Source organism: Prosthecobacter sp., from assembly GCF_046154365.1.
GTDB lineage: Bacteria > Verrucomicrobiota > Verrucomicrobiia > Verrucomicrobiales > Verrucomicrobiaceae > Prosthecobacter.
Map to the genome: position 1 here is coordinate 1 of NZ_JBJXFV010000187.1, position 57,345 is coordinate 57,345.

The 57,345-nt window shown below is 60.2% G+C and carries 51 protein-coding genes, 1 tRNA gene and 1 pseudogene; 37 read left to right on the top strand and 16 right to left on the bottom strand.

What is annotated here, in order from left to right:
- From ACKVY0_RS24080 to ACKVY0_RS24150, 15 genes and pseudogenes are all read left to right on the top strand, one after another.
- On the top strand, positions 1-1,575 hold a 1,575-nt coding region (locus ACKVY0_RS24080), incomplete at its 5' end, for a sulfatase (RefSeq protein ID WP_409217409.1).
- 1 nt (position 1,576) lies between these two features.
- Positions 1,577-1,942 (top strand): 6-carboxytetrahydropterin synthase QueD, encoded by a 366-nt coding sequence (gene queD, locus ACKVY0_RS24085; protein ID WP_409217410.1) that lies wholly within the window; start codon positions 1,577-1,579, stop codon positions 1,940-1,942.
- 12 nt (positions 1,943-1,954) lie between these two features.
- On the top strand, positions 1,955-3,733 hold the full coding sequence (locus ACKVY0_RS24090) for a GMC family oxidoreductase (protein ID WP_409217411.1): 1,779 nt from the start codon (positions 1,955-1,957) through the stop codon (positions 3,731-3,733).
- 46 nt (positions 3,734-3,779) lie between these two features.
- Positions 3,780-4,355: a Uma2 family endonuclease gene (locus tag ACKVY0_RS24095; RefSeq protein WP_409217412.1), complete on the top strand. Its 576-nt coding sequence runs from the start codon at positions 3,780-3,782 to the stop codon at positions 4,353-4,355.
- Positions 4,356-4,361: 6 nt separating this feature from the next.
- Positions 4,362-5,009, top strand: coding sequence for a gluconate 2-dehydrogenase subunit 3 family protein (locus tag ACKVY0_RS24100; protein ID WP_409217413.1), 648 nt, complete (start codon positions 4,362-4,364; stop codon positions 5,007-5,009).
- A 151-nt stretch (positions 5,010-5,160) separates the two neighbouring features.
- On the top strand, positions 5,161-7,710 hold the full coding sequence (locus ACKVY0_RS24105; protein WP_409217414.1) for a DNA gyrase subunit B: 2,550 nt from the start codon (positions 5,161-5,163) through the stop codon (positions 7,708-7,710).
- Positions 7,711-7,739: 29 nt separating this feature from the next.
- The gene (locus tag ACKVY0_RS24110; RefSeq protein ID WP_409217415.1) at positions 7,740-8,099 is read left to right on the top strand and encodes a hypothetical protein; all 360 of its coding nucleotides are present in this window, start codon (positions 7,740-7,742) and stop codon (positions 8,097-8,099) included.
- Positions 8,100-8,101: 2 nt separating this feature from the next.
- Positions 8,102-8,680 carry a DUF6036 family nucleotidyltransferase gene (locus tag ACKVY0_RS24115; protein ID WP_409217416.1) on the top strand — a complete coding sequence of 193 codons (579 nt, stop codon included), beginning with the start codon at positions 8,102-8,104 and terminating at the stop codon, positions 8,678-8,680.
- 14 nt (positions 8,681-8,694) lie between these two features.
- Entirely contained in the window at positions 8,695-9,204 is a 510-nt protein-coding gene (locus tag ACKVY0_RS24120; RefSeq protein WP_409217417.1) for a cytochrome P460 family protein, read from the top strand.
- A 5-nt stretch (positions 9,205-9,209) separates the two neighbouring features.
- The gene (locus ACKVY0_RS24125; RefSeq protein ID WP_409217418.1) at positions 9,210-10,289 is read left to right on the top strand and encodes a YhcG family protein; all 1,080 of its coding nucleotides are present in this window, start codon (positions 9,210-9,212) and stop codon (positions 10,287-10,289) included.
- A gap of 29 nt (positions 10,290-10,318) precedes the next feature.
- Entirely contained in the window at positions 10,319-12,964 is a 2,646-nt protein-coding gene (gyrA, locus tag ACKVY0_RS24130) for a DNA gyrase subunit A (protein ID WP_409217419.1), read from the top strand.
- Positions 12,965-13,033: 69 nt separating this feature from the next.
- Entirely contained in the window at positions 13,034-13,177 is a 144-nt protein-coding gene (locus ACKVY0_RS24135; RefSeq protein WP_409217420.1) for a hypothetical protein, read from the top strand.
- Between the two features lie 44 nt (positions 13,178-13,221).
- Entirely contained in the window at positions 13,222-13,422 is a 201-nt protein-coding gene (locus ACKVY0_RS24140) for a hypothetical protein (protein WP_409217421.1), read from the top strand.
- A 112-nt stretch (positions 13,423-13,534) separates the two neighbouring features.
- Positions 13,535-13,826 (top strand): annotated as a pseudogene (locus tag ACKVY0_RS24145) (hypothetical protein); the annotation flags it as partial.
- Positions 13,827-13,917: 91 nt separating this feature from the next.
- The gene (locus ACKVY0_RS24150) at positions 13,918-14,523 is read left to right on the top strand and encodes a DUF4256 domain-containing protein (protein ID WP_409217422.1); all 606 of its coding nucleotides are present in this window, start codon (positions 13,918-13,920) and stop codon (positions 14,521-14,523) included.
- Between the two features lie 233 nt (positions 14,524-14,756).
- Here ACKVY0_RS24150 and ACKVY0_RS24155 read toward each other — a convergent pair whose 3' ends face one another.
- Positions 14,757-15,629 (bottom strand): hypothetical protein, encoded by an 873-nt coding sequence (locus tag ACKVY0_RS24155; RefSeq protein WP_409217423.1) that lies wholly within the window; start codon positions 15,627-15,629, stop codon positions 14,757-14,759.
- 453 nt (positions 15,630-16,082) lie between these two features.
- Here ACKVY0_RS24155 and ACKVY0_RS24160 point away from each other — a divergent pair, with 453 nt between their 5' ends.
- On the top strand, positions 16,083-17,210 hold the full coding sequence (locus tag ACKVY0_RS24160) for an efflux RND transporter periplasmic adaptor subunit (protein ID WP_409217424.1): 1,128 nt from the start codon (positions 16,083-16,085) through the stop codon (positions 17,208-17,210).
- A 1-nt stretch (position 17,211) separates the two neighbouring features.
- Positions 17,212-21,726: an efflux RND transporter permease subunit gene (locus ACKVY0_RS24165; RefSeq protein ID WP_409217425.1), complete on the top strand. Its 4,515-nt coding sequence runs from the start codon at positions 17,212-17,214 to the stop codon at positions 21,724-21,726.
- 4 nt (positions 21,727-21,730) lie between these two features.
- Here ACKVY0_RS24165 and ACKVY0_RS24170 read toward each other — a convergent pair whose 3' ends face one another.
- The gene (locus ACKVY0_RS24170; protein ID WP_409217426.1) at positions 21,731-22,009 is read right to left on the bottom strand and encodes a hypothetical protein; all 279 of its coding nucleotides are present in this window, start codon (positions 22,007-22,009) and stop codon (positions 21,731-21,733) included.
- A 121-nt stretch (positions 22,010-22,130) separates the two neighbouring features.
- Here ACKVY0_RS24170 and ACKVY0_RS24175 point away from each other — a divergent pair, with 121 nt between their 5' ends.
- Both ACKVY0_RS24175 and ACKVY0_RS24180 read left to right on the top strand, forming a co-directional pair.
- Complete coding sequence (locus ACKVY0_RS24175; protein WP_409217427.1) at positions 22,131-22,682, top strand: RNA polymerase sigma factor; 552 nt, start codon at positions 22,131-22,133, stop codon at positions 22,680-22,682.
- Positions 22,679-24,079, top strand: coding sequence for a YfbK domain-containing protein (locus ACKVY0_RS24180; protein ID WP_409217428.1), 1,401 nt, complete (start codon positions 22,679-22,681; stop codon positions 24,077-24,079). The genes ACKVY0_RS24175 and ACKVY0_RS24180 overlap by 4 nt, the downstream gene beginning before the upstream one ends.
- An 18-nt stretch (positions 24,080-24,097) precedes the next feature.
- Here ACKVY0_RS24180 and ACKVY0_RS24185 read toward each other — a convergent pair whose 3' ends face one another.
- Complete coding sequence (locus ACKVY0_RS24185) at positions 24,098-24,892, bottom strand: CHAD domain-containing protein (RefSeq protein ID WP_409217429.1); 795 nt, start codon at positions 24,890-24,892, stop codon at positions 24,098-24,100.
- A gap of 264 nt (positions 24,893-25,156) precedes the next feature.
- Between ACKVY0_RS24185 and trxA the strand changes: the two genes are divergently transcribed.
- The gene (trxA, locus tag ACKVY0_RS24190) at positions 25,157-25,486 is read left to right on the top strand and encodes a thioredoxin (protein WP_409217430.1); all 330 of its coding nucleotides are present in this window, start codon (positions 25,157-25,159) and stop codon (positions 25,484-25,486) included.
- Between the two features lie 40 nt (positions 25,487-25,526).
- On the opposite strand, the gene ACKVY0_RS24195 is transcribed toward trxA, so the two are convergent.
- Both ACKVY0_RS24195 and ACKVY0_RS24200 read right to left on the bottom strand, forming a co-directional pair.
- Positions 25,527-26,606, bottom strand: a complete 1,080-nt coding sequence (locus ACKVY0_RS24195) for a 6-phosphofructokinase (protein ID WP_409217431.1) — start codon at positions 26,604-26,606, stop codon at positions 25,527-25,529.
- A gap of 63 nt (positions 26,607-26,669) precedes the next feature.
- Positions 26,670-27,623: a D-alanyl-D-alanine carboxypeptidase family protein gene (locus ACKVY0_RS24200; protein ID WP_409217432.1), complete on the bottom strand. Its 954-nt coding sequence runs from the start codon at positions 27,621-27,623 to the stop codon at positions 26,670-26,672.
- A 119-nt stretch (positions 27,624-27,742) separates the two neighbouring features.
- On the opposite strand from ACKVY0_RS24200, the gene ACKVY0_RS24205 reads away from it, so the two are divergent.
- Complete coding sequence (locus ACKVY0_RS24205) at positions 27,743-28,159, top strand: ketosteroid isomerase-related protein (RefSeq protein ID WP_409217433.1); 417 nt, start codon at positions 27,743-27,745, stop codon at positions 28,157-28,159.
- An 82-nt stretch (positions 28,160-28,241) separates the two neighbouring features.
- The gene (locus ACKVY0_RS24210; RefSeq protein WP_409217434.1) at positions 28,242-28,946 is read left to right on the top strand and encodes a L,D-transpeptidase; all 705 of its coding nucleotides are present in this window, start codon (positions 28,242-28,244) and stop codon (positions 28,944-28,946) included.
- A gap of 39 nt (positions 28,947-28,985) precedes the next feature.
- Here the strand turns inward: ACKVY0_RS24210 and ACKVY0_RS24215 are convergent, their stop codons facing one another.
- From ACKVY0_RS24215 to ACKVY0_RS24225, 3 genes are read right to left on the bottom strand one after another with little or no spacing between them, the layout of a single operon-like run.
- The gene (locus tag ACKVY0_RS24215; RefSeq protein WP_409217435.1) at positions 28,986-29,816 is read right to left on the bottom strand and encodes a hypothetical protein; all 831 of its coding nucleotides are present in this window, start codon (positions 29,814-29,816) and stop codon (positions 28,986-28,988) included.
- Positions 29,817-29,840: 24 nt separating this feature from the next.
- The gene (locus ACKVY0_RS24220) at positions 29,841-31,142 is read right to left on the bottom strand and encodes a M20 family metallopeptidase (RefSeq protein WP_409217436.1); all 1,302 of its coding nucleotides are present in this window, start codon (positions 31,140-31,142) and stop codon (positions 29,841-29,843) included.
- Positions 31,143-31,167: 25 nt separating this feature from the next.
- Complete coding sequence (locus tag ACKVY0_RS24225; RefSeq protein ID WP_409217437.1) at positions 31,168-32,076, bottom strand: N-acetylglucosamine-6-phosphate deacetylase; 909 nt, start codon at positions 32,074-32,076, stop codon at positions 31,168-31,170.
- A 336-nt stretch (positions 32,077-32,412) separates the two neighbouring features.
- On the opposite strand from ACKVY0_RS24225, the gene ACKVY0_RS24230 reads away from it, so the two are divergent.
- From ACKVY0_RS24230 to ACKVY0_RS24255, 6 genes are all read left to right on the top strand, one after another.
- On the top strand, positions 32,413-33,102 hold the full coding sequence (locus ACKVY0_RS24230) for a MotA/TolQ/ExbB proton channel family protein (RefSeq protein ID WP_409217438.1): 690 nt from the start codon (positions 32,413-32,415) through the stop codon (positions 33,100-33,102).
- A 71-nt stretch (positions 33,103-33,173) separates the two neighbouring features.
- Positions 33,174-33,578 carry an ExbD/TolR family protein gene (locus tag ACKVY0_RS24235; protein ID WP_409217439.1) on the top strand — a complete coding sequence of 135 codons (405 nt, stop codon included), beginning with the start codon at positions 33,174-33,176 and terminating at the stop codon, positions 33,576-33,578.
- A 7-nt stretch (positions 33,579-33,585) separates the two neighbouring features.
- Complete coding sequence (locus tag ACKVY0_RS24240) at positions 33,586-34,320, top strand: hypothetical protein (protein ID WP_409217440.1); 735 nt, start codon at positions 33,586-33,588, stop codon at positions 34,318-34,320.
- On the top strand, positions 34,317-34,562 hold the full coding sequence (locus ACKVY0_RS24245; RefSeq protein ID WP_409217441.1) for a hypothetical protein: 246 nt from the start codon (positions 34,317-34,319) through the stop codon (positions 34,560-34,562). Before ACKVY0_RS24240 ends, ACKVY0_RS24245 begins: the two co-directional genes overlap by 4 nt.
- 208 nt (positions 34,563-34,770) lie before the next feature.
- On the top strand, positions 34,771-35,700 hold the full coding sequence (locus tag ACKVY0_RS24250; RefSeq protein WP_409217460.1) for an AAA family ATPase: 930 nt from the start codon (positions 34,771-34,773) through the stop codon (positions 35,698-35,700).
- Between the two features lie 16 nt (positions 35,701-35,716).
- Positions 35,717-38,623, top strand: a complete 2,907-nt coding sequence (locus ACKVY0_RS24255) for a transglutaminaseTgpA domain-containing protein (protein ID WP_409217442.1) — start codon at positions 35,717-35,719, stop codon at positions 38,621-38,623.
- A gap of 40 nt (positions 38,624-38,663) precedes the next feature.
- On the opposite strand, the gene ACKVY0_RS24260 is transcribed toward ACKVY0_RS24255, so the two are convergent.
- From ACKVY0_RS24260 to ACKVY0_RS24275, 4 genes are all read right to left on the bottom strand, one after another.
- Positions 38,664-38,906 carry a GIY-YIG nuclease family protein gene (locus tag ACKVY0_RS24260; RefSeq protein WP_409217443.1) on the bottom strand — a complete coding sequence of 81 codons (243 nt, stop codon included), beginning with the start codon at positions 38,904-38,906 and terminating at the stop codon, positions 38,664-38,666.
- A gap of 53 nt (positions 38,907-38,959) precedes the next feature.
- Positions 38,960-39,034, bottom strand: a tRNA-Val gene (locus ACKVY0_RS24265).
- Positions 39,035-39,091: 57 nt separating this feature from the next.
- Positions 39,092-39,868: a helix-turn-helix domain-containing protein gene (locus ACKVY0_RS24270; RefSeq protein ID WP_409217444.1), complete on the bottom strand. Its 777-nt coding sequence runs from the start codon at positions 39,866-39,868 to the stop codon at positions 39,092-39,094.
- 22 nt (positions 39,869-39,890) lie between these two features.
- Positions 39,891-41,756, bottom strand: a complete 1,866-nt coding sequence (locus ACKVY0_RS24275) for a TonB-dependent receptor plug domain-containing protein (protein ID WP_409217445.1) — start codon at positions 41,754-41,756, stop codon at positions 39,891-39,893.
- A 455-nt stretch (positions 41,757-42,211) separates the two neighbouring features.
- Between ACKVY0_RS24275 and thiE the strand changes: the two genes are divergently transcribed.
- The gene (gene thiE, locus ACKVY0_RS24280) at positions 42,212-42,880 is read left to right on the top strand and encodes a thiamine phosphate synthase (RefSeq protein ID WP_409217446.1); all 669 of its coding nucleotides are present in this window, start codon (positions 42,212-42,214) and stop codon (positions 42,878-42,880) included.
- Between the two features lie 109 nt (positions 42,881-42,989).
- On the opposite strand, the gene ACKVY0_RS24285 is transcribed toward thiE, so the two are convergent.
- Positions 42,990-45,797, bottom strand: coding sequence for a M16 family metallopeptidase (locus ACKVY0_RS24285; RefSeq protein ID WP_409217447.1), 2,808 nt, complete (start codon positions 45,795-45,797; stop codon positions 42,990-42,992).
- 145 nt (positions 45,798-45,942) lie between these two features.
- On the bottom strand, positions 45,943-46,815 hold the full coding sequence (locus ACKVY0_RS24290; protein WP_409217448.1) for an alpha/beta hydrolase: 873 nt from the start codon (positions 46,813-46,815) through the stop codon (positions 45,943-45,945).
- A 174-nt stretch (positions 46,816-46,989) separates the two neighbouring features.
- Here ACKVY0_RS24290 and ACKVY0_RS24295 point away from each other — a divergent pair, with 174 nt between their 5' ends.
- The 6 genes from ACKVY0_RS24295 to ACKVY0_RS24320 all read left to right on the top strand — a co-directional run bounded on the left by ACKVY0_RS24295 (position 46,990) and on the right by ACKVY0_RS24320 (position 51,195).
- Positions 46,990-47,865: a hypothetical protein gene (locus ACKVY0_RS24295; RefSeq protein ID WP_409217449.1), complete on the top strand. Its 876-nt coding sequence runs from the start codon at positions 46,990-46,992 to the stop codon at positions 47,863-47,865.
- 29 nt (positions 47,866-47,894) lie between these two features.
- The gene (locus ACKVY0_RS24300) at positions 47,895-48,512 is read left to right on the top strand and encodes a ribonuclease HII (protein ID WP_409217450.1); all 618 of its coding nucleotides are present in this window, start codon (positions 47,895-47,897) and stop codon (positions 48,510-48,512) included.
- Positions 48,509-49,039, top strand: a complete 531-nt coding sequence (locus ACKVY0_RS24305) for a YraN family protein (protein WP_409217451.1) — start codon at positions 48,509-48,511, stop codon at positions 49,037-49,039. Before ACKVY0_RS24300 ends, ACKVY0_RS24305 begins: the two co-directional genes overlap by 4 nt.
- A 74-nt stretch (positions 49,040-49,113) precedes the next feature.
- Positions 49,114-49,719 carry a hypothetical protein gene (locus tag ACKVY0_RS24310; protein WP_409217452.1) on the top strand — a complete coding sequence of 202 codons (606 nt, stop codon included), beginning with the start codon at positions 49,114-49,116 and terminating at the stop codon, positions 49,717-49,719.
- Positions 49,720-49,807: 88 nt separating this feature from the next.
- Positions 49,808-50,821, top strand: coding sequence for a dihydroxyacetone kinase subunit DhaK (locus ACKVY0_RS24315; protein WP_409217453.1), 1,014 nt, complete (start codon positions 49,808-49,810; stop codon positions 50,819-50,821).
- 11 nt (positions 50,822-50,832) lie between these two features.
- Positions 50,833-51,195, top strand: coding sequence for a Crp/Fnr family transcriptional regulator (locus ACKVY0_RS24320; protein ID WP_409217454.1), 363 nt, complete (start codon positions 50,833-50,835; stop codon positions 51,193-51,195).
- A gap of 12 nt (positions 51,196-51,207) precedes the next feature.
- Here ACKVY0_RS24320 and ACKVY0_RS24325 read toward each other — a convergent pair whose 3' ends face one another.
- Both ACKVY0_RS24325 and ACKVY0_RS24330 read right to left on the bottom strand, forming a co-directional pair.
- On the bottom strand, positions 51,208-52,791 hold the full coding sequence (locus tag ACKVY0_RS24325) for a bifunctional serine/threonine-protein kinase/formylglycine-generating enzyme family protein (RefSeq protein ID WP_409217455.1): 1,584 nt from the start codon (positions 52,789-52,791) through the stop codon (positions 51,208-51,210).
- Positions 52,788-53,489: an RNA polymerase sigma factor gene (locus tag ACKVY0_RS24330; RefSeq protein ID WP_409217456.1), complete on the bottom strand. Its 702-nt coding sequence runs from the start codon at positions 53,487-53,489 to the stop codon at positions 52,788-52,790. The genes ACKVY0_RS24325 and ACKVY0_RS24330 overlap by 4 nt, the downstream gene beginning before the upstream one ends.
- Positions 53,490-53,753: 264 nt before the next feature.
- Here ACKVY0_RS24330 and ACKVY0_RS24335 point away from each other — a divergent pair, with 264 nt between their 5' ends.
- Positions 53,754-56,231, top strand: a complete 2,478-nt coding sequence (locus ACKVY0_RS24335; RefSeq protein ID WP_409217457.1) for a cadherin repeat domain-containing protein — start codon at positions 53,754-53,756, stop codon at positions 56,229-56,231.
- A gap of 56 nt (positions 56,232-56,287) precedes the next feature.
- Positions 56,288-56,923: a dihydroxyacetone kinase subunit DhaL gene (gene dhaL / locus ACKVY0_RS24340; protein ID WP_409217458.1), complete on the top strand. Its 636-nt coding sequence runs from the start codon at positions 56,288-56,290 to the stop codon at positions 56,921-56,923.
- The last annotated feature ends 422 nt before the right edge of the window (positions 56,924-57,345 follow it).

Sequence of the window (57,345 nt, forward strand, 5' to 3'; positions counted from 1 at the left end):
GGCGGGCCGGAAGGCCGTCTCTCCGGCTGGCATGGTGGGCGGCGTGGCTTTGAACAGGATGCGGCCTGGGATCTGCGCTTTCCTAGTGAGGGCGCTCAGATTCCCGATCTTCCTGTTCACACCGGCCAGAACTTCAATGGTCTCAACATCTGGCACTGGGACTGGGGTGGCATTCAAGTTGAGGATGACAAGACTGACGACGGGCAGATCGCCTCCTTTGCCGCCGACTTCCTCGCGCAGAAGCAGAAGCGGCCGTTCTTCCTCGCCCTCGGTTTGTATCGCCCGCATTCGCCTTGGTACGTGCCGCAAAAGTACTTCGATGCGCTGCCGCTCGACTCGATCAAATTGCCGGAAGTGAAGGCGGACGATCTCGATGACGTGCCTGCCATCGCCAAGACACATCTCAAAGAGGGCTATCATCAGAAGATCGTCGAAAAGAACCTCTGGAAGGACGCCGTGCGTGCCTATCTCGCCAATGTGGCGTTTTGCGATGCGATGCTTGGCCGCATCCTCGAAGCGGTCGAAAAAGGTCCGAATGCGAAGAACACGATCATCGTCTTCACCTCCGATCACGGCTGGCATTTCGGCGAAAAACAGATGTGGCACAAAGGCAAGCTGTGGGAGGCCACCACACGCGTGCCGCTCACGATTTACGCCCCTGAATTGACCAAGCCGGACACGGCATCGTCACAGCCCGTGTCGCTTGTCGATTTGTATCCCACGCTCTGCGATCTCGTGAAGCTGTCAAAGCCCGAACACCTTGATGGCAGCAGTTTGAGGCCGCTGCTGCTCGATCCGACGGCGAAACGCGACAAACCCGCCGTCACCTGCATGGGCGGCGGTAAAAACGCCGGATACGCGGCCCGTGACGAGCGCTGGCGCTACATCCGTTACTCGGATGGCAGCGAGGAACTCTACGATCATCAAAGCGATCCCAACGAATGGACGAATCTCGCCACGAAGGCTGAACACGCGGCGGAAAAGTCCCGCTTGGCCGCCTTTTTTCCGCAGGAGTTCAAGAGTGCCGTGCGTTCGGCCTCAGAGGTCGTTGTCGCTGCCAGTCCCGCAGGTTCCGCCGACCTAGTGCTGAAGATCGGCGATGAGATCAGCGCATCTGAAGCGCCGAAACTGCAGGGCAGGGGAATCTTCATCAACGCCGCCTTTGAGTTCGATCCCACCATCGATCAGGACAGCACCTTGCTGACGCATGGCGATGCACAATCTGGCTATGCGCTGCACCTGGTCGCTACCAAGCCGACGCTCACGGTGTTTGCGAATGGCAAGGAGGTGACAATTGCCGGTGCGCCACTGGAGAAAAGCCGCGTCAACATTCGTGCGATGATTGATCTCGGCGGTGTCATCTCGATTGCCGTACCGGGGCACAGCGAGGTGCTCGGCGTGGCTCCGTTTGACCAAGGATTCCCTCAAGAACCCAAATCAGGCATCGCCGCCGGGCAAAGTTTCGGCATTCTAAAGACCGCCAAGTATCCCAACAGCACTCCGTTTGATGGCATCGTTCATCGTTTGAATCTCACCATCCTTCCGCCGCAAAATTTCATCGCCAAACCCAACTGACATGCGCGCACGCATCATCAAAGACTTTCGCTTCGAGGCCGCCCAGACGCTGCCGAATCTTCCCTCCGACCACAAATGCACGAAGATGCATGGTCACTCCTTCAAACTGGAGATCGCCATCGAGGGCGAGGTCGATCCGCACATCGGCTGGGTCTATGATCACGCGGAAATCTCCAAGGCGATGAAGCCGATCATGGATCGCTTCGATCATTCCTATCTCAACGAGATCGAAGGCCTTGAAAATCCCACCATTGAAAACATGGCCGCCTGGCTGTGGAAAAAACTCGCCTCGCAGCTTCCCGGTCTTTGTGAAATCATCATTCACGAGACTCCCAACGCTCGCTGCGTGTTTCGCGGCGAGTTTTGATCTTCAACGGCCATGCCAGTCCTTACCGAACGCAAAACGCAGCCGCAGTATGATGTGATCGTCGTTGGTTCCGGTGCTGGTGGTGGCATGGCGGCGATGATTCTCGCTTTAAACGGGGTGAAGGTGCTTATGATCGAGGCCGGTCGTAATTATGAGCCGGTGAAGGAGACGCCGATGTTCAACACGCCGGAGATGGCGCCGCTGCGTGGTGCTGCCACGCCGGATCGCCCTTTTGGCTTCTACGATTCGAACATCGGTGGCTGGCAGGTGCCTGGAGAGCCTTACACCAACAAGCAAGGCACGGAGGGCGACTTCTGGTGGTGGCGTGCGCGCATGCTCGGCGGACGCACGAATCATTGGGGCCGCATCTCGCTGCGCTTTGGCGAGTTCGACTTCAAACCGAAGTCGCGCGACGGTCTCGGCGTCGATTGGCCGATGAATTACGCCGACATCGCGCCGTGGTATGACCGCGTGGAGCAGTTGATCGGCGTCTATGGCGAGAACGATGGCATCGCCAACGCGCCCAATTCATCGCCAGGCGTGCTGTTACCGCCGCCGAAACCGCGTGTGGGCGAGTTGCTCGCGAAGAAGGCGGGCGGGAAGCTCGGCGTGCCGGTGGTTGCAGCACATCGCGCCGTGCTGAGCCAGCCGCTCGACTGGAAAAACCTGCCGAAGGTGCTGTTTCCGAACAATCCGAAGGCGCAGGAGATCTTGGGCAAGGACATGATGTCCCGCATGGCGTGTTTCTGGGCCACGCATTGTGTGCGCGGCTGTAGCATCCGTGCAAACTTTCAAAGCACGACGGTCCTGCTGCCGCCTGCGCTCGCCACGGGCAATCTCGACATCATCACGGATGCGATGGTGCGCGAAGTCATCGTCGATGACAGCGGCAAGGCCACGGGCGTGCATTACATCGACAAAATCACGCGGCGCGATGCCATTGCGAAAGCCCGCGTGGTCATTCTTGCCGCCAGCACCTGCGAAACCTCACGCATCCTGCTGAACTCGAAGGCACGCGACAAGGCCGGCCTTGCGAATTCCTCCGGGCAAGTTGGCCGGAACCTCATGGACAGCGTCGGCACGCGTCTCGGCGCGCACATTCCTGCCATGGAAGACCTGCCGCCGATGAATGAAGACGGTGCGGGCGGTCTGCACACCTACGTGCCGTGGTGGCTGGTGAATGATCACGCGAAGCTCGGCTTTGCCCGTGGCTATCACATCGAGATGGGTGGTGGCCGCCAGATGCCGGAGACGAAAAGCTTCGGCTATCTCGATGCCACTTCGCCCGGCGTGTATGGCCGCAAACTCAAGGAAGACGCCCGGCGTTACTATGGCGCGCAGTTCAGCTTTGCCGGACGTGGTGAGATGATTCCGAACAAAGACTGCTACAGCGAACTCGACCCTAATGTCGTCGATCAATGGGGCATTCCCGTGCTGCGTTTTCATTGGAAATGGAGCGATCACGAGATCAAGCAGGCCGAACACATGCAGCAGACCTTTGCCGCGATGCTCGAAGGCATGGGTGGCAAAGCCAAGCCACTCAGCGGCGCAGATGCGATCCAGAGACCCGGCGAGATCATCCACGAAGTGGGCACCGCTCGCATGGGCGACAGGGCCGCGGAAAGCGTCACGAATCAATACTGCCAGACTTGGGACGTGAAAAACCTCTTCCTCATGGATGGAGCCGTCATGCCCAGCAATCCCGACAAAAACCCGACTCTGACCATTCTCGCTCTCGCCTGGCGCTCCAGTGAATGGCTGATGGAGGAGATGAAGCGGGGGAACCTGTGAGTTTTGGCCGGTTGCATCCGCTACACCTGAAAACTATCATCCCAGTATGTCCGCAGCCCTCCAACTCGAGTCCCGGCCACCGAAGTGGACGGTGCAAGACTATCTCGCCGCCGAGCAGACCAGTGAGGTGCGCCACGAATTCGTCAGTGGCGATCTCTACGCCATGGCCGGAGCCAGCGAGGAGCACAACTTCATCAGTTTGAATATCGCCGCCGCTTTGCGCAATCATCTGCGCGGCAAGCCCTGCAAGGTTTTCATTCACGACATGAAGGTGCATGTCTTCGCGAACCTGACCTTGTTCTACTACCCCGACGTGATGGTCGTGTGCGATCCCGAAGACAAGGAGCGCCTCTACAAGACGCGGCCGCGCATTATCGTCGAAGTCGTCTCCAGCAGCACCGTCAATACTGACACCCGCGAAAAGTTCATCACCTTCATCCAACTGCCATCGTTGGAAGAATACGTCCTCGTCGAGCAGGACAGCATGACCGTCACAGTCCATCGTCGCAGCAAGGAATGGCTGCCCGATGTGCTCACCGGTGCTGACGCCGTGCTCGAACTCGCGTCCATCGGCTTCAGCCTGCCGCTGCGTGAGGTGTATGAAGGCGTTTTTCCCAAGTAACATTGCATGTCAGCCATCTCTCGTCGTCACGCCTTGAAAGGCATCTTGAGCGGTGCTGCGAGTGCGGCGGCCGTGCCAGCCATTGCCGCGCCGAATCACACCGAGCCTGCGCCGCCGGTGCATGCCTCGCGACTTGTCTTCCACGATCCCGATTTCACCCAGCCGGTGAGGTTTCCGTGGGAAAAGCTGCTCTCGGCCGAAGAACTCGCCACCACCACGGCTTTGGCCGATTTGATCCTGCCCAAGGACGAAACTTCGCCCGCTGCCTCTGAGGTCGGTGTTCCTGATTTCATCAACGAATGGATCAGTGCGGACTACCCGGAGCATCAGGAAGACCGCGAAATCATTCGTGGCGGCCTCGGCTGGCTGAGCACCGAGAGCTTCAAGCGTTTCGCCAAACGCTTCGAGGAGCTGGATAACACGCAGCAGTCCCAGATCGCCGATGACATCTGTGATTCGACCAAAGCCAAGCCCGAGCACCATGTTGGAGCCGTCTTTTTCAAGCGCTTCCGCCAGCTCTGCGTCGGTGGTTACTACAGCCACAGCCAGACCTGGAAAAGCCTCGGCTACATCGGCAATATCAGCGTCGGCGGCCCCTTTCCGGGCGTTCCGGCGGAGGTCATCGAGAAGCTCGGTTTGCAGGACGTGGTTTGAAAGGTTTTGGGGCTGAAAAAAGACTGCGTTTCGAGGTAAAATTTCCTTTGCCCGCCTGCCCATCTCGCTAGTCTGAACGGGTCATCATCGAGCACGTTTCCGGTAGCGGTTTCATGGACGGATTCAGTCGATGGTCAGCCCTTCAAATCCTATGTCCGAACAGTCTCCTGAGCAGAACGCTGCTTTCAATACCGGTGTGGCCGAAAACCAGGCTTACGGTGCCGATCAAATTCAAAAACTCGAAGGTCTCGAAGCCGTCCGTCTTCGGCCCGGCATGTACATCGGCGATCCCGATGAACGCGGCCTGCATCACTGTGTGTTTGAAGTCGTGGACAACTCCATCGACGAACATCTCGCCGGTAACTGCAAAAACGTCTGGATCACGATCCACCCCGACGGCTCCATCACCATTCAGGACGATGGCCGCGGCATTCCCGTGGAGATGCATCCGAAGGCGGGCATTCCCACGGTTGAGCTCGTGCTCACCAGCCTGCATGCAGGCGGCAAGTTCGGCGACGGCGCGTATGAATTCTCCGGCGGCCTCCACGGCGTCGGCGCCAAGTGTACCAATGCGCTGTCCGACTGGTTCAAGTGCGAGGTCTTCCGCAATGGTAAAATCTACGCCATCGGCTTCGAGCGCGGCAAAACGACGGAGCCGCTCACTGTCCTCGGTGATCTCGATGACCCCAAGGCCACCGGCACGAAAATTTCCTTCTTCCCCGATGCCACGATCTTCACGATCACGACGGCGTATGTGTTTGATCGACTGCTGGTCCGTCTGCGTGAACTCGCTTTCCTGAATCCCGGCATCCGCATCACGCTCACCGACGAACGTTGTGAGCCACAGCGCCAGGAAGTGCTCCTCTATGCGGAAGGCGTGAAGCAGTTCGTGCGCGAGATGGGCGCGGACAAGGACAAGATCCATCCTGAGCCGGTGGCGCTTGCTGGTCGTCGTGAAGTGCCCATCGACGACAAGAAGAAGTTCATCCTCGTCGATTGCGTGCTGCAATGGAACAAGGGCCTCAACGAGCAGACGCTCTGCTTTGCCAATGCCATCCCGAATCCCGACGGCGGCACACACTACAGCGGTCTCAAGACCGCGCTCACCAAGTCGGTGAAGCAGTACATCAACGCCAACCCCAAGGCCTTCAAAGACAAGCTGCCCGACATCGAAGGCGATGACTGCCGTGAAGGCATGATCTGCGTTTTGAGCGTCAAACTCACCAATCCGCGCTTCAACTCGCAGACGAAGGTCAAACTCGTGAACGGCGAAGTCGAAGGCGTCGTGAACTCTATCGTCTATGAAGGCCTGTTGCGCTTCTTTGACGAAAATCCCGATACAGCGATCGAGATCATCAAGAACATCATCATCGCTGCGAAATCACGCGAAGCTGCTCGCAAGGCGCGCGAAGCCATCCGCAAAGACGCGATGAGTAGCGGTGGCCTGCCCGGCAAACTGGCCGATTGCTCTGAGCGTGATCCGGCGAAGACCGAGCTGTTCATTGTCGAGGGTGACTCCGCCGGTGGCTCCGCCAAGATGGGCCGCAACCGCCACAACCAGGCGATTCTCCCGCTCCGAGGCAAACTCATCAACACCGAGAAGGCACGTCTTGAGAAGGTGCTTCAGAATAAGGAAGTGCAGACCATGATCACCGCCATCGGCACCGGCATCGGTGGCGACAGCGAGGTGGAAGGCTCCTTCAACATCGAGAAGCTTCGCTACCACAAGATCGTCATCATGACCGATGCCGACGTCGATGGCAGCCACATCCGCACCCTGCTGCTGACCTTCTTCTTCCGCCAGATGCCGGAACTCATGAAGGGCGGCCACATTTATGTCGCCCAGCCGCCGCTCTACCAAGTCACTCGCAAAAAACGCGAGGAATACGTGCAGAGTGATGCCGAAATGGACGCCATCCTGCTCGAACTCGGATCCGGCGAGATCAGCCTGCGCAACATCGCTGATGGCAGCAAGCTCGCCGCAGATCGGCTCAAGGCCATTCTCGATCTCCTCGTGCCTGTGGCCAAATTTGCCGACATCATCCGCCGCCACGGCGCCGACTTTGAGCATTACCTCCAGGCCCGCGATGAAGCCACCGGCAACCTCCCTCACCACCTCGTCGTCATCCGCGAAGGTAACGAAGTGAGCATTCAATACTTCGTCACCAACGAGCAGCTTGCGGCCTTTGCCCGCGACAACCACGATCTGCATCTCTTTGGCAGTCCCACCGCCGAAACCAGCGGCGTCGCCGCCCCCAAAGCCCACCGCCGCGCCCGCCTCATCGAAATCCATGAGGCGCATGGCATGAAGAAGCGCTTCCAGCAGCTCGACGAGCTGGGTTTGCACGTGGATCACTTCAGTAGCCAGGACAAGCCGCTCTTCGAAGTCATCGAAGGCGATGGCGAAAATGCCAAAGTCCATCCCGTCTTCAGCATTCCCGGCATCCTCGACAAAGTCATGGAAATCGGCAAACGCGGCATGGAGATCAAGCGCTTCAAAGGTCTGGGTGAAATGAACGCCAAGCAGCTTTTCGAGACCACTATGGACCCGAACAAGCGCACCCTGCTCCAGGTCAAGCTCGACGAAACCAACGCCCACGAAGCCGAACGCATGTTCACCATCCTCATGGGTGACGTGGTCGAGCCACGAAAGCACTTCATCGAAGAGAATGCCCTCAACGTCCGCAACCTCGACGTGTAAGCAGCGTCATGCCGTTTCCCGCATCCATCATGAATCTCGGAGCGCCGCGCAATGCGACGCCGGAAGTCATGGCGGCTTTGCGTGCCGAGAAGATGCGCTATGTCGAGGCTTTGAACCAAAAGAATCGCACTCGCTTCCTTCGCCTTGCGGACTACATCGAGCAACATCCCGAGTGTCTGGATCAAGCTCGCAGCCATGTGGAACGCTTTCTTGCCAGTCCCGGTCACATCCGTCTCCATTGGGCCTTGAACGAATGGCGTGAGGTGCTCGCTGAGTCATCGGCTGCCCAAATCGCTGCTTTGTTTCGCGAAGACACCGAGGCGCATCGCCATCTGCGTGAAACGTCGCCCTTTGCTGGCCCAGAGATCGCCAAACTTTCCATTGCCTGACTGTGGGAGACTCCATCGACAATCCTTTGGCACTAGACCGCCAACACTTCGCCACCGCCATCAAAAAGGCTGCGGAGGTCTATCAGTGTGATCATTTCATCGTCGTTGGTCGCGGCTCTCTTTCCGTTTCCATGCCAGATGCTCCCGACGTCATGCGCACCACGGGTGACATTGTTCTTTTTTCGACATTTGACCAAACGCGAGTCGATGCATGGGCTGCCGCTGATCCCAGTGTAGGCGCTGGTTCCGAGTTCTTCGATCAGCACGGCTTCTACATCCAACGAGTCGGCGAATGGACCTTGATGGATCAGCCTGAAGGCTGGCAAGACCGCGCCATCAAACTGAACCTCGAAGGGATCGACGTTCTCGTGCTTCACTCACTCGACCTCGCCTACAACAAGCTGGAGGCTGGACGTGATAAGGACATCGAGTTCATCGCCGAAGGTTTGCGCTGCGAGGTCTATCAACTCGACATCATCGAAGACTATATTCGCAAGGGCGCGAAGGAGGATTGTCGGCTCGACATGATGCTGACCAACCTGCAACGAGCCAGGAAACTGGCAGGAGGTGAACCGGCATGAGATCAAAAATATTCATGGCCATATTCATCCTTGTCGGGCTTGCGCTCGTGCATGCCGGTGAGAGCAAACGCATCGACGACGAAGAGATTGCGCTCCTTCTGAAATTCAAAACCGGCCTGACCAACACCACACCACAGCCTGTAAAATTGGCAGATCCCCAGGCCATATTATGCGGTTTGCCGCTCAATCGAGACATTCACGCCAATGCCTGGGCCAGATTCTTGGTGAGCACGAAAGCGCTCAAAGAGTGGCAGGCGCAAGCCAGGGACTATTCTCAAGGCGTCGTTCTCGCGAAGACCAAATACGCGGATGCTAAGGGTGAAACGACTTTGCTTCATACCGTGATGGTCAAGCGAGAGCCTGGCTACAATCCAGAAGGCGGAGACTGGGAATATGTCCTCACGGATACCAACGGGGGTGTTCAAGTCCGAGGCAAACTCACCTCCTGCATGGAGTGCCACAGCCGCTACAAGGACACGAACTGCGTCGCTCCTATAACGGCGCTCACTGAAACAACGAAGTAACACCCATGCCAAAGAGAACCCAACTCACTCAAGCCATCGAGCCTGCTGCGCAGAGCTTCGAGGGTTTGGTGCGTGAGCTGCGTTCATTCATCACCGAGAGCCGCAGGCAGATTGTGCGTGCGGTGGATGTGGCGCAGGTGCGGACTTGTTGGGGCGTGGGGCGATACATCGTGGAGTTTGAGCAGGGTGGAGCTGCGCGGGCCGAGTTTGGCACGAAGTTACTAGCGAAACTGTCAGAAGTGCTGACTCAGGACTTCGGGAAGGGGTTCGATGCTTCCAATTTGCGTTACATGCGACTGTTCTACCAGGCATTCCCAATTTGTGACGCACTGCGTCACGAATTGAGCTGGACCCATTACCGCACCCTGCTCCGGGTCGAAAATGCGGATGCTCGCGAATGGTACGTTAACGAAGCTATCACGCAAAACTGGAGTTCGCGTGCGCTGGATCGTCAGATCTGCCGTCTCTACTACGAGCGGCTACTTTCCAGCAAAGACAAGGCCGCAGTGAAGGCAGAGGCGGATGAGAAGATCGCGGAGTTGCCGCCATCACCGCGTGATTTTGTGCGTGATCCGGTGCTGTTGGAGTTTCTTGGACTACCGGAGACCGGACGCTTGTTGGAGACAAATTTGGAGCAGGGCCTCATTGACCACTTGCAAGCTTTCCTCTTGGAGTTGGGCAAGGGTTTTGCCTTCATCGGCCGTCAGGTGCGCATCAGCACTGAAACGAAGGACTTCTACATTGACCTCGTTTTCTACAACTACCTGCTGAAGTGCTTCGTCATCTTCGATCTGAAACCGCGTGAGCTTACACATGAGGACATTGGCCAGATGGACATGTATGTGCGCATGTATGATGAACTCCAGCGCGGTCCAGGTGACAATCCCACCGTCGGCATCATCCTCTGCGCGGCCAGGGATGCCTCCATCGCACGTTACTCCGTGCTGAATGGCAGTGAGCAAATGTTTGCCTCGCGCTACAGGCTGGTGCTGCCGACCGAAGACGAACTGCGCATCGAACTCATTCGCGAGCAGCGCTTGCTCGAAGAACGGATGCCCGCATCCGCATCGAAGCTGCCCGGCTGATTTTACGCTGAAAATTTTATCCATTCCCCATGCAAGACCCCAACATCCGCCCCATCTCTGTCGCTGAAGAAGTGAAGAACTCCTTCCTCGACTACTCGATGTCCGTCATCATCGCCCGTGCGCTGCCGGATGTTCGCGATGGTTTGAAGCCCTCCCAGCGCCGCATCCTTTACGCGATGCATGAGCTGTCGCTCTATCCGCCGAAGAAGCACATGAAGTGCGCGAAGATCTGCGGTGACACCTCCGGTAACTACCATCCGCATGGTGAAGCGGTCATTTACCCGACGCTGGTTCACATGGGCCAGCCCTGGGCCATTCGTGAGCCGTTGATCGACCCGCAGGGGAACTTCGGTTCCGTCGAAGGCGATCCTCCGGCAGCCATGCGTTACACGGAAGCCCGCATGACGCATCTCGGCGGCACTTTGATGTCGGACATGGAGAAGGAGACGGTCGATTTCGTTCCCAACTACGATGAGCGTCTCACCGAGCCGACCGTGTTTCCGGCGGCGTTTCCGAATCTCATCGTCAATGGCGGCACCGGCATCGCCGTCGGCATGGCGACGAATATGCCACCGCACAACCTCGGCGAAGTCGTCGATGCGGTGTGTGCGCAGATCGACAATCCGCAGATCACTTGCGGCGAGCTGCAAGCCTTCATCAAAGGCCCCGATTTCCCGACGGGCTGCGTCATCCTCGGCACTAACGGCATCCGTGAATACATGGAAACCGGTCACGGCAGCGTGCGCATCCGTGGACAGGCTGAGATTGCCGAGAACGGCAACCGCGAGCAGATCATCATCACCGAGATTCCGTTCAATGTGAACCGCGCCGAGCTGGTGAAGCGCATCGCCGAACTCGCGAACGAGAAGATCATCACGGAAATCAGCGGCGTGCGCGATGAGTCCGACGAAAACACCCGCGTCGTCATCGATCTCAAGCGCGATGCACGCGGTCAGGTGGTGCTGAACAATCTTTACAAGCACACTGCGTTGGAATCGAGCTTCTCGATCCACATGCTCGCCATCGACGGCGGCAAGCCGCGTGTGTTGAGCATGAAGGACGCCATCGCGTGCTACATCGAGCATCGCCGTGAGGTCATCATCCGCCGCACACGTTTCTTGCTCAAGCAGGCCGAGATCAAAGCCGAAAAACTCGAAGCCCAGCTCCTCGCACTCGGTCATCTCGATGATTTCATCAAGATCATCCGCGACAGCAAAAACCGCGACGAAGCGCGCGAGCGCCTCAAGGCCTACAACTTCGCCGTCAGCACCGCCGAGCAGCTCGGCATCATGATCCGCGCTCAGGCCAGCATTGTTGGTGACAAGTACATCTTCACGGACAAGCAGGTCGAAGACATCCTTGAACTCCGCCTCTACCAGCTCGTCGGACTCGAACGCGACAAGATCAAAGCCGATTACGATGATGTGCTCGTCAGCATTCGCGACTTCATGGACATCCTCGCTCGTGAATCCCGCGTGCTACAGATCATCAAGGATGAATTGATGGCCATCCGCCTCAAGCATGCCGGCCCGCGTCTCACGCGCATCGAGGCCGCCGAAGGCGAGATCGAGAATGTTGACCTCATACCGAACGACCCGACCGTGGTGACCATGACGCACATGGGCAGCATCAAGCGCACCTCCACCGCCGAATACCGGGTGCAAAATCGCGGCGGCAAAGGTCTCAAAGGCATGGAGGCCCGCGAAGCGCAGGGCGAGGAGGAGGCCACCGACTTCGTCGAGCATCTGTTCAGCGCGCATCTGCACGACTTCCTGCTCTTCTTCACCAACACGGGCCGCATGTATGTGGAGCGGGTGTATCAGATCCCCGAAGCCGCACGCACCGGCAAAGGCCGCAGCATCAAAAATATGCTCAATCTACGTGCTGAAGAGAAAATCGCGGCAGTGTTGATTCTAGTGGCCCAAGGCCCCGAAGACGAGGCCATGTGGGCGGCGGACAAGTATGTGCTCTTTGCCACCAAGGATGGCACCGTGAAGAAAACCGCCCTCGAAGAGTTCAAGAACTACCGCAAGGACGGCATCATCGCCATCAAGCTCGATGAAGGCAACGACCTCGTCGATTGCGTGCTCACCGACGGCAACAAAGAGATCTGCCTCATCACCCATGAAGGCATGTGCGCCCGCTTCCATGAAACCGGCAGCGATCCCGAATCCCCGAATCTGCGTCCGATTGGCCGTGCCACCGCCGGTGTGCGTGGCATCACGCTCGATGACGGCGACTTCCTCGTCGCCTGCCTCACCAATGAGCTGGGCGCGAAGCTGCTGGTTGTTTCCGAACGCGGTCAGGGCAAGCGCACCGAGTTCGACGAATACCGTCTGCTCACCAATCGTGGCGGGAAGGGGGTCATCACGATGAAAGTGACCGACAAAACTGGCAAAGTTGTCGCCGCCAAGGCCGTCCACGACAAGGATGAGCTCATGCTGATGACCACCAAGGGCCAGAGTGTGCGCATTCGCATCGACTCCATCAGCGAACAAGGCCGAAACGCTCAAGGGGTGCGCCTCATGAACCTCAGCGAAGGTGAAAGTATCCAGGACGTCGCCACCGTGGTCGCCGATGATGTTGTGCCGGTCGTTGAAGCTGGCGAAGTGGCCGCGTCTGTGGTGGAACCTACCTTGGAGACCGAATCGGAAGGCATGCCTGCGACGGAGTAAGCCATTCAGGCAGGGAAAACATGCCGCCGCCAGCACCCGCCGGCAGGACTGGCTGCAACGACACCCCGCATGAAACGCAAGACCAACTTCGACGACTACCTGGAGCAGCAACTCCAAGACCCGGACTTCGCCGAGCGCTTCAAGGCCGCTGGTGAAGCCTGGGATGTATCCCTGCAAATCACGCGCCTGCGCGGGGAAGCCGGCCTCTCATAGAACTGGCCGAGCGACTGGACACCACGCAGCAGCAGATCAGCCGCATGGAATCCCCCGCCGACGAAGGCCATTCTCGCCGCGTCGCCGCTGCACTGCATGCACGCGTGCTCGTTGTGTTGGAACCCACCGTGGCGAGCGGTGGTTCCAGCGTGCTGCGAGAAGAATCTGCCGCTTACAAAGTCACCAAACGAAGCCAGTGCGCCGATGATGCCGAGCGGGTCGTTTCAGCCAAAGATCTGCACTGATGGACACTGATCAAGCTGCCAAAATTTAGGAGCGAGACTCCAGCTCCCGCTTCGCTCAAACGCTTGCCTTCGGATTCATCCCCGCCCTTGATGCCTTTTCAGTCGAACTTTCATGCGTCTTGAAGACCTAAAACCCAACACAACCGTGCGCGGCATTCTGGCTGACTGTCTCGTGACGGTCGTGCAGGTCACTTGGTTCCGAGGCGTTGGAACTCACCTACAAAGACCCGGTGGGCAAGGTGGCGAATGAGCTGCTCTACCGTCACGATGAGCCACGCCTTGAAGTGGTGCAGGCTGGGTGGCCTTGGAGTTTCGATGGTGATGCAGGTATGTTCCGGCTGGTGTCTGAGGCGCATCGAATTCGGCTGGCCCATCTGTTTGATCCGGTGTTAGCGGTTCATTCTGTCGCGCAGAGATCGTTGTTGCCTGAATGCATCAGGTTCGTGTAAAACCACCGCATGAGCGACGCCGCACGCGCCGCGACTCTGCGACACCATGAAACCACCCAAGATGTCCAAGGAAACCTCGATGAAAGGCGCTGAAACCCAAAAGAAGCTGGCACCAGACCAACGTGAAGAACTGCTCAGAGTATTGAGCGCCCGTTTTCATAAACACATGAACCGCCACAAGGGGCTTGAATGGGCCGAGGTGAAACCCAAGCTGGAAGCCAATGCCTCAAAACTGTGGTCACTCCATGAAATGGAACGAACCGGTGGTGAACCGGATGTGGTGGGTCATGACAACAAGACGGGCGAATACCTGTTTGTTGATTGTTCACCGGAAACTCCCCAAGGCCGCACCAGTGTTTGCTACGACCGTGAAGGACTGGAATCAAGGAAGGAACATAAACCGAAAAACACCGCCATGGACATGGCCGCGGCCATGGGCATCGAGCTGTTGACGGAAGAACAATATCAAGAGCTGCAGCAACTGGGAGATTTCGACACGAAGACGTCGAGCTGGATCAAAGCACCTGCTGAGATGAGAAAACTCGGCGGCGCGCTCTATGGTGACCGCCGCTACGGCCGCGTCTTCGTGGGGCACAACGGCGCGCAGTCTTACTATGGCGCAAGGGCGTTCCGTGGCTCGCTCAGGGTCTGAATACGGGGTGGGCAAAGGCCGCGAGAGGAGTGGCGGCACCGAGGCGAGCCGCTGCCTTGCTGGCGAGCGATGACTCTTCCTCCATGACCGGTCAGGTCTTGCATCCCAATGGTGGTGAGATCGTCAATGGCTGACGTTCCTGTTTCGCTTCTTCCACAGCCTGGGGACAGCAACTTGACCGACGCTGCGGATCCCAGGGCGAAATTACCCGCGACTTGGGACTTCCGCGTGGCTCAGGGAACGACGAAGACAATGTTCGTGACGGGGTCACGCGCTTTGGAGCCGGGGTGCATGTCGGTGACGTCCACGATGTTGGCGGGAATTTGTTTCAACCCGGGCGGATAGACGCAACCGGGCTTGCCGGGCACGGGCCGTGCAAACATGGGGGCCGCCGCTTGAGTGTTCGCGGTCGAGGATTCCTGCCGACCACCAGGCAAGCTGGTCATGGTCGAAGCACCCGTGGCTGGCGAGACCGTGGGATCTAACGATGGCGAGGCAGGGACGCTCACCGAGGGGACGGGCGGCGCCACCACGCGCGACGGGGTGAGCGGGAGCGGCTTGACGATCATGCGCGTGTTGTCGTGCGTGCGGATGATCTCGCCCTGGCCCGGAATGGGATTGGAATAGGTCCGGGTGGGTTGCAAGCTGGTGGCAACCTGCGGCATCTGGCTGCGTGGCAGTGCGACGGCTACAGAACGTCTGCGATCGTTGCCCACCTGACGAGTTTTGCCACCGAACAACATGCTGAAAAACCCCTGCTTTTTTGGGGTGGGCGGTGCCGTCTGCGCTGCCTGCGACTGAAAGCCAGGAATGCGGTCAGCAGCGTGCAGCGCTGGCAGGGTCAGCAGCAAGATGCCCACGAATAGTAGTGATTGGAATGGAGGTGTTTTCATGGGTTTTAGGGTGTACAGGCAGTGGATGGGGAGAGTGGCGAGGTAGGCACGCAGCTTTTCCTGCATGGCTCCGGTCTGCTTTTGGAGGCGGCCCAGTAACTCCTCGTCTTGGCCCTCCGAGAAGAGCAGGTTGTCATCGGTACACTGGGCATACTTCTGCTTGAGCCTGCCTTTGATTTCGTTCCAGGAACCTTGGAAGGCGAGTTTAGTCATGGTGTTTGGGGGGTGATTTAGCAGCCCTGAATCGCACCGAGATCCGCTTGGGACGCATGGCGAGACCCGGAGAACGAATGGAGCGAATGGGCAGGCGGGCGGGGTATTCCCGCGCAACATCACCCGATGTGTCTGGAGGGCGAGCCGCACAATCGCTCCGGCTTTGGGTGGGGAGCAGGTGTCATAAACATGCATGATGAACTCGCCTAGCGTCAGCGGGGTTTTGCTGGGATGGATTTTCATCTTCATGGCGTGAGCATGGCGGCGGCAGCCTCGCCGGTGCCATGGGGTGTTCGCCCCGTTTTGCGCCGTGCCGTCGCCTGCGGAGCAGTTGGCATCTGCGTGACCAAGATGATTCTGTTACTGAGCCTTTCCAAAAAGCGTTCGGCGACGCAAATCAGCCGCTTTGATGCTAGCGATTTTCGCTGGCGTGCGTTTGTTTGACCCCCCCCAATGTCTGAAGCCCGGCCGCATGCCCTGTTACGTCTCTGTGTTTTCATCCTCGTTACCGCCGCCGTGGTTGTGGCCGGCGGGTGGCTGCTAAAGCGGAACACTCAGGTGGCTGCCAAACCTGCCGCAGCGGCGAAGGGCGCGGCACCCGTTTTGACTGCCAAAGTGGCGAAGGAGAACTATGCGCTCGATCTTGATGCCATTGGCACGGTGCGGGCCTTTGAATCCATCGACATCAGCTCGAATGTGACCGAATCGGTGACGCAGTTGTCCTTCAACGACGGCGACTTCGTGAAAAAAGGCACGCTGCTGGCCCTGCTGAGCGATGCGGAGGAGCAGGCCATGCTCGCCTCGGCCAAAGCGACGCTGGCGGAAGAAGAACGTGAGATCGAGCGGTTGAAAAACCTCGTCAAAGACGGTGCGGCACCGGAAGCGCGGCTGGCGGAGCGCAAAACACTCGCGGACATCGCGAAGCAGAAGATTTTTGAAGCTGAGGCCAGGCTCACAGATCGCCGCATCACGGCACCGTTTGATGGCTGGCTGGGACTGCGCCGCATCAGCGTGGGGGCACTGGTGACACCAGGCTCAATCATTGCCTCGCTCGATAAGATCGATGTGGTGAAGATCGACTTCTCCGTGCCGGAAACCTATCTCGGCAGTGTGAAGGCGGGAACGCTCATCGAGGCGCGCACGGACACCGATCGTGAGCGCAAATATGCCGGCAAAGTGTCGCACCTCGATTCACGCATTGATCCCGTGACGCGCTCCATCCCCACGCGTGCGGAGGTGGCGAATCCTGATCTCGCCTTAAAGCCGGGCATGCTGGTGATGGTGCGGCTGGTGGTGGAGCCGAAGTTCTCGCTCTCGATTCCCGAACGTGCGCTGGTGCCGGTGGGCGCGAAGGCCTTTGTGTTTTCGATTCAGGACGACAAGGCGAAGCGGGTCGAAGTCAAAACGGGCCGTCGCAAGCCGGGCTTCGTCGAAATCCAGAGCGGCTTGAGCGAAGGTCAGTTGATCATTGCCGATGGCATCGTCGGTTTGCAGGACGGCGCCGCCGTGAAGGTCGCTGGCGACTACGGTGGCCCGGTGAAGGCATTTAATCCCGAACAGCCCGACAAGACGACTCCCTGACATGTGGCTTTCGGATACATCGGTGCGTCGTCCCGTGCTGGCGATGGTGATGAACTTGATTCTCATCGCCTTCGGCATCGTGGCCTACACGCGGCTGCAAGTGCGCGAGTATCCTGACATCGAGCCGCCGATCGTGACGGTGGAAACCTACTATCGCGGCGCTTCCGCCAGCGTGGTGGAGCGCCGCATCACGCAGCGGCTCGAAGACCGCATTTCGCAGGTGGAGGCGATCAAGAACATCTCCTCCATCAGCATCGACGGCAAATCGGAGATCACCGTCGAGTTCAATCTGGGCCGCGATCTCGATGCGGCGGCCAATGACATCCGCGAAGCGATCAGTCCGATCCTGGCGACGATGCCGGAGGAGGTGGAGCCGCCGAACGTCGGCAAAACCGAGCTGAGTTCCGAGGTGCTGATGTATCTGAACCTCGCCAGTGACTCCCGCAGCACGCTGGAGCTGAATGATTATGCCGAACGCTACCTGGTGGACCGTTTTTCACGGCTGGCCGGCATCGCTCGTGTGCGCATCAACGGCGGCACGCGCTATGCGCTGCGCATCTGGCTGGATCGTGAAGCGCTCGCGGCACGCGGACTCACCGCGCTGGATGTGGAGGAGGCGCTGCGGCGCGAGAACGTCGATCCACCGGCGGGAACCGTGCAATCGCTCGATCGCCAGTTCACCGTGCGTATCAATCGTCAGTATCAGACGACGGAGGATTTTGAAAAACTCGTCATCGCACGCGGTGAGAACGGCTATCAGGTGCGGTTGGCCGAAGTGGCGAAGGTGGAACTCGGTGCGGAGGAGGCGCGCACCTCCTTCAAAGGCAATCGCGTGCGCATGGTGTCGCTGGGCATGATCCGCCAGTCACGTTCCAATCCGCTCGATGTGGCGAAGGCGGTGCGTGCCGAGGCAGAGAAAATCCGCGCCACGCTGCCGAAGGACATGCGGCTGGAAAACAGCTACGACATCAGCCAGTTCATCGAGGAATCACTCAATGAAGTCTATCGCACGCTCTGCATCGCTCTCGCATTGGTCATTGCGATCATTTACCTCTTCCTCGGCAACATGCGTGCCGTGCTAGTGCCGACGCTGGCCGTGCCAGTCAGCGTTTTCGCCACCTGCATCGTCTTGTATGCGATGAACTACTCGATGAACACGCTGACGCTGCTCGCGTTCGTGCTCGCCATCGGTCTCGTGGTCGATGATGCCATCGTAGTGCTCGAAAACATCCATCGGCGCATCGAACTGGGTGAAAAACCGCTCGTGGCATCGTTCCTCGGCACGCGGCAGGTCGGCTTCGCGGTCATCGCGACGACGCTGGTGCTGCTGGCGGTGTTTGTGCCCGTCACCTTCATGCCGGGGGACACGGGACGCATGTTTGCGGAGTTCAGCGTCACGCTGGCGATTGCCGTGGGCTTCAGCGGCTTCGTGGCGCTCACTCTGACGCCGATGCTGGCCTCCAAAATCATGCGCGACCGGGAAGGCGACGGCTTGGTGGCCCGATTGCTGAAGCGGGTGTTTGAATTCGTGCAGCGGCTGTATCGCCAGGTGCTCGGCTTCGCGTTGAATTTCCCCGCCACGGCCATTCCGGTCGTCCTTGGCCTCACCGCGATGTGCTGGTGGCTGCTCAAGACGATTCCCGATGAATTCACTCCGCGCGAAGACCGTGGCTCGTTCTTCGTCACTGCCACCAGTCCGCCCGGCACGACCTTCGCGAACACGATGGAGACGCTGGAGGTGATGAACGAGAAGCTGATGTATCTCGTCGAGGGTACCCAAGAAGCCACGCGCGTGAATGCACGTGCGCCGCGCAATTTTGGCACCACGGCCGATTTCAACGAATCCATCGCGGTGGTCACGCTGACGCCGTTCGGCACACGGCGGAACGGCTTCGACATCATGGCCGAGGTGCGGCAGAAGACCGCCGACATTCCAAGCGCCAAGGTCTCCGTGATCATGCGGCAGGGTATGATGCGCGGACTGAACAAGCCGATGGAGATCGTGGTCAGCGGCCCCACCTTTGAAGAACTCGCGCAATGGCGGGACATCATCCTCACCAAGGCGAAGGAAAATCCGAAGCTGATCGGCTTCGACTGCGATTACCGCGACACGAAGCCGCAGCTCCGCGTGAGCATCAATCAATCGCGTGCCGCCGATCTCGGTGTTTCGTCGGCCAACATCGGCCGTACGCTCGAAACCCTGCTCGGTGGCCGACGCGCGACCACGTTCATTCATCAAGGCGAAGAATACGACGTGATGCTCGAAGGTAGCTACGGCGACAAACGCAGCCCGCTTGACCTCAACAACATCTTCGTGCGCAGTGAGCGCTCGAAACAGCTCATCCCGCTGGCGAACCTGGTGACGATGGATGAATTCGCCGACAGCGGCACCTTGAACCGCTACAACCGCATGCGCAGCATCACCTTCGATGCCGAACTTGCCAGCGGCTACAGTTTGGGAGAAGGCATCAATTACATGGAGCAGATCATTCGCGAAACTTTGCCTCCCAACGCGATTGTCGGCTACAAGGGCAACGCGCTGAAGTTGAAGGACAACAGCGGCAGCATCGGCTTGATCTTCGCGCTGGCGATGCTGATCGCCTTCCTCGTGCTCGCGGCGCAGTTTGAGAGTTTTGTGCATCCCTTCACGATCATGCTCACCGTTCCCGTCGCCGTGGCCGGTGCGCTGCTTGGTTTGCAGCTCATGGGCCTGAATCAAAGCATCTACAGCCAGATCGGCCTCATCATGCTCATCGGTCTGGCGGCGAAGAACGGCATCCTCATCGTCGAATTCATCAACCAGCTTCGCGATGAAGGCATGGAGTTCCGCGAGGCCATCCTACAGGCCAGCGAGCAGCGCTTGCGCCCGATCGTGATGACGGCACTCGCAACGGTGATGGGCGCTTTGCCGCTCATGCTCGGTCATGGCGCCGGTTATGAAACGCGCATGGTGGTCGGTGTCGTCGTCGTGTTTGGCGTGTCGCTCGCGACGGTGGTGACATTGTTCCTCGTGCCGATGGTCTATGCTTTGATCGGCCTGCACACCGGTTCACCGCTCGATGTGACGCGCAAACTGGAAACCGCGCTCACCGGCGAAGAGTCCAAAGAGAAGTCCAAGTATCCGGCGCTGCTGCATCTGCTGCTGTTTGCCTTCATGCTGCTGCCTTCCTGCAATCTCGCGCCGAAATTTCTCATCCCGAAGCCGAAACTGCCCACGGAATTCAAAACCACCGGCCCGTGGCGCACCGCGAAACCCCGTGATGAGGCCAGCCGTGGCAACTGGTGGAGCTTGTTCGGCGATGCGCGCTTGAATGCGCTCATGCAGCAGGCGCAGACGGGCAGCCCGACGCTGGAACTGGCGGCGCATCGCGTCACCGAGGCCAAGGCGCTCGCACGTGCAGATCGAGCGAACCTGTTTCCCTTTCTCACGTTAAACGGCTCGGCCACTCGCAGCCGTGGCTCGAGCAACATGAAGTTCCAGTTTGCCGGCGGCCGCACGCGCAACGTGATGGGGGCGACGCTCGACTTTGAATATGAACTCGATTTCTGGGGCAAGCTGCGCAATCAAAGCCGCGCTGGCGCAGCACGCGCCGAGGCACAGCAGGCGGATTATCACAACGCGCTGCTCGGCCTGCAAAGTGAGCTGGCGATGAACTATTTCGCGCTGCGGGTGCAGGATGCGCAGATCGCGTTGTTGCGGCGCACGGTCGCGCTGCGGCGCAAGACCGTCGAACTCGCGCGCACGCGTTTTACGCAGGGCGACATCGGTCAGATCGACGTGGCGCAGGCGGAGACGGATCTGGCGGCAACGGAAGCGGAAGCGATTGGTCTGGAGCGGAAACGGGCGGAACTCGAACACGCCATCGCTCTGCTGCTCGGGAAGACCCCCTCGGAGTTCAGTCAGCCCGCACATGACATGAGCGGCGCACCGCCCTCTGTGCCTGCCAGCGTGCCCAGCGATTTGTTGGAGCGCCGACCTGACATCGCCACCGCCGAACGGCAGATGGCCGCTTTGAATGCGGAGATCGGCGTAGCCAAGGCGGCGTTGTTTCCAAGCCTGAGCATCGGCCTCTCCGGCGGCACGCAGACGAGCTACGCCTGGAAACTGGCAGATGCACAAAGCCGCGTGTGGGGTCTTGGCCCGGCGGCCATCGAGTGGCCGCTGCTGCGCGGCGGCGGCGTGCGTGCGAACATTGAGGCGACCAAGGCACGCTACGATCAAGCAGCGGCGAGTTACAAGAACACAGTCCTGAGTGCGATGCGCGATGCCGAGGATGCCTTGAGCGGACTGGCGATTTTGCAACGGCAGGCCGCCGCGCAGGAAGCCACAGCGGCCTCGGCGCGGCGTGCGCTCGATCTCTCGCAGAAACGCTACGATTCCGGTCTCGTGGCCTATTATGAAGTGCTCGACAGCCAGCGCACGCTGCTGCGTGCCGAGCAGGAGGCCACCCGCATCCAGGGCGAACGATTCCTTGCCAGCGTGCTGCTCATCAAGGCCCTCGGTGGCGGCTGGTGAGCGCTTACTTCTTGTTTTTGGGCGGAACGTAGGTTTTGCCGTCGAATTCGCCGCCGACCATCTGCTGCACGGACTTGAGCTGATCGCTCGTGGCGTTGTTCATGGCATCGCCTTTGGATTGGCTGAAGTTCACGGCGGCACTGGAGTTCGAGGCGGCTGGTTCTGCGGCAGGTGCCGGGGCTGGCGCGTCAGTCAGCAGGTATTGGACCAGCCAGACGAATCCGCCCAAGCCCAGGAGGATCAGGACAAAGGAGGTGCCGTTAGATGAGGAGGAATCGTTCACGCTGGCGGTCTCAACGCGCCCCAGGCCCAAAGATTACGGTTTCCAAGTGGGAAATCGGCGGCAACTATGCTCCTCGGCCTAATGAACTGCTGTGTCTGCCCGTTCCAACCCGAACCAACGCATGTCCGCCCAACACGTCCAGGATGAAGCCTCCGTGCTGGTTAGGCGCGCTTTAGACCAGCATGAAAGCACTCTCATCGCCTACACAGCAGGCATTCTCGGTGGCGACATCGAGCGTGCGCGCGATGTCGTGCAGGATGCCATGCTGCGGCTTTACCTCACCGAGCCGGATCGTGTCCGTGAAAACCTCAAGTCCTGGCTGTTCACGGTCTGCCGCAACCGTGCCTTTGACATCCTGCGCAAGGAGCAGCGGCTTGAGCTTGGCAATGACGAGGTCATGGACACCACGCCCGACCATGAGCCTGATCCCGCCGAGAGCGCCGGATTGCACGAGCTTTACGCGCACATCTGGCGCAGCGTGGACCGGCTGCGGCCCAATCAGCGCGAGGTCGTGCGCCTCAAATTCCTCCACGACTGCTCCTACCAGGAAATCGCCGGCATCACTGGACTCAGTGTTGGTAATGTCGGCTTCATCATGCACCACGCGATCAAGAAACTGCGAGAACTGATGAGTACCGAGATGAGCGAAGAATATTCCCCCACCCATTCATGAATCCCCAGGACAATCCACACTTCACCGCCTACGCGCTCGGAGAGCTAAGCGCCGAGGAGGCGCATGCGCTGCACGAAACGCTGGCCGTTACGCCCGCTGCTGCGCACGAACTGGAGCAGATCGAGGCCGTCACCGATGCGCTGCGCCACGGTGCGCCGATTCCGCAGACCCGTCTTACGCATGAGCAGCGCCATGCCTTGCTGCATCCGGCGAATCTGCCGCGCCGCATTCAGCCCATGCTGCCGCGCAAACCCGCGCATCGCCCGCGTCAGGCCTTCTGGCCGGTGATGGGCACGCTGCTCAAGGCCGCTGCGGCCATTGCGGTCACAGGCGCGGCCTTCCTGGCTGGCTGGTCACTCAGTCCGGTGGTGAAGGATGCTGCGCAGATTGTCGCCACACCACCGAAGGCGAAGCCGCCGGTCGAAATCACGGCCAAGCCGCAGCCGGTGGCTGAGAAAACGGTGGCTGCGCCGCTGGTGGCTGCTGTGCCAGTCAAACCAGAGCCAGTGGTGCAGAAAGAGGCTCCCGCACCTGCTCCGCAAAAAGTTGCGGTGGTGCCAGCACCTGCGCCTGCACCGATCGTGGTTGCCGCTGTCAAAACACCAGATGTTGTGACGACAACACCTAATCTGGGTTTCACCATGACCGCCGGACGTGGTGTTTTTGCCAGCACGACGAAGCAAGCTTCCGATCAGTTCAATCTGCGTCCTGCGTTGATCAAGCCGGTGCCGCAGAAGCCACAGGGACAGGCGTTCGCTTCGCCGCAGTCGGCGAATGTGAAGCCCGAGGCCAAGCCCGTGCGTGTATCGGAGCTGTACATCCATTCCTGGAAAGCTGAAGTAGCCGCCTGCCCGTGGAATCAGGCGAACCGCCTGCTGCGCATTGTCATCCAGGTGCCGGCCGACCAGCCTGCTGTTCTCGCTGCTGATGCCAGCTTTCCGCTGCAGATTACCTTTGATGCCGCGAACGTAAAACAGTTCCGCATGCTGAGCGAACGGCATCTGGCTGCGTCTGAACTGCGCAGCGCCGGCACGCATGTGCTGTGGTATGAGTTCCAGCCGAATGGTGGCGAAATCGGTCGCGATAGCGGCAGACAGATTGCCAGCATCACGCTGCCAAACGCCCGCTTCACCTCGCAGGCCGTAGGTCCGTTTGACAGCAGCAGGCTGCAGGTCATCGACCGTGGTTATTCGCTGAAGAATGCGCGTGAAGATTTCGTGTTTGAAACTTCCGTGGTCGGCTTTGGTCTGCTGCTGCGTGGTTCAGAGCAGGTGGGCGAACTGAATCACGATCTCGTGTTGAATCTGGCAAAACAGGCCAAGGGTGCTGACGCCAGCGGTGAGCGTGCGCGGTTTATCCGTCTGGTGCAGGATGCGCAGCGTGTGGCAGGGCTGTAATGCGGGGCAAAATCCGGATTACACTCTGGCGCGATGTGACGCGTAGAGCTTGTGGCCGAGGGTGAGGTAGCGCTGGCGCAGGCTGTCACGATGTTCCTCGATCACTTGTACCCAAGGACTACGGCGTAACGCAAAGGCAGGTTCGTGCGCAAGGTTGGCGAGATCCTGGTCGCGACCGAGCAGATGACCGAGCCGCTGTGCGCGTTGGATGCGGCGTCTGGCACTGGGAAGGTGCGGCAGCGCGAGGGTTTGGAAATACAGATCCTTCACGCGATGCCGCCAGCGGTGCAGCGTTTCATGGTTGGTGCTTTCGCAGGCCTGCTTCATCAGGCGGCGGCCTTTGCGCTGACAGCGGGCATGTTCTTCGAGGATTTGATCCGCAGAAAGCGACTCAATGCAGGTGCTGTCGATGAGCAGGCCGAGTGCATGCAGTTGATGACGCAGATAGGAGGCTGATGGCGCGGCTTGTGGTTTGCCATCGAGCTGTGGGCGATGCTTGGGCGCGAGATGAAAACGGCGCGTGAGCTTGTCGATGAGCTTGTCCTGCACCACCCGGTCACGATTGCAGGCGCAGGCGTTTTTGACGGCGCGGATGTGCTGACGAAAAGCCTGCATGGTGTGCTCCGCGATGCCTTCACGCGCGAGCCGCAGCAGTGCGAGCAGCTTTTTCATGCGCACGCGCAGTTGATGCGTGGCCGTCTCCTCATGCTGCGCGAGCCGTGTCACATCTTCCTGCGCACGTTCGCAGAGCTGATGCAGCAAACGCTGCAACTGCCGCCCTGACAAGCTGGTGAGTGCGCGGTTGCGTTTCATGCGTTCTCATTCAGCACAGAAGCCGCTTAAACGGCAAGAAAGAGTTTTTCACATTCGTGCGCGAAAATTGGTGAAACAGTGTGAGCAGGCTGTGAATTGTCTGATTCGCTGGAATCAGTCAATCTGCTGGGAATGCCGTCACATTCGCGTTTGGATGCCTTTTTGGCTGAAGCAGGCGGAGTTGGTGAAAACTTTCGTTGATTCGCCTGCCGCCAATGCCAGCGTGCGCTCGTAATCCTTTTCCAAACCCACCTCACATACATCATGGCCAGCGAAGCAGTCCTCACCATCACCGAAGCAAATTTTGAAGCCGAAGTTACGCAATCCACCGTGCCGGTGATTTTGGATTTCTGGGCCGAATGGTGCGGCCCGTGCCGCATGCTGGGACCGATCTTGGATGACTTGGCAAAGGATCAGGCCGGCAAGGTGAAGATCGGCAAGGTGAACGTGGATGAAGCGCAGAAACTGGCGGCGCAGTTCAACGTGCGCTCGATTCCGATGCTGGTTTTCTTCAAGGATGGCGTGGCGAAAGACACCGTGGTCGGAGTGCAGTCCAAAGATGCACTCACCAAGCGCCTTGCGGCGCTGGGTTGAGCTATTTCACGCTCATCATCGCATCAGCAGCCTCCCGGCATCACTGATCACCAAAGGTGATGCCGATGGCGCGTGCGGCTTTGACGATCTCGCTGTCATTCGAGACGAGGCGGAGTTGATGCACGGCTTCCTCGATGGAGACATCGCCCACCTGATACTGCTGGTAGCTGACCATGCGGCCAAAGCTGCCCTGCTCGATGAGATCGACAGCTTTGGCACCAAAGCGGATGCCGAGGATACGGTCGAGCGCGGTGGGAGCACCACCGCGTTGCAAATGCCCGAGCGTGCAGGCGCGGGTTTCCTTGCCGGTGAGTTTTTCGATCTGTTTTGAAACGTGATCGCCGATGCCGCCAAGACGGTCTTCGCCCTTGCCGCCCACGCGTTCCTTGGTGAGCAGCTCGCCGGATTCAATGCGTGCTCCTTCGGCCACGACCACGAGTGTGCTGTGGCGACCTGCGGCATCGCGTTTGCGCACGGCTTTGGCGACGTGTTCGAGGCTGAAGGGGATTTCCGGCAGCAGAATGATGTCAGCGCCGCCGGCCATGCCACCGTACAGCGCAATCCAGCCGGCGTGGCGGCCCATGACTTCGAGCACGATGACGCGTTTGTGGCTTTCTGCCGTGGTGTGCAGGCGGTCCAAGGCATCGACGACGGTGGCCACGGCGGAATCAAAACCGAAGGAGGTGGCGGTGGCCTGGATGTCATTGTCGATGGTCTTCGGCACGCCGATGACAGGAATACCCATCTGATAAAGCTGCAGACCGGTGGTGAGGCTGCCATCACCGCCGACGACAATGAGTGCGCCGATTTCGAGATGGCGGAGCGTGTTCTTGGCTTTCTCCACGATTTCGACCGGCACCTGGGAAACATTGCCTTCGCCCACCTTGGCGACGAAGTGGCCTTTGTTCGTCGTACCCAGAATGGTGCCGCCGAGTTTCATGATCCCAATCGTCTTGTCAGGATCGAGCATCATGTAATCACCGGGAGGCAGCAGCCCCTCAAAGCCGTCACGGAAGCCGACCACTTCCCAGCCGTGGGTGTGAGCCGCGCCGACGACGCCGTGAATGACCGCATTGAGTCCGGGGCAATCCCCGCCGCTGTTTAAAATTCCGATGCGCATGTGTGTTGGGAGTGAAAGTTGAAGGTGTTGATGCAGGGCGCACAAATGCTGCCAAGCAGGTGCTTAGAAATGGTCGAGCATCTGCCTCTTGTCGGTGATGGGCCGACCGGCTGCCAGCCAGCGGTCATACGCGGCCCAGCCTTGGTGCAGCAGCGTGCGGGCCTCGGCGAAGGGGCTGGCTGAACCGAGCACGACAACGACCATGCGATGGTGATAGATGTGGCTGGTGTTGTCCGCCTGCACTTGCACGCTAGCGGGCTTCTCCGCCGAAATGACCACGCAGCCGCCGGAACGTGCCGTGTTGCCGGTTTTCACGCCGTCGATGCGGTCCACGCCGAGCAGTTGGTTGGTGTTTTGCAATGGCACGCTGAGCTGCTGTCCAGCGCGGTAGATGGTGATGCTGCGGCTGCTTTGATTCGTGTAAAAGCGCATCGCGGGACGCGATACGGCGTAGATCGCCAGACGGGCAATGTCCGCCGCCGTCGAATAGGGCAGGGGGCGTGAGTTTTCGAGGCCGTGCGGATTGGTGAAGCGGGTGCCGCGGGTGCCTTCACGTGAGGCGAGCTGGTTCATCTGCCGCACGAATTCTTCCATCGGATGGCCGGTGCGGCCCAGTCGTGCTAGGTGATCTTTGCCGACGAAATCACTCAGCGTGATGGCGGCGATGTTGTCGCTGCTCATCATGGTGGCGTAGATGAGATCACGCAGCGTGGCCTGATCGCCGGGTTGCAGGCCGATGGTGCCGGGATCGGAGATTTGGAAGGCATAAGCGGGCACGGTGGCCAGCACACCAACGCCGACGTGGGAAGCTTCCGCCCAGTCGAGCGTGACCATCGCGGTGGCGATCTTCGCCAGACCGCCGACGGGGCGTTTCGTTTGCGCGTCATTGGCGACATGCACTTTTTTATTGAAGGCATCGACCACGAGCACAGCAGCCTGTGCTCGCAGGGTGGCGGCGCTGGTGGCGAGGGTGAAACAGATGCCAAGGATCGATGCGCGGGAGCGGAGCCACGCCATGCTGGGGGATAACATAGACGCCGATGTTTAGCCGCCTGCGCCAGCATCGCAACCGTGGATTTACCCGCACGTTTTTTCCGCGTTGACGCCTGTGCGGCTGAATTCATGCTGCCAGCCCTATGCACTCACCGCAGCAACGCGCCATCGCACTCATCCAAAACTACTACGCTACTTTCAATGCGGGCGACCGCGCCGCGTTCCTGACGCTGCTCACGGAGGATGTCGCGCATGACATCAATCAAGGCGGCACGGAATCAGGCATAGCGGCGTTTCGCACCTTCCTCACGCGCATGGACCGCTGCTACCGCGAGCAGGTGTGTGATCTCGTTGTGTTCGCCAACACGGATGGCACGCGTGGCGCGGCCGAGTTCTTCATCGAAGGCGAATACCTCTCCGCCGATGCAGGTTTGCCGCCCGCCACCGGCCAGCGCTACCGTCTGCGTGTTGGTGCCTTCTTTGACCTCCATGATGAGCGTGTCAGCCGCGTGACGAACTACTACAATCTGGAAGACTGGCTGCGGCAGGTCGGCGCGTGAAGATGAAGCTGCTGGACGGCGGGGTGGTTGCAGGGAAGAAATGGAGTGTTCCAAAATCCACGGCTCACTTTCGTTGCACCCGATGAAATCCCCACGCTCTGAAGTCACCTTACTGCAACTGCAGGCAGGAGCCTGCCTGCTGTCCGGTTGCTCCGCAGAGCGGCGGGACAACCTCTATGGTGGCATGAGAGCGACGGTAGTTTTTTTCCACCTGGTGCTGCCTCTGCTGTTGGCGCTGGTGTCGTGTCGGCATGTGGATAAACCGCAGGCGGAGGTGGTGCGGAAGGCGGTGGTTCCAGTGAAGCAACGGCTGGTGGTGAGCGTGGCGGAGCAGATGCTGGTGACGTTTGACTGGGACCGGCCGAAGCGGATGTACCGGGTGAGCACGTCGAAATTTGGAACCGGTGACAAACCACGCTCATACAAGACTCCGCTGGGACAACTTAAGGTGGTGGAGATCATCGGGCAGGGGCTGTCGGCGGGGACGAAGTTAAAATCACGGCAGCCGACAGGGGAGATCGTGCCGGTGGATGCACCGGGGCGTGATCCGATCGTCACGCGGATTTTGCGTCTGCAAGGCATGGAGCGGCACAATGCACGGACGCTGGAGCGGCTGATCTACATCCACGGCACGCCGGAGGAGGCGAAGCTGAAGACACCGGCGTCATGGGGCTGTGTGCGCATGGGATCGGCGGACATCATCAGCCTGTGCAAATGGGTGAAGCCGGGGGCGAGGGTGGACATCGTGCCGGGGAAGTTGCCCGCGCCGAATGCATTGCCGCCCTGAAAATGGCGAGTGGTCTTCGACGCGCTCGCGCTCCGGCTCTTACTTCCCCTCAGGAATGATGCGCAGGGCATGGCTGGCCTTGCTGGCATACCAGAAGCCGCGTTTGAATGGGCGCAGATGCACACCATTGGGGATTTCATTGCCGTTGCTGTCTTTCGCGCCGGTGCCGGTGCTGTCGAGGATCAGCGGCAGGCCGTCGGGGCTCTTGCCGATCTTGCCGACCCACAGCACGACATGCGAGACCTCGCCCTTGTTGCTTTTCACGAACAGCAGATCGCTGGTGAGCAGCGTTTTCTCAAAGTCCTCGTAGCTGGCGGGCAGTTCGATGCGCTTCGCTGGAGTTGTACGACCGGTGCCGGGTCCGGTGGCTTCGGTCATCACTTCCTGCTCATGAATGCCACCGCTCGGTTTGATGCCGAGCGCAAGGTTGTAAACGAAGGCGGTGAAGTTGCTGCAATCGAGGCCTTTGCCCACCGGCGTTGTTTGCTTGGCATCCTGCGGCCAGTCGGCGGGCGGTTCCCAGTCCGGGATGTGATGATGCTGGTAGCTGTAACCGACAAATCGCAGTCCTGCGGCGATTACCCGCTGGCGTGACCACTCCGGGCTTTTCGTCGCGAGTCCGGCGGGCGGACTGAACTGCTTTGCCGACGGTCCCCAGTAGGTCCAGCGTTTGTGATTCGCGGCATCATACCAGTCGCGGAACGGCACGCTGGCCTCATCTTTCCAGTCACCACGCGGTCCCTTGAGCAGGTCGCCGATCAGTTCCTCATCCTTGAAGGTGAATTCGACTTTGTAGGGCGATTGGTAGTCGGCGGCGTGGAGCACACTGCTGAGCAGCGTGAGTGCAAGAAACAGGTGGCTGGCCTTCATGGTCGCGAGGAAACGCCGGTCTGGTCACTTCTTTGCATCCAGAAAATCACACACCGCCGCCGCCATCACGGCCACACCGGTTTTGATCGCTTCTTCGTCGCAGTCATACATCGGCGTGTGGCCGCCATAGGTGAAGCCTTTCTCCTCATTCGCCACACCGAGGCGGAAGTAGAAACCGGGGACGACTTGCGCGAAGAAACTGAAATCCTCGCCACCCATGCCGGGAATCAGCTCGATCACGTTCTTGTCGCCAACGATGCGACGAAAGACGGGCAGCGTGGCATCCACGAGCTTTGGGTCGTTGCTGATGCTCGGATACGTTTTGCGGTATTCCATCTCGTAACTTGCTCCATGCGCCTCGGTGATGCCTTTGAGGATGCGGTGCATCATTTCAATCACGCCATCGCGAAACTTCGCGTCATAGGTGCGCACCGTGCCGCCCAGCTCGACTTTCTCCGCGATGATATTCTCACGATCACCGCCAGCGATGGTGCCGATGCTGATCACCAGCGGCTGCCGCGTGTTCGTCTGGCGACTTTTGATCATTTGCAGCGCCATGATCGCCTCTGCGGCCACGGCGATGGCATCCACGCCTTTGTGCGGCGCAGAACCGTGCGCCATCTTGCCGTTGATCACGATGTGAAAGCGGTCGCTGTTCGCGTTGTCGAGGCCCGGCGTGTAACCGATCTGGCCCGCCTTCAAATAATGCACCGCGTCATCCATGGGGCCCGCCGGTTGGACGCTCGCCGTGGTGTGCAGGCCAAACACCGCCGCCGGTTTCGGCTTTTCCATCACACCCTCCGCCACCATCAGCTTGGCACCCCAGTCGCCTTTGAACGTGGCTGGCATGGCCTCCTCGGCGGGTTGAAACAGAAACTTCACGCTGCCCTTCACCTGATCCTTGTGTTTCGACAGCAACTCCGCCACGCCCAGCGCGCACGTCACATGCACATCATGTCCGCAGGCATGCATCACCCCTGGATTTTGTGAGCGATACGGCACGCTGCGTAGCTCCTTGATCGGCAGCGCATCCATGTCCGCCCGCACCGCGACGCACGGCCCGTTCTGGGTGCCTTTGAGCATCGCCAACACCCCATGCTTCGCCACGCCCGTCTTGATGTCCGTGAAGCCCAGCTCCTTCAACCGGTCCACCACCAGCTTCGCCGTCCGCTCCTCCTCATTCGACAATTCAGGATGCATGTGAATGTCCCGCCGGATCTCCACCAGCTTCGGAAATATCTCCTCAATGCTGCGCTGGAAGATGGCGTCGCGTGTGTCTGCGGCGAAAGTCGGAGCGGCGAGGAGGATGAGGGCGAGGTGTTTCATATGGCTGGACAAGGTGCTGACTTTTTCAAAGTTTGATCGCCTTCCGCGGATTCACATCAATCACCTGCTTCAACCCCTCCTCGCTCATCCCAAGCTGCTCATACGCGTTCGTTTTGATGCGCGGGACGGTGACGGTGCTGCCGACGAAATGGGTGGCGTCGGGGGAGCGGGCGACGAGGTCGTCGCCGATGAGGATGTCCCAGCCGGCGAGGGTGTAGCGGCCGGGGCCGAGGCGGGCGGCGGAGATGGCGTCGGTGACGAAGATGGTGCGGTCGAGGCCGATGCTGGCGAGCCAGTTTTTCAGCACGAAGAAGGGCACATGGACGCCATCGGGGATGAAGCAGAGCCAGAGGCGCTCGTGCAGGCTGAGGGCGCGCTGGATGATGTTGTCATGGCGGTGCATCTGGATGGGGCAGCCGTTGCCAAGGTGCGTGAACATGCTCAATCCGGCATCGCAGGCCGCGTTGAGCTGGTCGAGCGAGGGATCGCAGTGACCGGCGGCGACGGTGACGCCTTGGGAGACGAGGAAGGCGATGGTTTTGCTGCCCTCATCGTGTTCCGGGGCGAGGGTGACGAGCCGGGCGAGGCCACCGGCGGCGGCGAGCAGGCGCTTGGCGTCGTCGAGGTTGGCCGGTTTCACGGCGTGGGGCGGGTGGGCACCGACGTAGCCTTTGATGGGATTGATGAACGGCCCCTCAATGTGGATGCCAGTGATGATGCGGCGGGCGAGGGTGTCTTTTTCGCGCAATTCGACGAGTTTGCCGATGCGGCGCTCCAGGGTGGGCACGGTGTCGGTGATGAAGGTGGCGAGGATGGCGTCGCAGCCGTCTTCAGCGAGGCATTCGCAGGCGTGGTGGAGGGCTTCGGCGGTGAGGGCGTCGCCGTTGAAGTCGGTGCCAGCATAGCCATTGACCTGGAGATCGAAGGGATTCATGCGGACATTGGAGCGGTTTTGCGGAATGGAAGCAAGAGCGGGAGGTGATGGGTTTTGGTATGAATGTCACGCGGGGAGGTCAAGGGGTGGTCAAGAGGTCAAGGAATGGTCAAGAGGGGAGGGGGCGTGGGGGAAGCGACCGTCTTGACCACCTTGACGATACTTGACCATTCCTTGACCCGCTCCGGCCTGCCGCCTTGACCTCCGGCCCGTTTTCCGGTTTATTTCCAGTGTTTACAAGCCGTCCTACTCGGCATAAAACATGCTTTGCACCCCGTGTCTCCCGATCTGACGCGTCGTGCCTGACATTTTCACCCACTTTCTGACTCTCGGCTCATGATTGATCTTATCTCCAAAGGCGGACCCCTTGTCTGGCTCCTGATCGGGTGCCTGTGCTTCGCCGGAGCGATTTTCATCGAGCGGCTGGCCTACTTTCATCGTGCGAGCATGAACATCGGCGAGTTTCTGGCCGGGCTGGCGAGTTTGATCCGCCGCAAGAACTTCGCCGAGGCGCTGCAGGAGTGCGTGGCGACGCGAGTGCCAGCAGGGCGGGTGATTCATGCGGCGCTGCTGCGGCATCATGCGCCACGGGAGCAGCTCAAAGAGATCGTGCAGGAGGCGGGGCAGCTCGAAGTGCCGCGACTGGAGCGTTTCCTCGGCATTCTGAACGCCGTCGCGCATGCGGGGCCGCTTATCGGCCTGCTGGGCACCATCATTGGCCTGCTCGACAGCTTCACCAGTCTCTCGTCTGCCAATGGGATTGCGACACCGGCGGACGTGGCGCGTGGTGTGTATCAGAGCCTGATCACCTCGGCCCTTGGCCTCGTGGTGGCGATTCCGGCCTATCTTTCCTTTGCCTTCCTCAGCGCCCGTGCCCGCTCTTTGATGCATGATCTGGAGCGTGCGGGCATCGAGATCGTGAATCTGATCGAAGATGCCAAGAGCGCGGACAACATCGTCGAATTCCGTCAGGCGGAAGCCGCGCCGCCCATGACAAAGTCGCGCACGCGTGGCATGAAGGGCTGATCTTCGCAGCGCAGTTCGGGCCGGCCCAACCATTTCAGCCCGTCGAAATCGCGCCCCACGCAGCAGCAACCATGAAGCTCGAAAGCAACCTGCCCAAGCAAAGCCCCTGGCTGTACACCGCACCGCTGCTGAACACGATTCTGCTGCTGCTGGTGTGCTACCTCTTTAGCAGCGGCTTCGTGGTGCCGTCTGGCGTCAAAGTGGAGCATCCGCAGTCGAACTCGCGGCTCAGTGGTTTTGACCGCGCCCACATCATCACCGTGCCGGCGGGGGCGGACAACACGCTGTATTTTGACGGCATGCGCACCACCACCGCCGAGCTGCGTGACAAGCTGAAGGCCAACCGCGAAGGCGAGCGCCGCGCCATCATTCATGCTGACAAGCAGGCACCGTTTGGCCGTGTGATCGAGATCGGCAACATCGCGCTCGACCTCGGCTACGAGGTCGCGCATTCCACCGTGCCGCCAAAGTCGTAAGCTCTCCATGCCTGCCAAACCGCACACGCACGAATCGCTGATCTTCGCCTGGGGCGTGCGGGATCATTCGACGTGGCATTTGGTGGTGGCGCTGCTGTTGTTGATGGGCGGCATGGTGGGATTCTTTTTTATCTTCCGCATCGTGCATCCCGTGGCGCAGCGGCTGCCGACCACGCCGCAGCATGTGATCTCGCTTGATCCACGTGATCCGGCGGCGCTGGCGCTGATTCATCGGGCGCAAGACCGCAGCTTTGCGCTGTTGAGCGAGGAAGATTCATTGCCTCTGGAAAGTCCGCTGCTGGCATTTCGACCTTCGTTTGAAGGGCATCACATCGAGCTGCGTGAGATGGTGCCCGTCACTGCGGCGATGCCGCAGCCACGTTTGTTCACCGCCGCGTCCGATGTGCTGCCGCCGGTGCCGCGTCGTGCTGCCGGGCCGGTCACTGCGCCATCAGCGGCCACGCTGCGTGCCATCATGAGTTCGGCATTGGCCAAGCGCGGCCCCGCGAGTGTCGAGATGCCCGGCATCAAGCTCACGCAGCCGACGCGGGTGCAGTTTCGTGTCGCCATCGGTTCTGCCGGGCAGATCATCACCGCATTGCCGCTCGGCAGCGCCGAAGATGCCGAGGTCATGCAGCAACTGCATGCCGCCGTCACGGCATTGCGCTTTGAGCCTTCTTCCATTCGCCGCGTCGAGTGGGGCGAAATCTCCTTCCGCTGGGAGGTGGCCGCCACGCCATGATTCCCATCCCGCTCGGAGGTTTGATCATCTTTTTCATGGCCGTCGGTGTCACGGCGGTGTGCGTGTTGTGGTTTCACAGCTTCTGGCAAGAGCGCAAACGGGAGGTGTATCGCCGTCGTATCGCCATCCAATGCCGCATCTGTGGTACGGCCTACGCGTGTGAAGCGAAGCGCAAGATCGCCGTCACGATCTGCCCTGTGTGCCGCACGCCGAACGAGCGGAACAAGCTCCAGCAGATATAAAATGACGAATGACGAATTCAGAATGACGAAGGAAATCCGAAGCCCCAATGCCTCAATTTTTCGTTATTGGGCATTCGTTCGTCATTCGTCATTCTGGTTTCGTCATTTTATGAGCGGCAGCGATTGCAGGCTTGCTTTCTGACCGGCAAATCGGCGACATTGGCACATCTCAATGTCCTCCCGCGCCTCTCATACCTCCGCCGACGCCATGTTACCTGCTGCCACAGCTCAACACGCGGCCGAGCAGATTGAAACTATCATTCAGCGCGTATCGCAGATCATCCTGGGCAAAGAGGATGTCGTGCGCCTCGCAGTGACGTGCCTGCTCGCACGCGGGCATCTGCTGTTTGAGGACCAGCCCGGTGTCGGCAAGACGATGCTCTCCCAATCGCTGGCGCAGGCCTTGGGTCTCGGCTTCCGCCGCGTGCAGTTCACCAGCGATCTGCTGCCTGCCGACATCCTCGGTGCTTCCGTGTATGATCGTGACACTGCCGCGTTTCATTTTCATCGCGGCCCGATCTTCACGCAGGTGCTGCTGGCGGATGAAATCAACCGCGCCACACCCAAGACGCAGTCTGCGCTGCTCGAAGCAATGGAGGAAGGCCGGGTGACCGCCGATGGTGCCACGCATCCGCTGCCGGAGCCGTTCTTCGTCATCGCCACGCAGAACCCATCGTCGCAAGTCGGCACCTTCATGCTGCCGGAGTCGCAGTTGGATCGCTTCTTGATGCGTCTGGCGCTCGGCGTGCCGGATCGCATAGCGGAACGCAAATTGTTGGAAGGGCAGGAGCGGCGCGAACTGCTGCGTGTGATGCAGCCGGCGATGTCGCTCATTGAGTTGCAGCAGTTGCAGACGTGGACGCGTGCCGTGTATGCCTCACCGGCCTTGCTCGATTATTTGCAGGACCTGCTGGCCGCCAGCCGCGTGCATGGCCGTGGCTTGTCACCGCGTGCGGGACTGGCGGTGCTGGCTGCGGCGCGGGCCTGGGCCTTGCTCAGCGGACGTGCGATGGTGCTGCCCGAGGACATTCAAGCCGTCGGACTCGCGGTCATGGGTCATCGTCTCGAACACGCTGCCGATGGCATGACTGGCCCCGAACTGGCGCGGCAGTTGATCGCCGAAACACCCGTGCCTTGATGCGATGAAAGTGCGCGTGCGCTGGAACCGACACACGCTGGCGCTGCTGGCCATCGTCGCGGGCATGTGGTATGCGGCCGAGGCGCAGTCGAATGGAGCTGCGCATCTGATCGCATTGCTCACCGGCGCGATGGGCGCGCTGTCCTGGCTGCATGCGCGGTCGAATCTGCGCGGCTTGAGCCTGCGTCTCGTCGGTGCCAGACCTGCCGTACAGGATGAAACCACGCGCATTCCGGTGGAACTGCGTGCCACGGGTGCGATTGCGCCGTGCGGGCTGGAAGTGCTCGTCATCGGGGCGAAGACATCCGTGTTCGTTGAGCGTGTGCCGTCGGGAAGCGCAGTGTTTGTCGATCTCCCACCGCCAATCCAGCATGCGGGCGGAGCGTTGCGCTTGCTGGTGCGCAGTGTTTATCCTCTGGGCCTGTTCACCGCCGAGAGCGTGTTGGAAACAACATGGGTGCGTCGCGTGCATCCACGTCCGGCGGGTGATCTGCCGCTGCCAGCGCCGGATCATTCCCTGCAAGGCGATGCCGCCGTCGTTACCACCGCCCGCGCACAAACCAGCGGCGGCGATGACTTTGCCGGCCTGCGCGAATGGCGTGCGGGCGATTCACCGCGTCACATCGACTGGCGTGCGATGGCACGCGGCGGCCCGCTGATGGTCAAGTCATGGAGTGCGAGCGCCCATGGCGTCGTGGTGTTCGATTGGCATGTCATGACGCTCGAAGAATCGGCACGCGCAGGTCAGATCGCTCGCTGGATGGAGATGTGTGAGGTCGAAGGCAAGCCGTATGAGCTGCGTCTGCCGCAGCTCACGATCCGCGCCGGTCTCGGTCCTGCGCATCTGCGGCGCTGTCTCGATGCACTGGCCTTGCAATCATCTTCCGAAGTCAAAGCCTCGGCTTCGAGTGAGCTGCGGGCAGGGCAGGGGGCCAGCACCATCAGCTTTGAGCAATCCACGCATCTGCCCTGGCGACCGCTGTTGTTTCTGTGCCTGGCGTTGATGCTCGCGATCCTGCCGCTGCATGGTTACATCGCCACCGCTGGTCTCGTGGTGTGCGCGTTGTGCCTGATCTGGCGTGGTGTGCTGCGTCTTGGCGTGCCGCATGTGCTGGTGCGCATCGGTGTGCTTGCCGTGGGCGGTACGGCAGTTTATTTCGACTACGGTGAGCTGCATGGCATGGAACCGGGCATCGCGCTGCTGCTCGTGCTGGCAGGGGCGAAGATTTTGGAAAGTCGCACGCCGCGTGAGTTTCAAGTGCTCGCGCTCATCGGCTGGTTTCTCGCCTTTTGCGGCCTCCTGCTGGAAAATCATCTCTCGCGTTCGATCTGGGTGGGCGTGGTGGTGCTGCTGATCGCCGCCTGCATGGTGCGCTTCCGTCGCAGCTCGCCGGGCGTGCGTGAACCAGTGCGTGTCACCGCCGCTCTGTTCGCACAGGCGCTGCCGCTCGCGGTGGCGTTGTTTTTCGTGTTTCCACGCGGCTTGCTCGATCTCGGCTCTGCACTGGGCCGCAGCCGTTTCAGTCAGACCGGCATCGACAGCACGCTCGATCCTGGCAGCATCGCACGCCTCGCTCTCATCTCGGACGTGGCCTTTCGGGTGCGGTTCCCCGACGTCGTGCTGCCGCCGAATGAAAACCGCTACTGGCGCTGCCTCACGCTCTGGCAATGTGAAGGCATGCGCTGGACACGTGGTGACCGCCTGGCATACACGCCGCTGTCGCGCCTCCCGAAAAGCCAGGACGTGCGCCAGATCATCGATCTGGAGCCGCATGGCAAGACGTGGGTTCCCGCGCTTGATCTGCCACTGCGTGCCAGCGCACGCGGCATGTCGTTTTCTCCCGAATTTGATGACACACTGATTTCTCCGGTGCCAATCCGCAGTTCAGAGCGCATCGAGGTCATCTCGCGCTTCGAGCCGCCTGTCCGGCGTGATTTGCCCGAAAGCCATCGCGAAGCCGCACTACAACTGCCTGGACAAATCTCGCCCAAACTCAAACAGCTCACGGATTACTGGGAATCCGTGACGCAAAACGACGAGCAGATCGTTCAGATCGCGCTCAACTACCTCAGCACGCAGGGCTTTAGCTACACCCTGGAGCCGGGCGACTATCCGGGGCCGGATGCGCTTGAAGATTTCTTCCTGCGCCGTCGCACCGGCTTCTGTGAGCACTTTAGCGCCAGTTTTGCCACGCTCATGCGCATGGCGGGTGTGCCCTCGCGCATCGTCGTCGGCTATCTCGGCGGCGAATACTCCGATCACAATGGTGGCTACCTCATCGTGAAGCAAAGCGACGTGCATGCATGGACGGAAGTGTGGCTGGAACGCTACGGCTGGTTTCGCGTCGATCCCACTGCTGCGCTTGCCCCGGATCGCGTGAACATCGACCTGCGCGCATTGCTCGCTGGCGGTGCCGAGGAGGCAGAGCGCCAGCGCAACAGCTTGTTGGGACGCTCCTTGCAGCGCATGCGTCTGTGGTGGGACAGCGTCAACTACGCCTGGCAGAACCAGGTCATCGACTACAACCAGGAAACCCAGCGCGGTCTGCTGGAACGTGTCGGATTGCGCCAGAGCAAGCTTGTGCTGCTCATTCCCAGCGGTGTCGCAGTGCTCCTGGGCGTCTTGCCGGTCATTTGGTGGCTGCGGCGCCCCGCGCGTCATGCCGATCCATGGATGCGTGCCTGGCAGCACGTCTGTCAGCGACTTGCCAAGGCCGGATTGCCCGCCCGTGCCGCCAACGAAGGCCCGCTGGCCTATGCGCAACGCGTGGCTGTGTCACGCCCTGATCTGGCGTCGCGGTTCAAGCCGTTGGCTGAAATGTATGCGTTGGGTCGCTATGGCTCCGCACATGAAACACTGGATGAATTCAAAACGACCTTGGCACGGTTTAAACCGAAACGATCAGGCACCAAGCCATCTTGATGGAGTGATGGTGCGTAACGCGTTGCGGGCAGGTGCAAGCTCAAGCCAGTCTGCGTTTGAGGTAGGCTTTTCCAAAGCCTGTTTTGAGCTGCCTCTCCCGCGCAATCGCCGCCGCTTCAGAAAGACACGCTTCATAATAAACCAGTTCCACTGGCAGCCGTACCCGTGTGGTCGCCACTTTGCCTTCCAAATGCACCTTCAGTCTGGTTCTGAGATCATGTGTGAAGCCGACGTACAATTTTCCATCCGCACACCTCAACACATACGTGTAGTAAAACTTCATGATGAAAGTCTGTTGGATGGCCTGCCATCCAAACTGCGCGAAGCGCTGTGGGATGGTGCGCGATGCAGGGTTCGAACCTGCGACCCCTGCCGTGTGAAGGCAATGCTCTACCACTGAGCTAATCGCGCGGAATTTTCCGGGGCGCAGTCTTTAAGCGGACTTGGCGGCTGCGGCAACCGGATTTTTCAAGAGCGGCGCAGGCGAAACTGGCGCAGGTAGTTGAGCGGGGTCATGCCCATGTGGCGGTGGAAGTGCTGGGTGAAGGCGCTTTGATCGCAAAAGCCGAGGTCACGGGCCACCTCGTTGATCTGCGCACCTTCTTTCTGCAAGGCCTCGCACGCGGCCTGGATGCGCAGCTTCATGATGAATGCCTGCGGGCTGGAGCCGAAGGTTTCGACGAACTTGCGATGCAACTGCCGTGGCGAGAGATGCACGATCTGCGCGAGTTCAGTGATGGAGACGCCGGTGCGGAAATGCTCACGAATGTAGGCGAGGGCTCGGTCGATTTGCAGGTAGGGCTGGAGCACCTGCTTTTTACCCTCAAAGCTCTGCACGGTGCCCATGATGCCGATGACGCGGCCTTTGGCATCGACCAGCGGCAGCTTGTTGGTGACGAACCAGTCGGGGATGCCCTGGTCGGTGAAGAACAGCTCGACGATGTTGAGCTTTGCTTTGCCATTGCCGAGCACTTCCTCATCATCGCGGCGAAAATTCTCGGCGAGACGGGCGGGGAAGAGATCAAAATCGTTTTTGCCGACGATGCCGGACTCGTCCGCGATGCCAAAGCGGTCCATGAAGCGCTGGCTGGCGCACATGAAGCGAAATTGGGCGTCCTTGGCGAAGAAAGCGAGGTCGGGCAGGTGATCGAACAGCCGGTAGAACGGACTGTCCGCACTGACACGGCGAATGAAACGCTCGCGCAGTGCGGATGGGTTCTCAGGACGTGACGAAGGGCTGCTCACCTCGCAGCATTAGCACGGTGCATCAAAAACGCAGCCGTATTCCTGCATAGGCACCGGTGCGCATGGCCGGGAAGCCGAGCACTTCCTGATAGCGTTCGCCGAGCAGGTTTTCGATGCGGGCAAAGAGTTCGCAGTTCTTGCTGACCTCATAGCTGGCAGTGAGGCGCAGGCGCAGGTAATCCTCCACGCTACGCTGAGCAGCTCCGAAGCCGTCTTCGCGGTCGATGATATACAATGCACCGAGTCCGAGGCGCAGCTTCGTCACCGGCTTCACCCACACATCGCCGGAAAGCGTGTGACGCGGCCTGCGCACGAGGCGTTTGCCGGCGGTGAGATCGTCGGCGTCGAGATAGGTGTATTGCGCGTTGAAGCCAAAGCTGTCGCAGGGCGTCCAGTGAAAGGCGCTCTCCAGGCCTTGGGTGCGGGCGTTGTTGATCTGCTGCAAGGGGCCGAAGGGCGGCAGGAACACGATGAGGTTGCTGATGCTGTTGCGGAAGTAGGTGAGGGTCACGGACGCCTTGTTGTTCGCGAACGGTTGTTCAATGCCGACTTCGACGCCTTTGCTCTGCTCCGGCTTGATGAAAGTGGGATCGCCGAACAACGCAGCCTCGCGGTTCTGCGGACTCGCCGGACCAAAGGCGGTGCCGTAATTGGCATGCAGCACGGTTTGCGTCCATGGCATGCGCCAGCTTGAGCCGAAACGCCATGTGGTAGCATCGGCGAAGTCGGAATAAGTGTCGCGACGGATGCCGCCAGTGACATTCCAGCCCGGCAGGATTTCCGCCTGCGATTGCAGGAAGATGGCCCAGTTCGTCTCCGCCTGATCCACGTCATAGCCATTGAGGGGAGCATTGTCACTGCTGCGCGAGTAACCGATGTCCTGCAGCCATGCTCCGGCGGTGATGGTCCATTTGTCGGTGGCTTTGAACACGCTCTGATATTCCCAGAAGTGATTGCGAGAGGTGATGCGGTTGTTCTGACCGAAACCGGTGCCGAAGTTCGTCGCCGCCTGGCGGAAGTTGCCGAACTGATACGTCAGCGTCTGCTGCCAGCGGTCGGTGGTGTCCCATACGAGGCGTGGTGAAAGGCTCCAGTATTCGGAAAGCACATGATCGTTGGGATCATTCGCACCAAAACCGGTGCTCGCACCCGGAACGCCGACATCCGCGTTGTAGTAACGCAGATCGAGGTCAAAGCGCAGCGTGTCGGCGAGTTGCACGCCGAATTTGCCTGCGGCGTTGTTTAACTGCATCTGGCTGTTGAGTCGATAGCCCTGCGTGTCCGAGCGGCTGAGATCCAGGCTCCAGTCATAGATGCCCGCCGCGCCGCGTGTGCCAAGGCTTTCGCGCGAGGTGCCAAAGCTGCCGCCTTCCCACATCAATGTGGTCTCAGGCTTCGTCATGCCACGACCACTGCGCGTGATGATGTTGATCACGCCGCCGAGCGTCTTGCCGCCATACAAACTGGCCGCAGGTCCGCGCAGCACTTCGATGCGCTCCACGTTGTCGAGTGACATGGTCTCGATGTTGTAGAGACCGGCGAGGTTTGCTGGCATCGGGCGCCCGTCGATGACGACGAGCGTCTGGTCGCTGTTTGTGCCGCGCAGCAAGAGTGTGTTCTGCACGCCGGATGTACCGCGATCCGCGATGACGAGGCCGGGAACTTGTCGTAGTGCGTCGGGCAGCAGCCGAAACTGCTTCTGCTCGATCTGTTTGCGATCAATGACCGTGACGCTTGATGCCGTGCGCCAGGATTCGGTGGGAGTTTTGGTCGCCGTGATGACGACTTCGGGGATTGCTTGATCCGCAGCGTGGGCGGTGATGGTGGCAAGGAGTGCCGCTGTGATCGTGGCGATGCGCCAGCGACCAGAGTTGGTCTGGATGAACATGTTTGTTTGAGGGGAGGCATGCAGGCACAGCAAGGCTGAACCTGCACTTCATTGGTTCGATGAAGCACTCACGGCCCTCCACACGGAGGCGTGAGTGAATGCGTTCGCAGCGAGATGTTCGGACTCCGGGTTTCTGGCTGCTCTGTAGCCATTTGAAATTTCAGATTTGAAATTTGAAATGGCGGCCTTGCCGCCTGCCTCGCCTCCGCCTTCACCAGGATGGCTCCCGATTGGCTGTGTTCCATGCCTTGCGGCATGAATGGAGGTCTGTGACCCGTTACCGCAGCGCCACTGTGGCCGGTTCTCACGGCCTTTCCTGCATCTGCGAACGTTAAAGAAAACGGCGGGCATCACGAGGATGCCCACCGCCATGCAGGCCCATAACCGCCAGCGCCTGCCGGGCAACTGGAAACTGCCGCTTGCCAAGAACGCTGACACAGCGAATGCAATCCCGCATGAAACGCATTCAAGACGCACGGCTCTACGGCATCGTTGATCTCGGCTATGTGCCGCCGGAAAACGTCTGGCGCATGACGCAGTCGTTGTGCGATGGCGGTGTGGATGTGCTGCAGCTTCGGGCCAAAAAAATCGCGAAGAGCGAAGTGGAGCGGCTGGCGCGGCTCATGCTGCCGATCACTCGCGAACATGGCGTGCCGCTCGTGATCAACGACCATCTGGATGTCGCGGCATTTGTGGGCAGCGAGGGCGTTCATGTCGGCCAGGATGACGATGCCGTCGCCAAGGCGCGTGCGGTCGTTGGTTCAGCCTGTTTCGTCGGCAAATCGACGCACAATCTGGTGCAAGCCGAGAACGCGCAGGTGGAAGGCGCGGATTACATCGGCTTCGGACCGCTGTATGCCACGGGAACGAAGCCAGACTATGTGCCGATTGGTTTGAACGACATCGCCGAGGTGCATCGCCGCGTGGCGCTGCCGATTTTCTGCATTGGCGGCGTGAATTCGGCGCGATTCGATGAAATCATCGCCGCCGGAGCACGGCGGGTCGTTGTCGTGTCAGCGTTCCTATTAGCGGACGATGTGAGCGCCGATGTGCGGGCGTTGAAGCAGCAGTTGCTAGCTACCCAGCATTTCGCACACATGTCCAGTGACGACGCGCGGCTGTAGCGCGGAATTCCGATTCCGCGACGGTGGCGACTCGGTATCGGAATACCGAGCTACAATCAGGCGGCCGACACGCTGTCACACTCTCACCTGGGAGTGTGAGAAATGCGGGCTACTTCTTCACCTGCGGCATGATGTCGGCGGTCACGGCACGTTTGGCACCGAGGTATTCTTTGGCGAGCGCCTGAATCTCGTCCTTTTTGATGCCGGCGAAGTCGCTGACAAAGCTGCGGGACCAGTCGAGGCGTTCGGGATGCTCCTGGGAGCAGCGCAGGACGTTCATCGACCAGTAGCGGTTGTCACGGCGCATCTGTTCGAGCTGCACGAGCATCGGTTTGAGGGCGCGGTCGAATTCATCATCGGTGATCGGTCCAGCGGCGAGTTTGTCACCGATTTCGATGACGAGTTTGGTCAATTTGTCGGCCAGTTCGGGTTTGCACTCGATCATGGTGGTCATGTAGCCGTAACCGGTAAACGTGTCGCTGCCGACGTGGTAGCAGGCGGGGCTGTAGGTGTCGCCGAGTTCCTCGCGCACCTTGATGCGCAGGCGGTCGTCGAGAATGGCACCCAGCAGCGTAAGGCGGCGGGTGCGCTGAATGTTACTCATGTCCGTCGTGGGCCAGTAGATCGTGGCGATGGCTTTCGGAATCTCGGTTTCAAACGGGAACGACTTGCTGGCCTCGGGCTTGGGGAAGGCGACCGCGCGTTCTTTTTCATACGCAGGCTTCTTCGCCGCACGTTTGGGCAGTGCGCCGAGGGTTTTGGCCACGGCGTTGAGCGCGGCTTCCACATCGACATCACCGAGCACGCTGACTTCGAGGTAATCTTCTTTGAGCGCAGGCGTGAGCCATTCCTTGAGTTCGGCGAGCGAACGTTGCTTGAGTTCTTCGATCTTCGGGAAACCCCAGCGCGCATCACCCGAGTGCATGAAGGCGACAACTTCGTTGTTCATCACACCTTCGGCGGTGTGGTGAAGCTGCGTGTAGAGCGGGTCGAGATTCTTCTCAAACTGACGTGCGGCTTCTTCGCGATAGCCAGGAGCAACGAGATGCGCGGTGAGGAGTTGAAGCTGCGCTTCGAGGTCGGCAGGAGTCGTTTTGCCGGACAGCAGGAACGCTTCATCGCCCACGGTGAAGTCACTGCCGACGGTGCGGCTGGCAAAGAGGCGGCGGATGTCATCAACGCCGTGTTTTTCAAGGCCGCCGAGCTGGAAGGTGCTTTGCGCGAAGGGCAGCAGGCCGGGTTTGCCAGCGGGAACGGCCAGTTTGCCACCGCCGAAATTGATGAGCACGCGGATGGTGCCTTTTTCGAACTCGGTGTGCTTGAAGTTGAAGCGTACATTGTTTTCAAACACGGCTTGGACGATTTCGAGATCCTTCGCCTCGGTGCGCTGGGTGACTTTGCCCGCAGGACCGAAGTCAGTGTAGGCGAAGGCGGCAGTTTCCTCTTTCACGGGTGCGGCGACAGGTTTTTCGCGGCTGGCTTTGAATGTGGCGATGATTTGTTTCTCGGCATCGCCTTCGAGCTTCAAATTGCCACCGAGGAAGAGCTGGATGTCGTCGCCTTTCCAATCGGCCACGAGTGCGGCGTGGCTGTCTTCCTGCTTCAAACCGGCAAGGACGGTGGAAATGCGGGCGAGATCGTCAGCGGGATGTGTGAAGACTTTTTTCGAGGCGAGGATGCTGACGAGGCCGCTGGCGAGGTCGCGCGATTTGCGGCTGTCGGCCTGATCGGCACGGAGTTTGGCACCTTTGAGGATGGTGGCCTTGGCTTCCTCGAATTCGGCGGCGGTGAAGCCGTGCTCGATGGCGCGGCGCAGTTCGGTTTCGAGCAAGGTGAGCGTGGCCTGCCAGTTTTTCGGGTCACACTGGGCCTGGATGCCGTTTACGAGCACGAATTCAAGGTATTCGTAGCTGTAGCTTTCCGCACCGATGAATGGAGCGCCTTCGGCCTTCGCGAGTTTGGAGAGGCGCTGGTTGATCATCATGTCGGCGAGGTCGCGGATGGTCTTTTCACGACGTGTGGCGGCGCTGTCGGGTTTGTTCTTGGCGCGGCTGGGAATTTCGACGGAGATGGTGAGCGCCTCCGCCTGCATTTCGGTGTGCAGTTTGGCGATGAGGCCACGACCGCTGGTGATTTTGCCGAGATCAGGGTCTTTGGCATCGTCATGACGCGGCTTGGCATCGGCGAACTGCTTTTCGATCTCCGCTTTGACGGCGGCGACATCTTTGAAGTCACCGACGGCGACCACCATCGCACGCTTCGGTGTGTACCATTTCTCGTAGAAGTCGGCGAAGCGCGGGCGCTTCATCGTCTTGATCATATCTTCTGTGCCGATGGGCATGCGGTGGGGGAGAATCGAGTCGGGCAGGGCGAACTTGTAGCCTTCGAGCATGGTGCGGTACTCGATGGAGTCGCGGCTGAGCTTTTCGCTGAGGATGATGCCGCGCTCTTTGTCGATCTCGGTTTCGCCAAGCAGCATGCCGTCGAGGTCATCGCGGAAGAGTTGCAGGCCCTCGGCGATGAATTTTGGCTCCACCTTGGGCAGTTCGAGCATGTACACGGTTTCCTTGAAGGAGGTGTGGGCGTTGGTGTCGGCACCGAAGCCCATGCCAAGACGCTGGAAGTACTCGACCATCTCGCCGCCTTTGAAGTGACGTGAGCCGTTGAATGCCATGTGCTCAAGGTAATGCGCCATGCCCTGCTGGTCGTCCTGTTCCATCAAGGAGCCGACATCCATGTAAAGACGGATGCTGGCGCGGCCGGGTGGCTCATCGTGCGGCAGGATCACATAGCGCAGGCCGTTTTCGAGTGTGCCGAACTGTGCTTTGGGATCGGCTTTGAGATCGCTGGCGTCCTGCGGCCAGGCGGCCAGCAGAGAACAGGGGATGAACAGAGTGGCTAGGAGGGCGCGGTGCATGGTGGTACGGCGGAGGTTAGGGAAAATGACGAATGACGAGTTCGGAATGACGAATGAATGCCTGAATGAACGAATGACGAAACGACGTGTGAGCGGAAATTCGTCATGAGAGCTTCGGAATTCGTCATTCCCTCCGCAGGAGGGCCTAATCCACCTTGCCTAGGCCCGCTTCGGGATCGGGCTCGAGGAAGCCGAGTTCGACAAACAGTTCGTCCATCGCCATGAGGGTGGCCTCGTACATCTCGAAGGAGAGATTGAAATTGAAGAAGCCGTGGCCTTGGCCCTCGAACTCGATCAAGCGGCAGAGATTCTTCTTCTTGGTCGATTTGCGGGCGAACTCATAGGAGCTGCCGAAGGGCACCACGCGGTCACCCGTGCCGTGCAGGATGAGCATCGGCGGCAGGCCGGGTTTGATGCCGCGAATGAGGTCGGCAGCCTTGCTGGTGGCTTGATCCGGCCAGCGTTCGCGGCCAAAAGCGGTCTTTGAATAGGTGTCGATCACCGGATTGAAGAGCACGATGGCGTTTGGTGCCGGGCTGCAGTCGATTACGTCGTTGGCATCGTCGAAACCGGTGAGAATGGCCGCTGAGGCAATGGCGTGACCACCACCAGAACCACCGACACCGACGATCTTGCCGGGATTGATGCCGAGTTCGACCGCGTTCATGCGAATCCAGCGAATGGCGGAGCGTGCATCAGCCATGGCCTCCACCGGGCCGGTGCCATGCCGCGTGGCGACGCGATAATCAAAGCAGATCGTCGTCATGCCACGTGAGGCAAAGTAAACACAGTGCGGGGCGAACTGTGCCACTTGGCCGTTGTCCCAGCCGCTGCTGAAGAAGAATGCGGCGACCGATTTTGGATACGGCGGTGCTTTGTCCATCTCCGGCTCCCAAATGTAAGCGGAGAGATTCACATCGCCGACGGTCTTGTAGATCTCCTCACGGGCGGTCTTCAGCAGTTCCCGATTACGGTCGATCGGGGGTGTGCGTGGTTGGCCTTCGCTGAGTGACTCCATGTTTTAGGGGTGAGGAAAGTTGACGTTTACCAGAATCGCTAAAACGGGCAAATGGTTTTACGTCTGGTTTAAAACTATCACGGCAGTTTCCGCAGGATGCGAGCCATAAAATGGTGATCGCTGGTTGTTTTAAGCCAAATCGTGGACTTGTTTGGCGGCCTCCTCACTCACGTCATGCGCCAGATCATCCTGCTGTTTCTTGGTTTCAGCCTGTTACACCTTACTTCACCGTTGTCCGGCCAGACCAGTGATGCCGGTTTGCGTACTGAGTTGGAACAAGTCTATTTGAAGTGGCGTGAGTCCATGATCCGCCGGGATGCGCCAACCTGGGCCGCGACCATTACCCGTTATCGTCAGACGATAATTCGCAACTCAGTGGTCAGTGAGCGTCGGGTGTTTCCAGACGCCGTGTTTAAGTCCGAAGTGCAGCCACCTGGGCTTGATGGCCTGCGGTTGCTCGAAGCGCAGGCGGTGGGACTGACCGCGCATCTGGTCTATTTTGGCAAGATCGACATGGGCCAAGACAAGGAACTGGTGCGCGACAACATCCTGAAGCTGAAATTCTATCGTGAAAATGGGGGCTGGAAGTACGACAGCAACCGCATCAGCCGCCTGGACAGCGTCCCAGAAGTGCGCAAGGCCCTGCAGGAAGGCAAGACGCCCAGTTTTCTCGACGAGCCCGAATACACACCGCCTGGCACCATGCCACCGCCACCGCCGCTGTGTCGCATTCCTGATCATAAGGCGGGCTTCAAGCTGCAATCGCTTGGCTACCAGACGTCCGTGAGCATGAACGGCTTCAACCATGATTCGGTGCAGGACGGGCTGGACCAGCAGATCCTCATCGGCGGCCTGGCCAACGGGCATAATGAGATCACGCTGAACATCAAACCGGTGCCCGTGCCGCAGGGGGAGAAGGCTTCGCTGCAATTCCGTGTGTACATTATTTCCAACGATCCCGCCATACCCGGCAAGGAAGTGCTGCGCTGGCAGGCCCCGGAAACGGGTGCGCCCGCCAAAATCACGCTGCCAATCGAGGTCAAACCGTGAGGCGGTTCAAAGTTTAATTTTCATCCGCCATGCCCACGCTCGACCATGAGAACACGCTGCGTGCCTCGGGTTTTCGCATCGTTGCCGGCATTGATGAAGCCGGCCGTGGACCGCTGGCGGGGCCGGTGAGCGTGGCGGCGGTCGTGTTGCCAAAAGATTTCACGCATCCCGTGCTCAACGACTCCAAGCAGCTCACCGAAGCAAAGCGCGAGCGGCTTTATGATGAGATTACCGGCGACTCAAGCATCCGCTGGCACTGCGTGAGCATCACCCCCGATGAAATCGACCGCATCAACATCCTTCAGGCGACGTGGGCAGGCATGCGCCGCGCCGCGCTGGCGCTGGATCCTCTGCCGGACGCGGTCTTGATCGATGGCCGGCCGGTGAAGCAATATCCGCTGCATCAGGTGGCGCTCGTCAAAGGTGACAGCCTCAGCTATTCCATCGCCGCCGCCAGCATCATCGCGAAAGTGACGCGGGATCGTTTCATGGTCGCGCTGGCGCAGCGGCATCCTGAGTACGGTTTCGAGATTCACAAAGGCTATCCCACGCCCGCGCATCTCGCCGCATTGAAAAAACACGGGCCGTGTCCGCAGCATCGGCGCAGCTTTCGGCCGGTGGCGCAGGTGGAACTCGATCTGGCATGAAACGCCGCGTCTTCCGCCTGCAAAGTCGGTGGCGCTGGCTGCGGCGGCGGGTGACGGGCGTTGCGCATGTGCGTACTGCTGCGCTGTGGTTGCGCGCCTCACCACTGCGTCTGTTTCAACGTCGTCTTTCTGGGCGGCAGATGGACCGCGCCGAAATTGGCCGCATGGGTGAACTCATCGCCGCACGCTGGCTCGCTTCACATGGTCGCAAGGTGCTCTATCGCAACTACCGAGGTGTGAATCGTGGCGAGGTGGACATCGTCGCCCGCCATCGTGATGTGCTGACGTTTGTGGAGGTTAAAACCCGCACCAGCACCGCCTTTGGTCGCCCTGCGGATGCTGTTGGCCCCGACAAGCAGCGTCTCATTCAGCGCGGTGCCATGGACTGGCTGCGTCTGCTCGGCAATCCGCGCATCAAGTTCCGTTTCGACATCGCCGAGGTCGTTCTCATCGCTGGCGAACTGCCGCACGTCCACATCATCGAAAACGCCTTCCAGATGCCCGACAGCTCGATGGCCGGGCGGTGATAAATGGTGACGATTCTGTCAGATTGGTGGCTCCGTCTTGCCACACGAAGAAGGGCTGCCTATAGACCTCGCTCATGCAGAAACCCGAAACCACCACCTCCGCCGCCAATCTTCTCGGCACCGTGACCATGCTGGTGAAGGATACGCAGGTCGATGTGACACGCTTGATTTACATGCTCTACCAGGACGTGGAGCAGCAGATCAACCGGGCGGATCTCAAGGCACAGATCACCCTGAGCACCTCCGCCGTCCTGATGGCCATGCTGGTGAACCTGGGGACCGGGGTGCGGACGCCGAACTTTGCCGACATGCAGTGGTTCGAAAGCTGTGTGGTGCTGCTCTACCTGCTGTTCATCATCTGCATGAGCTGTGCTTTCGGGCGGGGCATCGCCGCCGCTTTTCCGCGTGCCGTTAACAAAATTTCGGATTTGAACCGCCATCCCAACCTTTATTTTTCAGCCCAGATCGCCGCCATCCCCGGTGATGAGTATGCGGACCTGTTCTGCAAGCAGTCGAATGACGGCGTCAAGCGCTCCGTGCTGGGGCAGATTCATTCCAAGTCCATGGTTCTGGAGGCCAAGCTGCACAACGTGCGCAAGGGCATGAAGTATCTGCTCATCGCCTTTGGGGTGTGGATTGTCGCGCGTCTCATTCTGCTGGTAGGCTATGGCATCCAGTGATGTGCCTGACGAGGTTGGCAATCGGCTTTGACAGTCATGGGCGAACCGCTAAAACTGGCGCTCCTGTTCCAACCCACACGCCCTGACCATGAGCCACGCCAATCCTGCCAAAAAGATCATCAACAACCCGCTCAAATGCGCCGACGAACTCTTTGAAGGACTCGTCATCGCCTATGATGGCAAGGCCCGCCGTGTCGGCACGCGTTCCATTGTGATGAATGATCTGCGCCCGGATGCGCCCGCGCTGCTCGTCGGTGGTGGTGCCGGTCATGAGCCGATCTACCACGGCCTGGTTGGCAAAGGCATGGCTGATGGCGCTGCGGTGGGCGAAATCTTTGCCGCACCGCCTCCTGACATCGTGCTGGAGGCCACGCAAGCTGTGAACCGTGGCAAAGGCGTGCTCTTTCTCTATGGCAACTATGCCGGCGACGTGATGAACTTCGACATTGGCGCGGAACTCGCTGTTGAGGAAGGCATCACCGTGAAAACCGTCATCATCGCCGACGATGTCTGCTCCGCGCCTGCCAGCGAGAAGCACAAGCGCCGTGGCGTCGCGGGACTCGTGCCGATCACCAAGATTGCTGGTGGTGCTGCCATGAGCGTTGATTCGCTCGATGAACTCGCCCGCATTGCGCAGAAAGCCTGCGACAACACCCGCACCGTCGGCGTGTCCACCAAGCCCGGCAGCATTCCCGCCACCGGCAAGCCGACCTTTGAACTCGCCGACGACATCATCGGCCTCGGCATGGGCATTCATGGCGAAAAGGGCGTGGCATTGATTCCGATGTGTACCGCCGATGAACTCGCGGTGAAAATCCTCGACTTGTTGTTCGCCGACGATCTCGCGCTCAATGCCGGTGATGAAATCGTTTTCTTCGTCAACAGCCTCGGCTCCACGCACATGATGGAGCTGCTCATCTTGCTCCGTGCCGCGAAGCCGATCCTCGAACAGCGCGGCATTAAAATCCATCAGACCATCGTTGATAACATCGTCACCTGCCAGGAGATGGCCGGCGTGAGCTTCAGCATCACCAAGCTCGACGCCGAGTTGAAAAAATACTGGGATCTGCCCTGCGAAAGCGTGGGCTACACCAAGCTCTAACCGTCACCGCTATGAAACTCCCCCAAATCTTCGCCGATCCCGCCAACATCCGTTCCTTTGTCCAAGGTGCCGTGATCTTCCAGGCTGGCGATGATGCCGGGGAGATGTTCGTCGTCCACACCGGCGAGGTGGACATCGTTATTAATGGCGAAGTCGTCGAAACCATCGGCCCCGACGGCTTCTTCGGCGAAATGTCGCTCATCGACGATTCCGTCCGCAGCGCCGATGCCGTCGCCCGCAGCGACTGCCGCCTGCTGCCCGTGAATCGCCATCACTTCCTGTTCCTCGTCAATGAGACACCGCTCTTTGCCCTGCACGTCATGAAAGGCATGGCCGACCGCCTGCGCCGGGCGGCAAAGCATGAGGAGGTGTGAGCCGTGCCAGGATCAGGGGATCTGCGGAAGCTCCAAGACTACTCGAAAGCCAACGCCGTCGGTTTGGAAGATGGCGCGTGAGTGATGGCGGTCGTCGAGGGGCAGGTAGGAGGCTCCGCGAATGATGAAGTCACCCGTGTTGGTGGGTGACCATGGGGTGGAGGTCCATTCGGCGACGTTGCCGTGCAGATCGTGGATGCCGAACTGGTTCGGTGCCTGGGAGCCGACGGGAGAGGTGAATTTATCCGAGTGAGCCGTCTCTGGCTCTGCCGCAGCGAGGCTCCACTCTGCCTCGCTGGGCAGGCGGTAGCGCATGCGTGAGGTGATCAGGCCTTGCTGTCGTTCCCGTTGCGTGAGCCAGTCACAGAAGCGGTCTGTCATGACTTTGCTCACGGGCGTGACGGGATGGTCCGGGTTGATGTCATTGCCGATGGCGGCGTGCCGCCAGCGCGTTTCGGGGCCGGTGAGCGGGAGTTTCATCTCGTCGGAGTATTCGGTGAAGTCGCGGATGCGAGTTTCCCAGGTGCTCACGAGCACATTGGTGCCTGGCAGTGGCACAAACTTCACGCCGAGTGAATTGCGCCATGGACGATGGGTGGTGGGAGTCCCGCGCCCCGGCATCCAAAAGCCATCGCTGCCGATGTAGCCGAGCGTGAGCAGTACCAGCGTCCAAACGATGCAGCCGAGCGGCTTGCGCGGTTTGCGATTCAACTCGTGCGTGACTGCTGCCACCGCTTGCGGTCGTTTCGCCGGATCTTCCTGCAAGCAACGTGAGATGAGCCTGTCGATGTGCTTGGAGATGTCGGTGAGTTTCGATGCGGGCTCGTAATTGCCGATGGGCAGGCGGCCGGTGAGCATCTCGTGCAGCAGGACGCCGAGGGAGAAGATGTCGGCGCGTTCATCCACGTTACCGGAACCACGGCGGAGTTCGGGAGCGATGTAGTAGGGCGTGCCGAAGACCTCGGTGGTCTGGGTGAGGGAGAATTGCGGTGTGGTGTTGTCGCGTAGCAGTTTGGCGAGGGAGAAGTCGGCGACGCGCACGCTGCCGTCAGCGGCGAGGAGAATATTGGCCGGCTTGATGTCGCGATGGGCGATGCCTTTCGCGTGGGCATGCGCGAGGGCCTGCAGGGTTTCGCCAAAGAGCCGCAGCGCTTCGGCGACGGGGATGGGGCCGGTTTGCAGGCGTTTGCCGAGATCGCCACCCGTGGCGAGTTCGGTGGCCATGAACCAGCGACCGTCGGCAGTGATGCCGGAATCGAGGATGCGCAGGATGTACGGGTGATCGAGCTGGCGCAGGGTTTGGGCCTCGCGCTGCAGTCGTTCGAGCAAATCGGCCCGGCCGGCGAGATGCGCGGGCATGAGTTTGAGCGCGACTTCGATTTCATCATCGAGCCGCAGCGCGCGATAGACGACGCCCATGCCGCCACGGCCGATGATTTCAATGATTTCGTAGCCGGGGATTTCAGGTTCGTCATCGCCAGTGAGAGAAGCAGGCTGTTTGACGAAGGACGTGATCACGCGGGCCACGCAGGCCGGGCAGAGGCCGTCCACGGCACGCAGCGGCGTGTGGCATTGAGGGCAGAGGGACGTGCTCATTGGCGGGCTAAAACGCGCAGGAGGTGCAGGAGTTCCGGGTCGATCTCGGCAGGATCGGGAACCGTGTCGGCGACTTGTGCGCGCAGCAGATCGGCCAGACGACGGCGTGCGCGGTGCTGCTCGACCGCGAGCGCATTGCGCGTGATGCCGAGTTGTGATGCAAGCGCAGCCAGATCGCTGTCTTGCGCGAGCAGCGTGGGTTTGAGCTGCTCGTAGAGCAGTAAACGGCCACGGCGCGCGTAGCCGGCCTTCAAGGCACTCAAAGCACGTTCCAGCACGGTAAGCGCCCATTGCTCGTCGTAGGCCAGATCGCTCGCCGTATCGGCGGCGGGGATGTTTTCATCGAGTTCGATGGCCTCATGGCCGCCACCACGCCGCTGCGTGGCCTGATCACGCCGCCAGTGCCAGACCTGATGGCGGATGGCAGCTTTCAAATAGGAGCGCAGCGTGCCGCGCTCCTGCTGCGCCTGCTGGAAACCTTCCGCACGCAGAAATTGCGCAAAGAAATCCTGCGCCAGATCCTCCGCATGCTCCACGCAGCCAAGGGCGCGGATATAGCCCGTCACCGGCTGCCAGTAGGCCTGGCAAAGCTCTTCCAATGCCGCCTGCGCCTGCGGCAGCTCGTCACGTCGGGCCTGCACCACACGGCTCCAGCGTGTGGCAGGAAAGGGGAAGGCGTGTCCGTTGCCATGAGTCATTCGCGTCTGTCTGTAACCCGAAAGGCGGGCGAGAGATACGCGGATGTTGCAGGAAAGTGGCACAGACTTGCAGTCTGTGCCGTCGGAGCCAGGCAGTGATCAACGGGGGCAACGCGAAGAGGGTCGCCAGGCCTCTCACATCCCCGCCGGCTTGCTGCGTCGGTCACCTCGACGAGGCAGACGGCAATCTGTCCCTCTTTTTTCTCCGCCGCTGTAATCGCCGCCGCGAAACCGGCCAGATGAGGGTGAACTCCCAACCATCCTATGAAAACACGACTGCTTTCTTCCTTGCTGCTGCTCACGGCCACCGCTGCGGTGGGGCAGGGGCCGCAGGTATATTTCGCCATTGCCGTCCACTCGGAGGAACCTGGCGGCGGCACCACGGTGCCAAATACGCCAAATTTTACGACGACGAACCAGGTGACGTATGTGCAATGGCGGGATGCGATCCTGGCGTTTGCACAGCTTTGCGCGGAGCGCGGGCTGGCGTGGCAGTTTCAGAGCGACTGGAATTTTCTGGAGGGCGTGCAGCGGTTTGAGATGCCGTCAGGTTCAGCTTACGACCCGCTTTTGACGGCGAACACGGCGGGGAAAAATGTGGTGAAGTATCTGCATGAGAATTTGAATGTGAATCTCGATCCGCATTCGCATGAGGGCAGCGGGCGGAATTATGCGGACGTGGCCTACCTACTGGATGTGGTGCTGGACACGGAGCCGACCGGCGTGGTGGGCGGGCATGTCTATACCGGCACGGGCTATCAGCAGTGGCCGAAATTTGTCGAAGATCCTGCTGGTCTGCTGTGCGCGCGGTACTCCAGCACCGGCTACCGCTGGAAGCCGGTGCTGCTGATGGGTGGCGGCACGGCGAGTCATCGCGATGATCCGCATGCGAGCGGCCTGTGGCATCCCTCATGGGATGCGGGGACGACGAACGCGACGGCGGCGCAGTACTTCACCGACCTGCCGGGCGGCCCCATCGCGGCGATTGGCAACTGGGAGCAGGATTTGAACGCATGTGATCAACTGCTGCGGCAGTTGGAGAGCGGCACGGTGCCGCATGCGGGCGGGCGGTGGACGATGGGCCATGTGTTCAATCACCGCGACATGGTGCAGCCGGGCTATTTGACGAACATCATGCCGGCGCAGCTCGACACGATCAAACGCTGGCGGGATGCGGGGCGCATCACGGTGGCGAAGTATGCGGACATTCATGCGACGTGGAGCGGGACGAGCAGCTTGTATCGCCGGCCGGAGGACAATGTGGGCTTCTCGCTGAACTGGCAGGACTTGTCGCGACCGGAGCTGAGTGCGGCGGAATTGCGCACGCTGTTGAATCATCATGAGGCGGCGGGCGTGCCGGTGGATGTGTTTTTCACGACATGGCAGACGGATTTGATCGAAGCGCTGGCCCCAGAGATGATCGGGCGGCTGCAAAGCTCTTCACGCGTGACGATGGGCTACCATGTGCGGGCGCCGAAGCCGTATGCGAGCATCTATCCGGCGACGAACTGGTTCACGACACTCAACGGCCGCGCGATCAATGCGGCGGACATCGAGAACTATGAGACGCATGGCCTGGATCTGGCAGCGGGCCTGCCGACGACGAGTGCGGGCGGTTTTTTGAAGCTGGCGAATCTCATGGGTTACGCGCCGCGCATTGTGGGGGCGAATGCGAGCACGACGACTTCGTCGCTGGTTCACTCGTATTTTAACAACGCAGGCGCAGGGATGCTGGTGGAGCACCGCAGCACCGCGATCAATCTGGGGGACACGCGCAACGGCATGTATCTGCGGCCGGAATCATTCGACTGGATCTTGATCGAGCACTTTCGCGGAGATGCGGGTGCGACGAGCACCCTGACCCAGGCGCTGGCGAATGCGCACAGCGCAGGGAGTGTGACCGCGCCCTATTTTGTGGGCATCAAGCTACACGACAATGACCTCTTCGCCGAAGAGTCGGCGTGGACTCACATCTATGTGCCGGCGAACCGGCCGCGGCCGTATGATCCGACCTCGATGGCGGCGCTGCTGAGCGGGGAGGAGATGAGCCTGCGGCGGACTTTTTACCTGAATCTGGTCACGGAGGTGGCGGGGAAGCAGGATGAACTCAATGTCGTCAGTGTGCGCGATGCGCTGAGCCTGCTGGCGGAAGAGGAGGCACGGCCCGTGGGCCTGAGTTTCACCGAAGTGGCGGAAAATCAGCCCGTGGGCAGCGTTTTGGCCGAAATCAGCGGCGGCGGCACGCTCTCCGGCATCGCCTGTGATTACACGTTCGATGGTGGCACGGATGACGCGGACTTTATGATCTCCGGCAGTGAGTTGCAGGCGGCACGAGTGCTCGATTACGAAACCGGCCGCGTGAAGAGCCTGCGGGTGCGCTGGACGGACGGCGGCGGCAACACGGGCACGCGTGCGCTGACGCTGGTGCTCAGCAATGTGACCACCGATGACGATGATGGCGATGGCATGACCGAAGCAGATGAAACGGTGGCCGGCACGGACCCGCAGAGCAGCACCTCGCGGCTAGCGGTGAGCGGCACACAACTGGCGGGCAATCAGGTCACGCTGACGTGGGCGAGTGTGCCGGGCATCAGCTATCAGATCCAGTCCAGCAGCGATCTGATCACCTGGAACAACGTCAGCGGTACGCAGGTGACTGCGACCGCCGGCTCCACCGCACGAACGCTGACGGCGATGCCCGGCGCCCGGCAGTTCTACCGCGTGAGCGTGGGGGTGCCGTGAGCAGGGTGATTGGGGGATTGACAAAGAGGCTGGCTCCTCCATTTAATCGCCCTGCCATGCCCAAAGCCACCCTCTCCAAAGACGAAGTCAAAGCCATGCTCCTCCTCGCGTGCGAGCGCATCATCGCCGCCGAACCGATGTTGTCTGAAGCCGACCGCAATCTCGGCGATGGCGACCATGGCATGGGCATGGAGCGCGGCATGCGGGCCTCGATTGAAAAACTCAACGCCGGTGAAGTCGAGAGCATTGAAAAAGCCTTCGCCTCCGTCGGCATGGCGATGATGAGCAGCATGGGCGGCGCCAGCGGGGCGATCTTCGGCACCTTCTTCCGCAACGGCGGCAAGGCGTTGAATGGCAAAGATGTCTTCGATGCCGCCGGACTCGCCGCATTCCTCAAAGCAGGCGTGGATGGCGTGAAGCAGCGTGGTGGTGCCGCCATCGGTGATAAAACGTGCGTCGATGCGATGGAGCCTGCCGCGAACAAAGCCGCTGAAGTCGCGGGTGAATCACTGCCAGAGGCGATCAAGGCAGTCGCTGCGGCCACGGAAGCCGGCAAAGAAGCCAGCAAGGCCATGGTGGCGAAGTTTGGCCGGGCGAAGACGCTGGGCGAAGGCTGCATCGGATTTCCGGACGCTGGTGCCTGCTCCGTCGTCGTGATCATCGACGCCTTCCGCGACTTTATCGTGGCCTGATCAAGTGTTGTAGGCCGGGAGTGTTTGGCGCAATACGCGCCGCTGTGGGAAAGCCATCCTTCGCCAAACTTCCCGGCTCCGCGAACGTCTGGTGGCTGCCGCAAGCTCCCAAACCAGCCGGGAAGTCCGGCGAGAGAGGTGGTAGATGCTTGCGGAGCGATTTGCGCCGGACACTCCCGGCCTACACCCGGTGCTCGACGCCTTCTGCGACTTTATCGTGGCCTGATCAAGTGTTGTAGGCCGGGAGTGTTTGGCGCAATGCGCATCGCTGCTGGCATGACTTTCTTCGCCAAACTTCCCGGCTCCTCGAACGTCTGGTGACTACCGCAAGCTCCCAAACCAGCCGGGAAGTCCGGCGAGAGAGGTGGTAGATGCTTGCGGAGCGATCTGCGCCGGACACTCCCGGCCTACGCCTGGTGCTC

Coding starts and splice junctions, on each gene's coding strand:
- queD (WP_409217410.1), top strand. CDS start 1,577: ATGCGCGCACGCATCATCAAAGACTTTCGCTTCGAGGCCGCCCAGACG.
- ACKVY0_RS24090 (WP_409217411.1), top strand. CDS start 1,955: ATGCCAGTCCTTACCGAACGCAAAACGCAGCCGCAGTATGATGTGATC.
- ACKVY0_RS24095 (WP_409217412.1), top strand. CDS start 3,780: ATGTCCGCAGCCCTCCAACTCGAGTCCCGGCCACCGAAGTGGACGGTG.
- ACKVY0_RS24100 (WP_409217413.1), top strand. CDS start 4,362: ATGTCAGCCATCTCTCGTCGTCACGCCTTGAAAGGCATCTTGAGCGGT.
- ACKVY0_RS24105 (WP_409217414.1), top strand. CDS start 5,161: ATGTCCGAACAGTCTCCTGAGCAGAACGCTGCTTTCAATACCGGTGTG.
- ACKVY0_RS24110 (WP_409217415.1), top strand. CDS start 7,740: ATGAATCTCGGAGCGCCGCGCAATGCGACGCCGGAAGTCATGGCGGCT.
- ACKVY0_RS24120 (WP_409217417.1), top strand. CDS start 8,695: ATGGCCATATTCATCCTTGTCGGGCTTGCGCTCGTGCATGCCGGTGAG.
- ACKVY0_RS24125 (WP_409217418.1), top strand. CDS start 9,210: ATGCCAAAGAGAACCCAACTCACTCAAGCCATCGAGCCTGCTGCGCAG.
- gyrA (WP_409217419.1), top strand. CDS start 10,319: ATGCAAGACCCCAACATCCGCCCCATCTCTGTCGCTGAAGAAGTGAAG.
- ACKVY0_RS24135 (WP_409217420.1), top strand. CDS start 13,034: ATGAAACGCAAGACCAACTTCGACGACTACCTGGAGCAGCAACTCCAA.
- ACKVY0_RS24140 (WP_409217421.1), top strand. CDS start 13,222: ATGGAATCCCCCGCCGACGAAGGCCATTCTCGCCGCGTCGCCGCTGCA.
- ACKVY0_RS24150 (WP_409217422.1), top strand. CDS start 13,918: ATGAAACCACCCAAGATGTCCAAGGAAACCTCGATGAAAGGCGCTGAA.
- ACKVY0_RS24155 (WP_409217423.1), bottom strand. CDS start 15,629: ATGACTAAACTCGCCTTCCAAGGTTCCTGGAACGAAATCAAAGGCAGG.
- ACKVY0_RS24160 (WP_409217424.1), top strand. CDS start 16,083: ATGTCTGAAGCCCGGCCGCATGCCCTGTTACGTCTCTGTGTTTTCATC.
- ACKVY0_RS24165 (WP_409217425.1), top strand. CDS start 17,212: ATGTGGCTTTCGGATACATCGGTGCGTCGTCCCGTGCTGGCGATGGTG.
- ACKVY0_RS24175 (WP_409217427.1), top strand. CDS start 22,131: ATGTCCGCCCAACACGTCCAGGATGAAGCCTCCGTGCTGGTTAGGCGC.
- ACKVY0_RS24180 (WP_409217428.1), top strand. CDS start 22,679: ATGAATCCCCAGGACAATCCACACTTCACCGCCTACGCGCTCGGAGAG.
- ACKVY0_RS24185 (WP_409217429.1), bottom strand. CDS start 24,892: ATGAAACGCAACCGCGCACTCACCAGCTTGTCAGGGCGGCAGTTGCAG.
- trxA (WP_409217430.1), top strand. CDS start 25,157: ATGGCCAGCGAAGCAGTCCTCACCATCACCGAAGCAAATTTTGAAGCC.
- ACKVY0_RS24195 (WP_409217431.1), bottom strand. CDS start 26,606: ATGCGCATCGGAATTTTAAACAGCGGCGGGGATTGCCCCGGACTCAAT.
- ACKVY0_RS24200 (WP_409217432.1), bottom strand. CDS start 27,623: ATGGCGTGGCTCCGCTCCCGCGCATCGATCCTTGGCATCTGTTTCACC.
- ACKVY0_RS24205 (WP_409217433.1), top strand. CDS start 27,743: ATGCACTCACCGCAGCAACGCGCCATCGCACTCATCCAAAACTACTAC.
- ACKVY0_RS24210 (WP_409217434.1), top strand. CDS start 28,242: ATGAAATCCCCACGCTCTGAAGTCACCTTACTGCAACTGCAGGCAGGA.
- ACKVY0_RS24215 (WP_409217435.1), bottom strand. CDS start 29,816: ATGAAGGCCAGCCACCTGTTTCTTGCACTCACGCTGCTCAGCAGTGTG.
- ACKVY0_RS24220 (WP_409217436.1), bottom strand. CDS start 31,142: ATGAAACACCTCGCCCTCATCCTCCTCGCCGCTCCGACTTTCGCCGCA.
- ACKVY0_RS24225 (WP_409217437.1), bottom strand. CDS start 32,076: ATGAATCCCTTCGATCTCCAGGTCAATGGCTATGCTGGCACCGACTTC.
- ACKVY0_RS24230 (WP_409217438.1), top strand. CDS start 32,413: ATGATTGATCTTATCTCCAAAGGCGGACCCCTTGTCTGGCTCCTGATC.
- ACKVY0_RS24235 (WP_409217439.1), top strand. CDS start 33,174: ATGAAGCTCGAAAGCAACCTGCCCAAGCAAAGCCCCTGGCTGTACACC.
- ACKVY0_RS24240 (WP_409217440.1), top strand. CDS start 33,586: ATGCCTGCCAAACCGCACACGCACGAATCGCTGATCTTCGCCTGGGGC.
- ACKVY0_RS24245 (WP_409217441.1), top strand. CDS start 34,317: ATGATTCCCATCCCGCTCGGAGGTTTGATCATCTTTTTCATGGCCGTC.
- ACKVY0_RS24250 (WP_409217460.1), top strand. CDS start 34,771: ATGTTACCTGCTGCCACAGCTCAACACGCGGCCGAGCAGATTGAAACT.
- ACKVY0_RS24260 (WP_409217443.1), bottom strand. CDS start 38,906: ATGAAGTTTTACTACACGTATGTGTTGAGGTGTGCGGATGGAAAATTG.
- ACKVY0_RS24275 (WP_409217445.1), bottom strand. CDS start 41,756: ATGTTCATCCAGACCAACTCTGGTCGCTGGCGCATCGCCACGATCACA.
- thiE (WP_409217446.1), top strand. CDS start 42,212: ATGAAACGCATTCAAGACGCACGGCTCTACGGCATCGTTGATCTCGGC.
- ACKVY0_RS24285 (WP_409217447.1), bottom strand. CDS start 45,797: ATGCACCGCGCCCTCCTAGCCACTCTGTTCATCCCCTGTTCTCTGCTG.
- ACKVY0_RS24290 (WP_409217448.1), bottom strand. CDS start 46,815: ATGGAGTCACTCAGCGAAGGCCAACCACGCACACCCCCGATCGACCGT.
- ACKVY0_RS24295 (WP_409217449.1), top strand. CDS start 46,990: ATGCGCCAGATCATCCTGCTGTTTCTTGGTTTCAGCCTGTTACACCTT.
- ACKVY0_RS24300 (WP_409217450.1), top strand. CDS start 47,895: ATGCCCACGCTCGACCATGAGAACACGCTGCGTGCCTCGGGTTTTCGC.
- ACKVY0_RS24305 (WP_409217451.1), top strand. CDS start 48,509: ATGAAACGCCGCGTCTTCCGCCTGCAAAGTCGGTGGCGCTGGCTGCGG.
- ACKVY0_RS24310 (WP_409217452.1), top strand. CDS start 49,114: ATGCAGAAACCCGAAACCACCACCTCCGCCGCCAATCTTCTCGGCACC.
- ACKVY0_RS24315 (WP_409217453.1), top strand. CDS start 49,808: ATGAGCCACGCCAATCCTGCCAAAAAGATCATCAACAACCCGCTCAAA.
- ACKVY0_RS24320 (WP_409217454.1), top strand. CDS start 50,833: ATGAAACTCCCCCAAATCTTCGCCGATCCCGCCAACATCCGTTCCTTT.
- ACKVY0_RS24325 (WP_409217455.1), bottom strand. CDS start 52,791: ATGAGCACGTCCCTCTGCCCTCAATGCCACACGCCGCTGCGTGCCGTG.
- ACKVY0_RS24330 (WP_409217456.1), bottom strand. CDS start 53,489: ATGACTCATGGCAACGGACACGCCTTCCCCTTTCCTGCCACACGCTGG.
- ACKVY0_RS24335 (WP_409217457.1), top strand. CDS start 53,754: ATGAAAACACGACTGCTTTCTTCCTTGCTGCTGCTCACGGCCACCGCT.
- dhaL (WP_409217458.1), top strand. CDS start 56,288: ATGCCCAAAGCCACCCTCTCCAAAGACGAAGTCAAAGCCATGCTCCTC.